Consider the following 57,273-nt stretch of genomic DNA (forward strand, 5'->3'; position numbering starts at 1 on the left):
CCACCGCCCCAGCCGCCGCCGCCGTGCACCCAGCCGCCGCCTCTGCCCGCGCTCGCCCCGGCGCTGATACATAGCGCCACGAGCACGAGCACGAGTCTGCACAATTCACGCGCTTTCATGATGCTTACCCCGATAGCCGCTGACCGATAGCCGTCTGGCTTCATAGATCAGTTTAGGCGTCGGAAGCCCATTTTTCCTGTGCATGCGATCACGGCGCATTACGGCTCCCGCCAATCGTCCTGCCTCGCGATGATGGCCGCGCCAATGAGTCCGCCGTCCCGCCGAAACTCGCCCGGAACCACGACGCGTTCGCGAAACTGCCGCAGCGTGCGCTTGCGCACTGCGGTATCCAGCGCGTCGATCAATGGGGCCGCATTCGAAAGGCCGCCGCAGACCGGGACGACCGAAGCGCCCGTGATGTTGACCACGGCAGCGAGGGGTTCCGATACCAGGGCGAGCCAGGCGGAAACGGTACGCAGCGCGCGATCGCTGCCTTGCTGCCAGTCGTCGATAAGGGCGTGGCTGTCTTTCTGTTCGTCGTTCAGGAGTGCGTGGAGCCGTTCCAGACCGCGTGCCCCGCCAATGGTGTCGACGCAGGCGAGGCGCCCGCAGCCGCAACGCAATGCGCGCACGGGCTGAGCGTGGCCCGTGCCGTCGAAGTCGACGTGCGTGCTGACGGGCAGCCCGTGGCCCCACTCGCCCGCGATGCCGCTCGCGCCACCCACCACACGGCCGCCCACGACGAGCCCGCCGCCGACACCGGAGCCGAGGACCACGCCAAACACGACATCGTGGCCCGCACCCGCGCCCTCGACGGCCTCGGCCAGGGCAAGGCAGTCTGCGTCGTTGGCAATGCGCACGCGCCGCTGGAGCCGGGAGGACAACTCCGCGCCGAGCACGCGGCCCGAGACGCATGGGACGTTGGACGCGCAAATCACGCCACTTGCGGGATCGACCGCCCCCGCCATGGAGATGACGAGGGGCGAGCGCGTCTCGCCAATGTGGCGAGCCGCGAGGGCTTCGAGGGCCGCGCCGAACGCCTCCCAACTGTCGATGGGCGTCGGCGCGCTTTCGACGAGGCGTACGCTGCGCGGACTGTCCGATACACCGAGCCTAATGTATGAGCCGCCGATGTCCGCGACAAAGACGCGTGGGTGTTGCCCCTGTTCAACGCTGGTGTCTGGCACCCTGGCTCCTCGTTAAGTGCATCGGCGACGCCAGCCTGCGGTCTCAGCGGGCGCGCACGAAATGATGCTCTATCTTCGCGCGCAACACGCCGTCGACGGCCGCGAGCTGTTCGCGCAGCCGGGCCGCCCGCCTTTCGGTCATGTCGCCAAAGACGATTTTTTGCTCGAGCACGTCGCCGAAGCGGGTCACGGCCCATCGGTCGACGACCACCTGTTCGCCGTCGAGCACGCCGGCGGCGGTCGAAACGACACCGAGATCCAGACCGGACACCAGATGAACGGTGTGAGTCAACGTGAAACCAGGTAGACAGTGCGACAGGTCTTCACAGACGGTCGACGAGGAGGAGGTATCTTGACGCATGGGGGCTCCGGATGAAGGTTGATCGAACCGGTGCCAGCCAGGCTGCTCCCGTTTCGTTGCCGTAAATCGGCCGCATCGCCTCTAGGGCTTCCACCTTGCCCGGGAGGGCAGGTTGGCGTCGGTCAGTCCGACTCTGGATGCTTTGCTGCTGCGTGGTTATTCTTGTTCGATATTCCGAACGAGCTTTCATTATACCGAAAACGGGGCGCCGGGCAAGCAGTGCGGCCACGCGCGACTTCGCACCCGGTTTTCCGGCGCGCAAGCTACTTCCTGGGGACTGCGCCTCGCGATTCGGCCGCCCTGAGGAAATCGAAATCGGCGCCCTTGTCTGCCTGGGTCACGGTGTCCAGAAAGAGCTTGTGATAACCGCGACTTGCCGTGGGTGCAGTCACCGGATTCGCCTGCGCCCGGCGCCGCAGTTCATCGTCGTCCACGAGCAAGCTGATCTCGCGGTTGGCCACGCTCAAGCGGATGCGGTCGCCGTTACGGACATGTGCGAGCGGGCCGCCTATGGCGGCTTCCGGCGTGACGTGCAGCACGATCGTCCCGAATGCGGTGCCGCTCATGCGTCCATCCGAAATCCGCACCATGTCTTTCACCCTGGCCCGCGCCAGCTTCTTCGGGATCGGGATATAGCCGGCCTCGGGCATGCCCGGCGCGCCTTTGGGCCCGATGCGCTTGAGGACGATCACGTCGTCGGCATGCACGTCGAGGTCGTCGGAGTCGATGCGGTTCGCCATATCGGTCGCGTCTTCGAACACCACCGCGCGGCCCTCGTGCTCCATGAGCGCCGCCGAAGCGGCCGATTGCTTGATGACCGCGCCGCCCGGCGCGAGATTGCCGCGCAGCACGGCCAGGCCGCCTTGAGGGTAAATGGGCGCGCTGAGCGGCTTCACCACGTCCTGCGCGAAGCGCGGCCCGGCGCGCTCCATCTCCTCGCCCAGGGTACGGCCGGTCACGGTCATGGCGTCGAGATGCAGCAGGGGCTTCAGTTCATGAAACAGCGTGGCCATGCCGCCAGCCCGATGAAAATCTTCCATGTAGTGCTCGCCGGACGGCTTCAGGTTGAGGAGCACCGGTGTTTCGCGGCCCATGCGGTCCACCGCGTCCAGATCGATGTCGAAGCCCATGCGCCCGGCAATAGCGGCAAGATGCACGATGCCGTTGGTCGACCCGCCGATGGCCAGCAGCACCCGCAAGCCGTTTTCGAACGACCCGGCGCTGAGCACCTGGTCGATGGTGAGCCGCCGTCGCGCCATCGCCACGACTTGCGCGCCGGTCTGCTCGGCCACGCGCATTCGGTCCGACGTGACCGCCGGCGGCGAGGCCCCGCCCGGCATCGTCATGCCCATGGCTTCCGCCACGCAGGCCATCGTGCTGGCCGTGCCCATAACGGCGCAGGTGCCGACGCTCGGCACGAGGCGGTCGTTCACCTCGGCGATCTCTTCCGCCGTGACTTCGCCGGCGCGAAACTTGCCCCAATAGCGGCGGCAATCCGTACACGCGCCGACGCGTTCGCCGCGATGCGCGCCCGTCACCATCGACCCGGTAATGAGCTGAATGGCCGGAATGCCCGCCGATGCCGCGCCCATCAACTGCGCGGGCACCGTCTTGTCACAGCCGCCGATGAGCACGACCGCATCCATGGGCTGCGCCCGAATCATCTCCTCCGTGTCCATCGACATGAGGTTGCGCATGAACATGCTGGTTGGCTGCGAAAAGCTCTCGTGGATGGAAATGGTCGGGAATTCCATCGGCAATCCGCCCGCCAGCAGAATGCCGCGCTTGAGCGCCTCGAGAAGCTGGGGCACGTTGCCATGACACGGGTTGTACGCACTGCCCGTGTTCGCGATGCCGATGACGGGACGCTCGAGCGCGTCGTCGGTATATCCGGCGCCCTTGATGAAGGCCTTGCGAAGGAACAGCGAGAAGTCCGTGTTGCCGTAGTTCGTCAGTCCGCCACGCATGCCCTGCGGATCATGGGAATCTTTTTCGTCGGGGGAGTGCTTTTCGGACATAACCACCATCCTCGAGTCGGTTCACGCAGATTGATCGAAGTGCCGTCGCCGGTAAGGGTACTGCGAATTGCGCCATCAGCGAGGTGGGGAACGGCCCGACATGCGCGCCCACGATATTACAAAACGCCTTCAATGGCGGATTGAACTCAATGCGCGCAAACTCGGTCAGTCAAGGTACCGGATTTGCTCGCTGTATTCATTTCGGCCCACTGAAGCGAAATCATGTTGACGAAACCGACCCAGCCCGATTCCTCCAACGCGGCTTCCCGCGCGGCCCCCAGCGCGAAAGTGCCTGCGCATCCGCATGGCGCACCCACCGTCCCCGCCTCGCCCGCCGGCAAGCATCCCGCGCCGCCCTGCACGCTCGTGATCTTCGGCGCGGGCGGCGATCTGACCAAACGCCTTTTGATGCCGGCGCTCTACAACCTCGCCGTCGACCGCCTGCTCGACGACGGCATGAAGATCATCGGCGTGAATCATGGCGAGCGCGAGACGAAGGCGTGGTCCGACGACCTGCACGCCTCGCTGGAAAAATTCGCCGCCGACAAGGCGAGCACTTTCCACGCCGGCAAGCTCGATGACAAGGCGTGGGACTGGATTGCGCAGCGCCTCACCTACATGGCGGGCGAATTCGAGGACGACAGCGCGTTTGAGCGCCTCGCGCAGCAATTGAACGGCAAGTCGCGCGGCAACGCCGTTTTCTATCTCGCCGTGGGTGCGCGCTTTTTCAAGCCGATTATCGAACGTCTCGGCAACGCCGGGCTGCTCGACGAGGGTAACGACGGCAACGGCATGTTCCGCCGCGTCGTGATCGAAAAGCCCTTCGGCGCCGATCTCGCTTCGGCGCGCGACTTGGACGAGCATGTACTGCGCTTTGCGAATGAATCGCAGGTTTATCGCATCGACCACTTCCTCGGCAAGGACACGGTGCAGAGCATTCTCGCGCTGCGCTTCGCCAACGCCATGTTCGAGCCCGTCTGGCGGCGCGAGTACATCGACAGCGTGCAGATCACGGCCTCGGAAGTGATCGGCGTGGAAGGTCGCGGCAAGTTCTACGAGCAGACCGGCGCGTTTCGCGACATGGTGCCCAATCACCTGTTTCAGCTGCTCGGCATGGTCGCCATGGAGCCGCCCAACTCGTTCGACGCCGAAGCCGTGCGCAACAAGAAAGCCGAAATCTTCGATGCGCTCAAGCCGCTCACCCCCGACGACGTGGTGTTCGGTCAATATGCAAAAGGCCCGGCGGGCGTGGGCTACCGCGAAGAACCCAACGTCGCGCAAGACAGCCGCACCGAAACCTATGCCGCCGCGCGCGTGCAGATCGACAACTGGCGCTGGGCGGGCGTGCCGTTCTATCTGCGTACCGGCAAGCGCCTGGCTGCGCGTCGCACGGAGATCTCGGTGCAGTTGAAGCGCGTGCCGTTTCTCCTCTTTCGCGACACGCCAGTCGATACGCTCACGCCCAACGTGCTGACGCTGCGCATCGATCCGTCGCATGGCACAAGCTTCGACTTCAACGTGAAGACGCCGGGGCCGGTCGTGCAGATCGGACCGGTGCATTCGTCGTTCGACTACGACGACTTCTTCACGGAGCGTGCCAACGTCGGCTACGAAACCTTGCTCTACGATTGCATGCTCGGCGACCAGACGCTCTTTCAACGTGCCGACGGCATAGAAGCGGCGTGGTCGACGGTGGATGGCGTATTGCACCCTGAACTCGACGCCGCGCTTCCGGTGTACGACTACGCCGCGGGCAGCGAAGGCCCGGCGCAGGCGGACGCCCTGCTCGCGCGCGACGGCCGGGCGTGGCGCGCCCTCGCGCCGACGCCAGCGAAGAAGACGTGAACCAGACAGCCAAGGAGAACGTATGACCAAAATCGAAAAGGCGGTCAAGAAAAGCGCTTTGAAAAGCGCGGTAAGTGCAACGCATACCTCGCAGGACATCGAAAATATTCTCGCCATCGACGTAGGCGGAACGGGCCTGAAGGCCGCGATCATCGACGCGAGCGGCGCGATGCGCACGCAGCGCGTGCGCGTGGCGACGCCGCATCCGTGCCCGCCCGCCTTGCTGGTCGAGACGCTCGCGACGCTCGTCGGCCCGCTGCTCAAGCAGTATCCGGCTACCCACGTTTCGATCGGCTTTCCTGGTTTCGTGCGCAACAATCATGTGATCACGGCGCCGCACCTCGGCCCCGATGACTGGAACGACGTGCCGCTCGCCCAGATGCTCGGCGAGCGCCTGGGCATTGTGTCGGTGCGCATGATCAACGACGCGGAAATGCAGGGCCTCGCCGCAATCGAAGGGCAAGGCCTCGAATTCGTGATGACGCTCGGCACGGGCGTCGGCACGGCCATGTTCCGTGACGGCGAACTGATGCCGCACCTCGAACTCGCGCATCATCCGGTCAGCAGGAAGCGCGCTTACGACGAGTACATCGGCGACGCTGCGCGCAGCAAGGCCGGCAACAAGCGCTGGAACGCGCGCGTCGAGAAGATCGTCGGCATACTCGACTCGCTCGTGCACTACGACAAGCTGTGGATAGGCGGCGGCAACGCGGCTCGCCTCACGTTCGATCTGCCGCCGAACGTGGCCACCGTGCCGAACGACCGCGGCATCGAGGGCGGCGCGCGCCTGTGGCATCCGCGTTCGGTGCGCGAAACGCGGCAGTTGCCCGCGGCCACGCAACGCGCGGGCAAATTCCGCTAGCGCGATCGCTTAAGGGCTGAACTCACTCACGCCGGGCCAGGGCAACGCGCTGGCCCACGTGCCCACCTTGCGCCCGACGATCTCGTAGATCGATACCTCGGCGCGCTCGAACGCCGTTGCCCAATCGCGCAGATATTGACGCCACGTTTGATATTTCCGGTCGTTCACGAGTTGGCGCAGCGCCATTTCCTTCGCGCGGAAATTCTCCTCGCACAGGCGCAGCGTGCGCACGCAATGCCGGCGCAGGTTCTGGATGTTCGACACCTCGATGCCGCTTTCGCGCATGGCGGTGAGCGCATAGCCCAGGTCGGGCAGTTCGTCGTCGGGAAAGAGATAGCGCTCGAGGTACGCGCCGCTGTCGAGGCCGAAGCGCGAGTCGATGCTGCCAGGCGCCGTCGACATGATGCCGTGGCTCACGAGCACACCGTCCGGTTCGAGGTGTTCCTGCAATGGCTGGACCCGGGAATGGTCTATTCGTACGCGTGGTTCGAGAGCGGCGAAGAAGACCTCGCCACGGCGCAGCTCAAGAAAATCGACCATGTGCTCACGAAAATCACATGGCGAAGTATTCGTTGGGCACATCGCCCAGGTGCGTGTCGCGCTCGGTCAGCACGCGCGCCGCAAATGATTTAAGGAAGGAGCCAAACCCGTGTTTTGCTTTTCCCTCATCAGGCATCTATTTCTCCGTTTTGGCGCGTTGTGGTGTGCGGACAGGGTTCAGTGTTTGGCTTCGGCGCGCTCGTCCGTCATGCCCGCGCGCTTGCTGGTGGGTGCGAAGCGCTCGCTGCGCGGCACCCATACGCGGCGGAACTGTTCGCGCTCGCGCTCTTCCGTGAATACCGAAAGCGAAGGCTTGACGAGATCGTGGCGCGACACGATGCCGAGCAGGCGGCGGGTCTTGTCGTCGTCGACGACGGGAACGCGGTCGAGTCCCGTGATGGCCAGGCGCGCGGCCACGTTCCTGCAGGTCTCGCCGGGCAGCGCGATTTCGGGCAGCGCATCGGAAAAAAGCGCGCCGATGGGCGCATGCGTGGAACTGGACAACGCACGGTCGAGCAGCGCACGATCGGCCATGCCCACGAGCACGCCGCTATCGACCACGGGGAACGCGCGGAACTTCTGCTGCGCGCCGAAGTGGGTGCGCAGGACCTCGGCGACGGTCGTGCAGGCGTCGATCGATTGCACGCCCTTGGTCATCACTTCTTCCACGTAGTGCCGCTCGAGCGGGTCGATACTGTACTCGCGGTAGATGTGATAGCCGCGGCGCGCGATCTTTTCGGTGAGAATCGAGCGCCGCATGAGCAACACCGTAAAGCCGTACGCAACCGCCGCCGAAGCGAGCAGCGGCAGCAAGGCATTGGCGTCGCCCGTGAGTTCGAACGCGAACACGGCGGCCATGACCGGCGCGCGCATCATGCCGCCGAGCGCCGCCGCCATGAAGATGAGCGGCCACACCGCGGGCTCGTGGCCCGGCATGTACGGGCCGGCCAGCGCGCCCACGCCCGCGCCCATCATCAGCAACGGTGCAAGCACGCCGCCCGAGGTACCGGAAGCGAGCGCAATGACCCAGATGATGGCCTTCACGACCACGATGCCGATCACCACCTGCATGGCGAGGTGGTTGTGCAGCAGATCGCCGATCACGTCGTAGCCCACGCCGAGCGTGCGCGGTTGAAAGTACCCGCCGATGCCCACGGCGATGGCGCCGAACGCCGGCCACCACATCCAGTGGACAGGCAGCTTGCCGAACAGGTCCTCGACCTTGTAGAGCCACGTGGAAAGGCCCCACGACAACGCGCCCGCAACGAGCCCGGCAATGCACGACGACACGATGCCGACCGTGCCGAGCGGCATGGTTTGCAGCGGAAAGAGCGGGCCGCTGCCGAGCAGCAGTGGACGCGTAAATCCGGCAACGGCGCAGGCAATGGCCACAGGCAGCAGGCTGCGTGGCCGCAATTCAAACAGCAGCAGCTCGATGGCAAGCAGCACGGCGGCGACCGGCGTGCCGAACACCGCGGTCATGCCCGCCACCGCGCCCGCCACGAGCAGCGCCTTGCGCTCCGCCCCCGAGAGATGGAAGAACTGCGCGATGAGCGAGCCAATCGCGCCGCCCGTCATGATGATCGGGCCTTCGGCCCCGAACGGCCCGCCACTGCCAATCGCAATCGCGGAGGCAAGCGGCTTGAGCACGGCGACTTTCGGCGACATCTTGCTCTTGCCGAACAAGATGGCTTCGATGGCTTCGGGAATGCCGTGGCCGCGAATCTGCTCGGAGCCATAGCGCGCAATCAGCCCCACGATCAGGCCGCCGATCACGGGCATCACGACTACGAGCACGCCGAGCGTATTCTCCGCCGGCGAATGATTCGCCGTGGAAAACGACTGGAAGAAGAACAGGTTCGTGAAGAAGCGGATGAGGTGCAGGAGAAAGTCCGCCGCGACGGTGCTCAGCGCGCCGCCAGCGGCCGCAATGGCGCCAAGGCGCAGAAGACGGACATCGGTTGCGAAATCGCCCCTGTCGCCCTTGTGATTGCTCATGGTTCCTCTAGCCGCTCAAGATCGGTCAGTAACATCCTCCGCGCTTTATATCACATTATGATGTACCTCGTGACGCTGGCTGATTCCCTCGCCGCTTAGGAGCGGGCAGCGCCGCCGCCCTTGCGGGCTTGCCCGCCCGCATCGGCAAAGAGTTCGACCACGAGTTCGCGCAGCCAGCGGTTACCTTCGTCGTGCTGCACGCGCGCGTGCCAGAGCAAATGAATGGGTGCAGCGGGCAGCTTCATGGGCAGTGCGCTCAGGCTCAGCGAAAATGGCTTCGCCAGTTGCAGCGCAAGCCGCTCCGGCACCGTGGCGATCAGATCGGTGCGCTCGAGGATGTAGCCCACGCTCATGAAGTGCGGCACCGAGAGCCGCACCTGACGCTTCACGCCGCGCCGTTTTAGCCACTCGTCGACCTGGCCGTGCCCCGTGCCCGCCGACACCACCACCAGATGCTCGGCGTCGCGCCAGGCCGCGAGCGTGAGCGGCGCGTTCTCCAGCGGATGACCGCGCCTGAAGAGACAGACATAGCGCTGATCGAAGAGGCGCCGCTGATAGAAGCCGCCTTTGAGTTGCGGCAGCAATCCAATGGCGAGATCGACCCGGCCGTCGGCCATCTCGTCGCTGAGCGTGACGCCCGTATTGCGCACGGTGTTGAGCCCAACGCCCGGCGCTTCGCGCGCGAGGCGCTCGAGCAGCGCGGGCAGAAACACGACCTCGCCGATATCGGTCATGCCGATCGTCATGGTGCGCGTGGCGCGCAGCGGATCGAAGCCGGTCACGGGATTGAGCGCGCCGTGCAGCGTGGCGAGCGCCTGCGCGACCGGCTCCGCGAGACGCAGCGCGAACGGCGTGGGCACCACGCCGCCCGGCCCGCGCACGAAGAGCGGATCGCCCAGCAGGCGGCGCAGCTTCGCGAGCGCGTTGCTCACGCCGGGCTGGCTCATGTTCATCTGCTCGGCCACGCTCGCCACGCGCCGCTCCCGCATGAGCCGATGAAAAAGCAGCAGCAGGTTGAGATCGATTTCGCCCAGTTCCATTCATTCAATCCAGTGATGAAGTAGATTCATTCCATTTTATTGTGGAATGAGCAGTGGCTGCCGAGAATACGGACACGGTGTGCGCGTGACGAACCAGCGCCAGCCGACCCCACAAATCTGAATATCGGAGACACAGTCATGAAACCAGGTGATCTGAAGATTGCGATCGTCGGCGCTGGCATCGGCGGCCTCACACTCGCGCTCGCGCTGCGCGAGCACGGCATCGACGCGCAACTCTTCGAGCAGACCGACGAGCTACGCGAAGTGGGCGCGGCCGTCGCGCTCTCGGCCAATGCCACGCGCTTCTACGAGCGCATGGGCCTGCGCCCGGCCTTCGAGAAAGTCTGCGCGGAAGTGCCGGGGCTCGTCTATCGTGACGGACGCAGCGGCGACGTGATCGGCCACCATCGCGGCGCACCGGACTACCGCGGGCAATTCGGCGGCTCGTACTGGGGGGTGCATCGCGCCGATTTGCAAGCGGTGCTGTCGGGCGCGGTTGGGCTCGAGCGGATCAAGCTCAGCCATCGGCTCGTCGATCTCGCGCAGCATGCCGATCACGTGAGCCTGACGTTCGCCAATGGCGAACGCGTCGATGCCGATCTCGTGATCGGCGCCGACGGCGCGCGCTCGATCACGCGGCGCTGGATGCTGGGCTACGACGACGCGCTGTATTCGGGTTGCTCGGGCTTCCGCGGCGTGGTGCCCGCGGAGCGCATGGACCTGTTGCCCGATCCCGAGACCATTCAGTTCTGGGTCGGGCCGGGCGGCCATCTGCTGCACTATCCGATTGGCGACAAGGGCGACCAGAACTTCCTGCTGGTCGAGCGCCATCCCTCGCCATGGCCGTCGCGCGAATGGGTCATGCCTGCCCAGGAAGGCGAGCAACTGCGCCTTTTCAGGGACTGGCACCCGACCGTCGTGCAGATGATTACCGCGGTACCGATCAGCCAGCGCTGGGGGCTGTTCCACCGTCCACCGCTCGGCCGCTGGAGCAAGGGCCGCATCACGTTGATCGGCGACGCCGCGCATGCGCTCGTGCCGCACCACGGCCAGGGCGCGAACCAGTCGATCGAGGATGCCGTGGTGCTGGCCGCCCAGTTGGCGAAGGCGGGACCGGGCAACTGGCGCGAAGCCCAGGAAGCCTACGAGCGCCTGCGCCGGGGCCGCACGCGCAAGGTGCAGTACGCTTCGATCACCACGGCGGACGTGTTGCATCTGCCCGATGGCCCCGCTGCGCAGGAGCGCAACGCCCGGCTCGGCTCGCGCGAGGGCGTGCTCAATCATCTGGACTGGATCCACGATTTCAACGCGCTTTCACAGGAGCCGAACGAGCGCCAGGGGGGGACGTGGCTTTAAGGGGGGCCGGCAAGCCGCGCAGTTAATGATCCGTTAATCTCGGCACGCTAGAATTGCCGCTTTCAACCGACCCTTGCTGAGCACGGAGCGCCCATGCAAATCGCCGCCGATTCGCGTTACGACCTCGTTGCGCGCCTGCTTCACTGGCTTGTCGTCGCACTCGTGGCGGCGCAGTTCGTGATCGGCTGGACCATGCCCGATGTGCACCGCGACACGCGCCCCGTTGGCGAAATTGCGTGGCATCTGGGCGTCGGCACGGCGCTCGTCGCCGCCATGGTGTGCCGTCTGGTCTGGCGCGCGACCCATCGCCCGCCGCCCGACGACCAGACGCCGTTCATGCGCGCCGTGGCGGCCCTCACGCATGTCGGCCTCTACGCCCTGCTCATCGGGGTGCCCGTGCTCGGATGGATCAACGCCTCGTCGCGCGCGTGGGACGTCACGCTGTTCGGCGCCATCCCGTTGCCCGCGCTCTCCCCTGCGGGTTCGTCGTTCGGGCACGCCATGGGCGACGTCCACAGCGTGCTCGCGTGGGTGCTGTTCGCGTTCATCTGCCTGCATGTGGCCGCGGCGCTGTTTCATCGCTTCGTGCTCAACGATCGTGTCTTGCAACGCATGAAGCTTTAATCGCGCCGCGAATTGTGTGCCCTGCATGGTCATCAGCAGAAAGGCGAGGCATAGCTTTTCGCCCAGAACACGCGCAGCGCGCGCCGCAGTGCTTCGTCCCGATCGAATTCTCCAGGTCTGACCATGACGCGAGAATAGAGTTTATGGATTGATCTATCAATAACCGGTCTGCTAGACAGGCGATCGCACCGTGGACACCGGGCGGCGTATCGTCCAGAATCGCCCAATTCACGACTTTCGCGGCCAGCCTCCGTTCGCACCATGAAAATCGCGGCGCTTTCCGACATTCACGGCAATTTGCCCGCTCTCGAAGCGGTGCTCGACGATATCGAGCGGCAAGGCGCGGACGTGATCGTCAATCTCGGCGACATCCTTTCCGGCCCGCTGTATCCGTCGCAAACGGCGGACCGGTTGATGCAGCTTGGGTTGCCCACGATACGCGGCAACCACGAAAGACAGCTTCTCAGCGCGGATGGCACTCGCATGGGGCCATCGGACCGCTTTGCGCGCGGCGTGCTGAGTGAAGAACATCTGGCATGGGTCAGCGCATTGCCTGCCACGCTATGGCTCGAAAGCGACGTGCTGCTCGTGCACGGCACGCCGCAGGACGACCTCTCCTATTTCCTCGAAACCGTCACGGCGAGTGGCTGCCGAACGGCCACGCATGGCGAGGTCAGACGCCGCGCGGCCGAGGTCGAGGCGGCGTTGATTCTGTGCGGCCATACGCATCTCGCACGCTCGATGCAGCTCGCCGACGGCCGCCTCATCGTGAACCCAGGCAGTGTCGGCCTGCCCGCGTACGAGGACACGCATCCCTTCACGCATCGTATGGAAACGGGGACGCCGCATGCGCGCTACGCGAGCGTCGCCCGTACCTCGCGCGGCTGGGAGGTGGAGTTTCGCGCCGTGGAGTACGACTGGCACGCGGTGGCCGAACGTGCTGCCGCCAATGGCCGGCCCGATTGGGCAGCGGCGCTTCGCACCGGGTATTGCTGATCGTTTTCGTCGATGCTGGGCGCCGTGCAGCGGCGGACTACACCGTCACCACGATCTTGCCGAACTGCCCATTGGTTTCGAGGTAGCGGTGCGCATCCGCAATCTGTTCGAACGCGAAGGTGCGGTCGATCACGGGCTTGAGCGCGCCGCTTTCGAGTCCCTTTAGCACGTATTCCACGGCGGCCTTGCGGCGCTGCGCATCGCCGCTGGTGAGCCAGATGTTGTGGGCCTTCACGCTGACGACCTTCGCGATCATCTCCAGCACGGGCAGCGTCGTGGCACGTTCATCGAGCGCGCCGTAGAGATACGCGATCCCCTGGAAAGACAGCGCCGAGATCAGCTTCGCGAAGTTCGGGCCGCCGACCGGATCGAACGCGACACGCGCCCCCTTTCCACCAGTAATGCGCATGATTTCGTCCACCAGATCCGTCTCGTCGGTCACGACCACGTGCGCCGCGCCCGCGTCGAGCAACGGCTGTTTCTTGCCGGCGTGACGTGTAAGCGCGATCGAAGTCGCACCGGCGTAGTTCGCGATCTGGATCGCCGCAAGTCCGACACTGCTCGACGCGGCCGGCACGACGACACAATCGCCGGCGCCCACCTTCGCATCTTCGATCAGCGCGCCGTATGCGGTGACGAACATCATCCATACCGAGGCGGCTTGCGCGAACGAAAGCGATTCAGGATGCCTGACGACCGCATAGTCCGGCACGACGATGCTTTCTCCGTACGTGAAGTACTGATTCATCGAGAACGACGGGATCACGTTGACCTTGTCTCCCGGTGCGATGCCGACTACTCCCTCGCCCACGGCGTCGACCATGCCGGCCGCTTCGTACCCGAGGCCTGCCGGAAAGCGCACGGGCTCGATGTACTGGTCGGCGCGCCACATCGATTCCGCGCGATTCAGACCAATCGCTTTCACCGTGATGCGAACTTCGCCGGGGCCGGGGGCGCGTACCGGTTCATCCACGAATTGCAGCACTTCCGGGCCACCTGCTTGTGCAAACCTGACTGTCCGTGACATGACTGACTCCTGTTTCGATTGATGAGGGCGTAATGAGCGCATCACAGGGCCGTTGCGGCCTCTGAGTTCGAGTGATGAACCGGGAAGTCCAATTAGTGCTGTTCGTCGCCGCGCCAGAATGCTGCGCGTACATAGGGCGTAAGCGGCAGCTTGTGCTTCAGACAATACGGCAAATCCGGGTTCGTAGTGCCGAACTCTAGAGCGCCACGCGTTTCGCCGCAACCGCACCTCACGACGCGCCGATATGCGGCTGCAGCGCCCTGAGCCAGCACGCCACCACCACCGCCCCGCCATCGGGCGTCCCGATCGCGCGCGCGCCGAGATAGCTCGCCCGGCCCGCGCGCGGCGTCATTTGCGCCGTGCTTTTCGCACCGGACTCCGCGGCGCTCACCGCCTGCGCCCACGCCTCGCCCACGGGGCGCGCCGACTTCAGGGCGCTTTCCAGCGCATCGACGGCGGGCACGAGCGCATCGAGCATCGTGCGGTCGCCGGGTTTCGCGCCGCCCAGTTCGCTGACCGCCTCGGCCGCGCCGCGCATGGCGGCCGCCCAGTCCCGCGCATGGGGCTGCGCTTGCTCGCCAAGCGTGCGCGAGGCGCGCAGCAGCGCTGTTGCGTAGAACGGCCCGGAACTGCCCGCTATCGCGCGGCGCAATGCCGTGCTGAGTGCGGCGAGCGCGCTGCCCGGCGAGCCGAGCGCGCCTTGCGGCACGGCGAGCATGGCCTGTGCGGCGCGCTGCATGCTTGCGCCCAGATCGCCGTCGCCGGCTCGGGAATCGAGGTCCGTGAACAGCGCCTCGTTCTCGATCAATGCGTGCGCAACGGCATCGAGCGCCGGCTTCAGACGCTGCGCCCATGCGACGCTCGCCGCGTCCGCAGGCGTCGCGCCCGCCTCGGCGCGCGCATCGGCCGCTGAAAACGCCGGCTCGATGCGGATCTGCCGGTTCACCGTGCCGACCCCGGGCCACGCGCGCGCTTCGGTGGCGGCGTCGAGCAGCGTCAGCTTCGCGTCGTCGAGCCGGAGCACGGAGATCGAACAGCCCGGCATATTGAGCGCCGAAAGAAACGTGCCGGTCCACGCCCGCTCGACCGTCACATGACGGCGATTCAGGCTCTCGAATGCATCGCGCATGATGATCGCCAGTTCCATCGCGGGCGTGGCGCCCAGCCCGTTCACGAGCAGCGCCACGCGCTCGCCGCCTTTCAGCGCCAGGTCGTCGACGATGTTGGCGAGCAGCGTTTCCGTCAATTCGCCCGCCGCCATCGGCACCGTGCGTTCCACGCCTTTCTCGCCGTGGATGCCCATGCCGAGTTCGATCTCGTCGTCGGCGAGGCGAAAGCCGGCTTGCTCCGCGCCGGGCAGCGTGCAGCCGTCGAGCGCCACGCCCATCGTGCCGAGATTCCCGGCCACGCCGCGCGCAATCGCGGCCACGAGGCCCAGCGCGTCGCCGCGCGCCGCCGCCGCGCCCGCGATCTTGTGCACTAGCACCGTCCCGGCAATGCCGCGCCGCTGATTGCGCTCCGTATGCCCCCGCAACGACACGTCGTCGGCCACGATGACGATTTCGACCGGAATGCCCTCGGCTCGCGCCAGTTCGGCCGCGAGACCGAAATTGAGCCGGTCCCCCGTGTAGTTCTTCACGATGAGCAGCGCGCCGTTCGGACCCGCGCTCGCGCGAATCGCGGCCAGCACGGCGTCGGTGGCGGGCGACGTGAACACCTCCCCGCACACGGCGGCGGTGAGCATGCCTTGTCCGACATAACCGCCATGCGCGGGCTCGTGGCCGCTGCCGCCACCCGAAATCACGGCAACGGGGCGCTCGGGCGGGCTGGGCAGCGGGTTGCGAACGAGCACGTTTTCGTCGCCGAGCACGGCGACATGGGGCGCCGTGCGCGCAATGCCCTCGAGCATTTCGCGCACCACTAACGACGGGTCGTTGACGAGTTTCTTCATGGGAGTCCCTTGAACGAGTAACAGGGGCAAAAACGAGGGGCAGAAGCGAGAGGCGAAAACGGCGGACCGCGGGCGGTCCCTTCGCGCCATGAGCATATTGAACACGGGCATCGAATGCATTCCGGATGCCTGCCCCGCGCGTGGCGCCAGCATCCAGGCACCTAGGTAAAAACACCAATCAAAGCGGCACGCCGAATACCCGTTATTCAGACAGTAGCGACCGATCACGGACTTGCCGTGCCTTCGCCGTCTGCATGCCTGGAACACCATGGCCCCTCCGCCCGCCGGTGCCTTCACCCGTAACCTGCCTACTCCGGCCGAGCAACGCGGCGCGAGTGGCGATGTGCCGAATCGCGTTGCGAGGCGATGAACGTAGCTGAAATAACCGGAACCCCTCCACAGGCACCGTCCCGCGCGCCCAGCAAGGGCGTTGCCGCAGCGCTAGCCGTGGCGCTGATCGTATGCGCGGCGATCGGCGCGATACTGAGCGCGAACCTGTCGCGTGGCACGGCCGACTCGCGGCTTCGTCACGAACTGAACATCACGTCGGAACTCGAAGCCCTGCTCACGCTGCATATTGCGGCGAATACCGACTTCCTCAAAGGCGTGGGCACGGCGGGCTACACGTCGCGCGCGTGGCCGATCAAGCGGGCCGCAGTCGTGGCTGGCATTTACGACCGGCTCGAGCATGATTTTGCCGGTGCGCCGCGCAACGAGCGCACGATTCACGAGTTGCGGCAGTTGAGCGCCGTCTGGCCCGAGCAGCTCGACGCGGCCGCGCGCAATATCGCGCTCGCAGACGCGGGCGCAAAGCTCGAGCCCGCCCTGATGCAGCACGCGAACGAAACGCTCAGCTCCATCATGTCGCTGCTCACCGAGCTGCGCTCCGAGCAGCGCGAGCAGATCAAGGTCGTGCAGTTCGGCGCGCAGGCGCAGCTCGCGCGGCAAAAAATCTCGCTGATCGGCACGGCGACAGCCGGCGCGCTGCTGCTGCTCTTCACGTTGTTTACGAGCCACCGCGCGGCGCTTTCCCGCAGCGCCGCGAAGATCGTCGCGCTCGAGGCCGAGCGGCGCTTTCGCGAGTACTTCGAGCAGCATCCGGTCGCGATGCTCATTTTCGATGTGCGCTCCTATGCAATCCTCACCGCCAATGCCGCGGCCCAGCGCCAATACGGCGCGAGCCTGCAGCAGCTCAGGGGCATGTCGGTCGAGCAGCTTCGCCCGCGGGCCGAAACCGGCGCGTTCCGCCGCGACCTGCACGGCTACGTCAATTCCGGCGCGCAAAGCGGCGCAGGCGGCGTGCGCCGGCATGTGCGCATCGACGGAGAAGTGATCCACGTCGATATCGCCTGGCATCTGCTGGACTATGCGGGCCAGGATGCGTGTTTCATCACCGCGCACGACGTCACGGCGCACGAACAGGCGAGAGAGCATTTGCGCGTTCGCAGCCGCGCGCTGGAGGCTTCGAGAAACGCCGTGATCATTTCGCAAAAGGTCGACGGCGAAAGCATCATCACGTACGCCAACGCTGCGTTCGAGCGCATCACCGGCCGCGCCGTGGCCACGGCGAATGGCGCCGGGCATTGGGACATGCTCGGTTGCGATAAATCGTCCGCCGATGCCAATATCGTTCGCAGTGCCATGCAATCGGAGCGAGAAGGCGAGGGCCTGCTCAAATGCTGCCGGCCCGATGGTTCGCCCTACTGGATCGAGCTGCATGTCGCCCCGGTGCTCGACGAGCGCAATCGCCCCACACACTGCGTGACCGTGTTCAACGACGTTTCGGAGCGCATCCGCTATCAGGAGCAGTTGCGCCTGCAGGTGAACGAGGACTCGCTCACGCATCTGCCGAACCGGCTCGGCCTCAAAGCGCGTTTGCGCGAACTGGTCAGGACGGCGCTCGATGCGCAGCAGAAGTTCGCGCTGGTGTTCATCGACCTCGACAACTTCAAGGAGGTCAACGATTCGCTCGGCCATACCGCGGGCGACGAGGTGCTGTGCGAAGTGGCGCGCCGCCTGTCCACCCATATCGCCCAGGGCGAGATGGTGTCCCGATATGCGGGCGACGAGTTCGTCGCCGTGCTGTACGGTCGTGGCGGCGTCGATCACTTCGTCGCCGCCGCGGCAAGCATGCAGGAATCCTTGACACATGGGCTGCTGATCGGCAACAAGGTCATCGTGCCGCTCGCCTGTGTCGGCCTCGCCGTGTTCCCCGATCATTCGAGCGATCTGGACTCGCTGCTCAAGTACGCCGACTCCGCCATGTACCGCGCCAAGTCGGTGGGGCCCGGGAGCATGCAGGTGTTCGACATGGCCATCGCCAAGCAGAACCTGGAGGGGGCGAGCCTCGCGCAGGCGTTGCGGCTGGCCGTGGCGTCGCGCGCGTTTGCCGTTGCGTGGCAGCCGAGAGTCAACCCGAGGACGGGCGAGACGATGGGTTTCGAGGCGCTCGTTCGCTGGCACGACGCGGAGCGCGGCCAGGTGAGCCCGGCGCTGTTCGTGCCGCTCGCCGAGGAAAACGGCCTGATCGTGCAGATCGGCGAATTCGTGTTCGAGGAGGCCTGCCGCCAGGCCCGCGAGTGGGCGCGCCAGCACCCGGACATCGTCGTTTCGGTCAACGTTTCGCCTGTCCAGTTCGTGCGCGCGGATTTGCCCGCCATGATGGCGGATACGCTCGCGCGCACCGGCGTGAGCCCGCGCAATATCGAGCTGGAAATCACCGAAAGCGTGCTCATGGCGCCCCGTTCGCTCGCCACGCTGCGCGCCCTTCGCGAGATGGGGCTTTCGGTCGCCATCGACGACTTTGGCTCGGGCTATTCGAGCCTCGCGTACATTCGCAGCTTCATGCCCGATCGTCTCAAGCTCGACATGTCGTTCGTAAGGGGCATTGGCCACTCGCGCGCGGACGAGGTCATCGTAAAGGCCGTGCTCGCCCTCGGCCATACGCTCGGCATGCGGGTGGTGGCAGAGGGCGTGGAAACGCTGCGGCAACTGGAATTCCTGATCGAGAACGGCTGCAACGAGGCGCAGGGTTACTGGTTCTCGCGCCCTGTGGATGCAGCGAGCGCGCAGTCCTACCTGGAAGCGAGCCATGCGGCCAGCGTTCACCAACGGTAACCTGCTCAGATGGCTCACCGGGCCGCGCGCCATTTTCTATGGCAGCCTGGCGGTCGCCTTCATCATGGCGACGCTCTGCGCGACGGTGCTCTACGAGAGCCGCTACGACGCCCTGGAGCGCGCCAAAGAGAACTCGCGAAACGTCGCGCTCGTTGCCGAACGCGACATCGAGCGCAACTTCGAACTCTACGCGCTTTCGCTGCAAGCCGTGGTCGACGGCATCGGCCAGCCCGACGTCATGGCGTTGCCCGCGCATCTGCGCAGCCAGCTGCTGTTCGACCACGCCATTACCGCGCAATATCTGGGCTCGATGCTCGTGCTCGACGAAGCGGGCAACGTCGTCATGAATTCAACCACCGGCACGCCGCTCAAGGCCAATTTCGCCGACCGCGACTACTTCGAGGTTCAGCGCGACAATCCCCATGCCGGCCTCTACGTCAGTGCGCCCTACCGCTCGCGCCTGCGCAACGGCACGCCCAGCATTGCGCTGAGCCGCAGGCTATCGCACCCCGATGGGTCGTTCGGCGGCATCGTCATGATCGCCATTAACCTCGAGTACTTTCACCAGCTGTTTGCCGGGCTCTCACTCGGGCCGCACGGTGCGATTTCGCTGATTGCGCAAGACGGCACCATGATCATGCGCCAGCCCTACGATCCGGCCGTGGTGGGGCGCAACATCCGCAACGCGAGTACGTTCCGCCGCTTTCTGACTGCCAGCGAAGGCAGTTTCTCGGACACGTCGTCGATAGACGGCGTACGCCGGATGTATTTTTTCCGCAATTTCCCGCGCCAGCCGCTCATCATCATGGTGGCGGAAGCCGAACCCGATATCTACGCCGCGTGGCGGCGGCGCGCGCTGACCATCGGTACGCTCATGGGCACTTTCGCCCTCGGCTTCGTCGGCCTCTCGTTCGTGCTCGCCACGCAGTTGCGGCGCAGAATGCGCGCCGAGTCCGAACTGCAGTTGCTCGCGCGCACCGACAGCCTCACGGGTCTGAACAACCGCCGCACGCTCGGCGAAATCCTCGAACAGGAGTGGCGGCGCGCCAGGCGCGCGCGCAGCGTGTTCTCGCTGCTGTTCGTCGATATCGACCGGTTCAAGGCCTACAACGACCAGTACGGCCATCAGGCCGGCGACGACGCGCTCGCCGCCGTGGCGCGCTGCATCGGCGAAAACATCCGCCGGCCCGCGGACACCGCCGCCCGCTATGGCGGCGAAGAGTTCGTCGTCGTGCTGCCCGATACGCTGCTGGAAGGCGCCTGTGCGATTGCGGAGAAGATCCGCAATGCGATCAGCGAACTCGCGATCGAACATGCGGGCAGCGAGTACGGGCGCGTCACGGCGAGCATTGGCTCCGCAAGCTGGTCGCCGGACCAGGATGTCGATGTCACGCAGATCATCAAGGCGGCGGATCAGGCGCTGTACGACGCGAAGGCGCGCGGCCGCAACCGGGTCGCGATGTGCGGCGCCTGACCCGCGCGGCTAGGGATTGGCAACGCTGTTAGACGCCTCGCTCGCGTGATCGGGCCCGGGCGCGTCCTGCCCGCCTCCCAGCGCCACATAGAGCGACGCGCCGTTTTGCAGCGCCGCCGCGCGTAGCTGGATCAGTTGCTGTTGTGCCGCGAACAGGCTGCGCTTCGCATCGACCACTTCCAGATAGATGGAAATGCCGTTCTCGTAGCGCAGTTCCGCCGCTTCGGCCAGGCGCGACTCGGAGGCCACCGCGCGCTCCTGTGCCGCGATTTGCTCCTGCAGGCGCTGGCGCGCGATCAGCGCGTCGGAGACTTCGCGGAACGCCACCTGAACGGTCTTCTGGTAGTTCGCCACGAGTTCCGTTTGACGCGCTTCGGACAGGCGCACTTGCGCGCTGCGGCGCCCCGCGTCGAAGATCGGCAACGTGACGAACCCGGAGATGAGCCATGCCTGCTTGCCAGGCACGAAGAGGTCGCTCAACTCCGGCGACACATAGCCGAAATTGCCCGTGAGCGAAATACGCGGGAAATAGTCGGCGCGCGCGGCGCCAATATCGGCGTCGGCGGCTCGCAGCGACTGCTCGGCCGAGCGAATATCGGGGCGCAGCGCGAGCAACGAAGAAGGCAGACCCGCGTCGAGCGCGCCGAACTGGTCGGCATCGGCCAGCACGTGGCGCTGCGTCATGTCCGCGGCGTCCGGCAGCGGACCGCCGATCAGGACAGCCAACTGATCGCGCTGCTGGCCCGTCGTTCTTTGCAGCTCGGCAAGCTGCGTCTGCGCCTGCGTGACGAGAATGCGCGCCTGCTCGTAGTCCACGAGCGAGGTCGCGCCCGCTTCGAGGCGCAGCCGCGCGACCTCCAGCGCATACTGGCGCGTTTCCAGCGTGTGCTGCGCGAGGTCGATGCCCTCGTTGCCCGAGAGGATCGCGTAGTAGGTCGCCGCCACGTTGCTGATGAGCGAAAGACGGAACGCTTCGTTGGCCTCCATTGTCGCCAGATAGTTGCGCCGCGCCGACTCGCTCAGGTTGGCCACGCGCCCCCAGAAGTCGAGTTCGAACGACGTGACGGCCACCTGCACGCTGTACTGGTTGAAGTGAATCGACGTGTTGTTGTTGGGCAGCTCGGGCTCGATGGTGTTGAGCGGGGTTTTGGTGCGGGTTGCGTCCGCGCCCACGGCCACTTGCGGAAACCGCGCGGAGCGCTGCACGCGATAGAGCGCCTGAGCCTGCTCGATGCGCGCGACCGATGCCGCCAGATCGCGGTTATGCGCCAGCGCCATGGCGATCAGCTGCTTGAGCGCCGGGTCGCGAAAGAACGTCTCCCACGCTAGTTCCGAAGCGAGACGCTCGCCGCCCGGCGTGGCGATATCCGCACTCTCGTAGGTGCCCGCAATCGGCAACTCCGGCTGCTGGTAGCGCGGCGCGAAATTGCACGCCGCGAGCGTCAGGCACGCCGCAATCGCCATCCACCTGGCAGTCTTAAACATCGTGCGCTCCCGCGGGCCGCGCGTCTTCCTCGTCATCGTCGTGCGAGCGTTTGCGGCTCAACCATCGGCGCGCCACCACATAGAACACGGGCGTAAAGAAGATGCCGAACAGCGTGGCCGTGAGCATGCTGCCCATGATGCCCGTGCCCACCGCCTGCCTGCCTGCCGCGCCCGCGCCCGTGGCGAGCACGAGCGGCAGCATGCCGAGCACGAAGGTCACGCTCGTCATCAGGATCGGCCGCAAGCGCTGGCGCGCGCCGTTCACGGCCGCGCTCACCGTATCGCTGCCCGCGGCCTCCTCCTTGATCGCGAATTCCACGATCAGAATGGCGTTTTTCGCCGCGAGGCCGATGATGGTCACGAGGCCGATGTTGAAGTAGATGTCGGCGGAAAAACGCCGCGCCATGGTGAAGAGAACCGCGCCCAGCACGCCCAGCGGAATGATGAGCAGGACGGCAATGGGAATCGCCCAGCTCTCGTAGAGCGCGGCGAGCAGCAGAAACACCACGACGAGGGAAAGCAGCAGCAGCGCACCGATCTGCCCGGCCGCCTGCTGTTCCTCGAACGCCGTGCCGGTCCATTCGTAGGTCAGGTTGCCGGAAAGAACGTGGTCCGCAATGCGCTCCATCTCAGCGAGCGCCGCGCCGCTCGAACGGCCCGGCGCCGCCTGCCCCGAGATCGTGGCCGAGGGAAAGCCGTTGTAGCGTTCGACCTGCTGCGGCCCCGCGCTCCAGTGCACGCGCGTGAACGCCGAGAACGGCACCATCTCGCCCACGTTGTTGCGCAGCCGCAGCGCGCCGATATCCTCGGGCCGCATGCGCTGATCGGCGTCGGCCTGCATGAGCACGCGCAGCACATTCCCCTCGTAGACGAAATCGTTCACGTAGTTCGAACCGAATGCGAGCGCGAGCGCGCTGTTCACCTGACCGATCTGCAGCCCCAGCGCCCGCGCCTTCACGCGGTCGATATCGACGTAGAGCTGCGGCGCGGGCGGCAAGCCGTCGGGACGCACGCCCACCAGCAAGGGGCTGCGCGCGGCCTCCGCCAGCATGCGCGCGCTCGCCTGCTGCAGCGCCGCGCCGCCCACGCCGCTGCGATCGAGTATCTTCATCGTGAAGCCGCTCGCATTGCCGAGCGCGGGAATGGCCGGCGGATCGAGCGCGAAGACGAGCGCTTGAGGAATATTGCGGAACGCCGCGTTCGCGCGCGCAACCAGCGCCCCCGCCGAATTGGCCGCGCCCGGCCGCTCCGACCACGGCTTCAGGTCGACGAACGACATCGCCGCCGACTGCCCCTGGCCGAAGAAACTGAATCCCGTGACCGACGCGATATTGCGCACTTGCGGCTGCTGCCTCAGATAGGCCTCGACCTGATCGACGACCTGTTGCGTGCGCTGCGCCGTCGCGCCGGGTGCCGCCGTATATGCGACGAAAATGTGTCCCTGGTCCTCGCCCGGAATGAAGCCGCGCGGCAACTGGGTGAAGAGGAACCCGGTCGCCGCGCACACCACGACGAATACGAGGAGCCAACGCACCGGCTTGCGCAGCATGGCCTGCACGGCCAGCACGTAGCGCTCGGTGGCGGTCTCCATGCCGCGGTTGAATCCATCGAACACGCGCCGCTGCATGCGGGCCGGCCAGTGGGTGGCGACGGCCTTGCCGGTGCCGTCACCGGTCTTCGTCCTGCTGCCCAGCAGCGTTGCCGACATGGCCACGCCCAGCGTCAGCGCGAGCAGGGTCGAGAGAAAGATCGAGACGGTGAGCGTGACCGAGAACTGGCGATAAATCGCGCCCGTCGAGCCCGGAAAGAACGCCATGGGGACGAACACCGCAATGAGCACGAGTGTGCTCGCAATGGCGGCGCCCGCAATCTGCCCGACGGCCTTGACGGTCGCCCGCCGCGAACTCAAGCCCTCTTCCTGGATCACGCGCTCGACGCTTTCCACCACCACGATCGCGTCGTCGTTGAGAATGCCGATCGCCACGACCATGGCGAACAGCGAAAGCAGATTAATGGAGAGCCCGAACAAAAAAATGCCGACGCACGTGCCGATCAGCGCGATCGGGACGACCAGCGTGGGAATGAGCGTCGCGCGCCATTTCTGGAGAAAGAGAAACACGATGACCGTGACGAGTACCAATGCCTCGACCATCGTGCGCAGCACGCCGCTCAGCGAGGTCGTGATGAACGGCGTCGTATCGAACGGCACGACCCACGCCACGCCCTTCGGGAAAGTCGGCTGCAGTTGCGTGAGACGCTGCCGCACGGCGCTCGCCACGGCCAGCGCGTTCGCGCCGCTCGCGAGCTGGATGGCGATCCCGGCGGACTCCTTGCCGTTCACGCGAAAGCGAAAGCCATAGCTGTCGTTGCCAAGCTCCACGCGAGCGACGTCGCCCACGCGCACCGTCGAGCCATCCGGGTTCGAACGCACGATCACCTCGCGGAACTGCTCGGGCGTCGAAAAGCGGCCGCGCATGACGATCTGCGCATTGAGTTCGGCGCCCGGCGCAATGGGCTGGTCGCCGAGGCTGCCGCCCGCAGTCTGGCTGTTCTGCTCCTGGATGGCAGTCATCACTTCGTTAGCCGAAATGCCGAAGCTGCTGAGTTTTTCCGGATCGATCCAGATCCGCATCGCATACGACGAACCGAACAGCTGTGCGTCGCCGACGCCGGGAATGCGGCGCAATTCGTTGACGATGTTATTGGCGGCAAAGTTGCCCAGCTCGACGGCCGGGATCGAACCATCGGCGGACTGCAGCGCAACGAGCATCAAAAAGCCCGACGACGCTTTCGTGACGCTCACGCCGACCTGCCTCACCTCCAGCGGCAGGCGCGGCTCGACGCGGCTCAAGCGGTCCTGGACCTGCGAGAGCGCAACGTCGAGATTCGTGCCGGGCCTGAGCGTGACCGTGATCTGCGCCGTGCCGTTCGAGCGGCTCTGCGACGACATGTAGAGGAAATTCTCGACGCCGTTCATTTCGTCTTCGATGATCGACGTGACCGTGCGGTCCAGCGTGTTCGCATCGGCGCCGCTGTAGACGGCCGATATCGTGAGCGAGGGCGGCGCGACGTCGGGGTACTGCTCGACCGGCAGCAGCATGAGCGCGAGGGCGCCAAAGAGCGTGACGAAGAGCGCAACGACCCACGCGAAGACTGGCCGGTAGACGAAGAATCGGTTCATGAGGCGCGCCGCTCAGGAGTGGCCCGGCGCGGCGAAGGGATGGGCGTCCACGCGCTGCCCCGGCTGCACCCGTTGCCAGCCGTCGACGATGACGCGCTCACCCGGCTCCAGCCCGTCCTTCACGACCCATTGCCCCGCTTCCTGCGGGCCGAGCACGACATTGCGCCGCACGACGGTGCCGTCGTCGGCAACGAGCGAGAGGTTCGCCCCGTTGTTGTCGAACTGCACCGCGCGCGCGGGGACGACCAGGCCGTTCGGTATCGTGCCGATCACAACGCGCCCGCGCACGAACTGCCCCGGCAACAAAATGCGCGACGCATTGTTGAAGCGCGCGCGCAGCACCTGCGTCCCGGTGGAAGGATCGACGACGAGATCGGTGAAGTCGAGCACGCCCGGCTCGCTATAGTCGTCGCCGTTCGCGAGCGTGAGCCACACTTGTGCGCGGTCCGAGGGCGGCGCCGCGAGCGTGCCTGAGGCGATCTGTTTGCGTACTTCCAGCAACGAAATATTCGATTGCGTGAATACGGCGTTCACGGGCGAGAGCTGATTGACCTGCGTGAGCAAGGTCGCGCCGGCCGCACTGACCAGCGCGCCCTCGGTGACGAGCGCGCGCCCCACACGGCCCGCGATCGGCGCGCGAACCGTGCATCGATCGAGGCGAAGCTGTGCGAGCGTCACCGCGGCGCGTGCGTCCGCAACGTTCGCGTCGGCCTGCTGCAGGGCAGCCGTCGCGGCCTCGTATTCCTGGGCGCTCACGACCTGGCGCGCCACCAGCGGCTTGAAGCGCGCGACCTCGGAGGCCGCATTGCCCTGCACGGCCCGGGCCCGGTTCAGCGCCGCCTGGGCCTGCTGCAATGCGGCCTCGTAGTCACGCGAATCGATGAGAAAGAGCGGCGCGCCGGCGCGCACGTCGGTGCCCTCCTCGAAGAGCCGCCGCTCGACGATCCCGTCCACGCGGGCGCGCACCTCCGCCGAGCGGATCGCTTCGATACGCCCCGGCAGTTCGATCTCGCGGGGAATGGATTGCGCCGCAACCGTTTCGACCAGCACGCTCGGCGGCGGTGGCGCTGCGCCGCCCTGGGCTTGCCGGTCGCGGCATCCATTGCCCGCCAGCAGCAACATTGCCGCAATGCCGATCAGCCACGGTCTACAGCGTCTGGGTTCGCAGTTTGGCACGCGAGGCTCCACCGAAAAATAGAGACGGTACGCGCGCGCCCAGAACGGCTCATCGCGCAGTACTCGACCGGATCATTGCGATGTTCACTCAAACTGCGATTTACGGGCCCCGATGTGCGCAGTCCGCAAGCGCAGAAACGCGTGAGAAGCGCATAACGTTTCAATCGTTATCTAACAACCAGCCCTTTCATGCATTCACGGGATTTACGCAAAACCGCCACAAAATCAATCACTCGTAAATTTCTTGAAGTCGGAATTCCGTTTACTACTATGGATAGACGCTTCACACCCTTATTCACACCGCTTGATTCTTTCGTTTTCCAGCCATTGCCCATACGCTTTTAAGGGCACGTTCGCACAGCTGGATATCACGGCTTTCGGGATGTTCTATAACCGAAGAAGCCATAAGTCATGGCGACGTCAATCATCTTCTTGCCTCAGGAGATCGAATCATGAAAAGCCAACTCGTCCTCTCAGTCATCGCTGCGCTCCTCGTCGGTGTCTCCTCTTCCGCAATTGCGCAAGGCACATCCGGTGGAGATCAAAGCCAGGGGACAGGTCGCCAGCAGGTCATGCCGACCATGCCGCATCGCGACTGGCATGAGGGCCAACAGGTTCCCTCGAAGTACCGGCATTACAACTATCAGATGAACGACTGGAAGTCGCATAACCTGGACGCACCGAAGCGCGGCCAGCAATGGCTTGGCGTGAACGGCGACTACGTGCTGGTGACGAGAAGCAACTGGAAGATCTCGAAGATCGTACCCGGTACTGAATGACTGAGATCACGAGACGGGCTACGTTGCCGTAGCCCGCGCGATTGCTGCATGATTCAGGCATGGATGGTTGCCATGCCTGCCGCCCTTCTCAATCGACGAGCCGCGCGCGCAGGCGCTTGTACTCGTCGTCGGTAATCGAGCCTGTCGTTCTCAGCTTGTCGAGCTTCTCGATTTCGTCCGCGACACTGTAGCCCACGATGTGGCGTAGTTCTTCGCGCGCCTTCTGTGCCCGCTCCTGGTTGCGATGCGCCATGTCTCTGCCCTGCGTGAGGACATAGGCGAATATGCCGATATAGGGCAAAACAATCAGAAAGATCACCCAGATGATCTTCATGAATCCCGATATGTCGGTTCGACGGAACAGGTCACTCGTGATCGTGATGAACAGCCAGAACCACAGAATGAACATGAATATCGAAAACGCATCGATAATAAAGTTCGAAAACGTAAAGCCATTTGCGAAGATCATGAATCGCCTCCGTCGGTTTTGCGTGTGTAAAACGGCAACTGCAGTTGACACGGGCATCGATGGCGACACCGTGTGCGCGCGAAACGTGATGCTCGGACGTGACGCGGCCGCCGACTGCGCTTTCGTCAGGTCAGATCAGGCCGCGCCTGCGCTCCCGGCCGGCAAACGGCACCACGGCCATGGAAATGAGATCCAGCCCGAGGAACAATCCGAGCAAGGGTAACGGCACGCTCGGGAAATTAGCGGCCAGAAAAATGGCGAGCAGGAACGAGAGCGCCGCGCTGACGATGCCGATATTGTTGACCTTCACGTCCTGCCCGACCGACGCAATGATCTTGAAGAAGCCGTCGAGCACGAAGAAAATCATCAGCATCACGGTAAGCCCACGCGCCCGTGCGCTGTCATTGACCAGAATGAGAATGCCGATGAGTATGGGCACGATCACTGGCGGAATGCGCCTGACTGCGAGTTTCCAGTCTTTCGTCGTGAAGAGACTCAAGGCATGCACGAAGCCGCAGAACAGCAGCATCCTTGCGATGAAAAGCGTGCCAATCAAGGACCTTGTCGAGAGCGACAAGACGATGCAGAAAATTCCCGCCGCGATGAGAAGCGTTGAGCTGGCAATCGGAAAAATAGAACGCTTTTTCATATTCGAATGTAACTGCGTCAATACGGTTACATAGCTCGGCATATCTGACTTGCGCGTATTCTTGCCGAATTATAGGCTTAAGCGAAATTAAGCGTTCTACTATCAGCCGTGGAAGTATAGTGCGTGAGTGTGCAAATACAAGGGCGCGAATGCACTGTGAACCTCGAACGCAGCCACACCTTCTCGTTCAGCCCCAACGGCGAGCACTTCCTGCTCGACGGCGAGCCCTTGCAGATCCGCAGCGGCGAGTTGCATCCCGCGCGCATACCGCGCGAGTACTGGCTGCATCGCATCTGCATGGCCAAGGCGATGGGCATGAACTGCATCGCGTTGTACATCATGTGGAACTACCACGAGACACGCCCGGGCGTGTTCGACTTCGAAAGCGGCAACCGCGATATCGAAGCCTTCATCCGCCTGTGTCAGCAAGAAGCGCTTTGGGTGCTGCTGCGCCCGGGCCCCTATGTTTGCGCCGAGTGGGACCTGGGAGGCCTTCCCGCTTACTTGCTGAGCGAACCGGACATCCAGCTGCGCACCGACTCGGCCACCGATGCCCGTTACATGGCCGCGGTTACGCGCTACATCGGCGAACTCGTTCCGCGCATCAAGCCGTTGATGATCGATGCAGGCGGGCCGATCCTGATGATCCAGATAGAGAATGAATTCGGTTCGTACGCAAGCAATCCCGCTTACCTCGAAGAACTCAGGCAGCTTTGGCTGCGGGGCGGCATAACGGGGCCCTTCTACACCGAGGACGGTCTCGCGCAACTCGAACGCAATCGCACTACGGTGACGGGTGGCGCCATCGCGTTGAGCAACGGCAACGCGGCACAAATCGCCTCGGTGCGGCGCGCGTTTCCTGCCATGCCCGCGATGGCGGGCGAAGTCTACCCGGGCTGGCTGACGCATTGGGGCGAGCCTGAATTCGCTGGACACCATTACGATCTTTCCGCCATCCTGACGGCATTCATGCAGTCGCATTTGTCGTTCAACCTCTATGTCATTCATGGCGGCACGAGCTTCGGCTTTTATGCCGGCGCGAATGTGGACGACTCGGGCAACTATCAACCCGATATCACGAGCTACGACTATGGCGCGCCGATCAACGAGCAAGGGGCGGCCACGGCGAAATACCTGAAGTATCGCGACATCATCGCCCGCTATCTCGCCGAGCCTTTGCCGGACATTCCCGACGCCATCGCCACCGTCGCGGGCCACACCCTGACGCCAACGCTCTACACCTCGATCTGGGACAACCTGCCCGCGCCCTTGTCGAGCGTCGATCCGCAGCCGTTCGAGCACTACGGCCAGACATCCGGCTTCATGCTGTATCGGAAAACGTTGCGTGAGCAACCGGTTGGTGCGCTGGATATCAGCGGCGTTCATGACTATGCGGCGGTTTTTGTCGGCGAGCGCTACGCGGGCGGCGTCTCGCGCGCGCGTATTGCGCACGGCTATGCGCAACAGTTACGTGTGACACATCGCGCGCCGCTCGCGTTGCCCACCACCGTGGCCGGCGCGCCAGGCGCGCTGGAAATTCTGGTAGAGGCCATGGGGCGCGTCAACTTCGGGCCGGCGATCGTCGACCGCAAAGGACTGCTAGCGCCCGTGAAAATGCAATACGCCGACGGGCCCGCTTCATCGCTCGAGGAATGGGAAGTCTTTTTGCTGCCGATGGATGAGGCGTACATCGCCGGGTTGCAGGCACGCTGCACGAATCCGCTGAAACCTGGACTCTTTTTCAAGGCGCGCCTGGTTCTGGATGAAATCGGCGACACCTGGCTCGATATGGGCAACTGGACCAAGGGCGTGGTCTGGGTCAATGGGCACAATCTCGGGCGCTACTGGAGCATCGGCCCGCAACAGCGCTTGTATTGCCCCGCGTCGTGGCTTACGCAGGGCGAGAACGAGGTGCTGATCTTCGACCTGCACCAGACCGAAACGAAGCCGGTGCATCTGGCGAATGCGTTGTATTAGCCTCCATCGGACGGCAGCAGTTCCAGCGTGAGCACTTCGAATGGCGCGAGCTGGATTTCGCACGGCACGTCCGCGTCCAGTATTGCGGGAATGCCGGTCGTGCCTGCATGCCAGAGACTCCGCGCATGAAACCGTCCCGCTGCCGCAGCCGGCAGTTCCAGCTGATGCCGCAGCGCCAGCGCAAAGCGCTGCGCCTGATCGTGCGGATTGCGCAACGTCACGATTGCCTTGTGCGGCGCCCACGCGGCCCAGCCGTAGATGGCCGCTTCGTCGGGCGCGCCGCCGATCCAGTGGCTGTCGCGCAACACGTCGACGCTCGCGCGCGCCCATCGGGCCGCTTGCGCGAGTACGTTCCAGTCGTCTTCGCCCAGCAGCGAAGGCGTGATGTACAGCTCCTGCAATTGCGTACCGCTCGCGAAGAAGGACCGCACCTCGTGCGCAAATGCATCGCCTGCCGGCGTATTCAGGCGTGGGTTGCACTGCGCCAGGATAATGCCGTGCAGCATCAGGGAATTGAGCGGAAAGAGCGGGCTGCGCAGCACGACGTTGCGGTACGTCTGCGCGTCGCGATACGTGATCCAGCGCTCGCGGCTCGTGCCGCTGCCTGCCTGACCGTCGTCGCTGCCGCCGCGCCAGATCGCGTCGGCATAGCGCAGCCAGAACGGCGAGGGCTGCGTGCCGGTCGAGAGATTGATGAAGGTTTCCGGTTTCGCCGCGCGAATGTCGCCGATCAGCTGGATCGCCGCGTCCCAGTCGCTATCGAAAAGGCTGCCGGGAAATACACGGTCCGCGTTGCCCGTCCCGTCGAACTTGAACTGGTTCACCCCGTCTTTCGCGAGCAGGCTCATCACGACTTCGTGAAAGCGCTCGTAATAGCGCGGCCCCGATAACGCGAGGCCATTGTCGATGACTTCATAGCCCGCGGCGCAGCCATGCGTGATGCGTTCGTCCTTCGGCGCGCAATAGCCGCCCCAGGGAGACAGCCAGACGCCGGGCGCGCCGCCATAGCGTGCCGCCGCCTCGCGCAGCGGCACGAAGCCATGAGCAAACGCCTGGCTGAAATGCCAGCCGCCGCCAAGGTCGTCCCAGCCATCGTCGAACAGAAACGAATCGATCTGCACGCCGCGCGCGGTATGCAATTCGCGGCCGATCGTTTCGATACGCTCCAGCGCCTGGTCCTGCGTATAAGGGGTGAGGTAACCGATATCCCACCAGCTGTTGTAGTGCAGACACGGACGATATGGGCGGGCGCGCTCCTGCTCGAGGCAGGTGGCGAAATCGCGCCGCAACTGACCGTCGCGCGCCACGCCTGCCACGGCGGAGTAAGTCAGCGTCCGGTTCTTTTGCAGCGGCAGCGTGCGTTGCAGCGTAAAACCGACGCTCTCCGCTTCCACGTGGCTGGTAGCGAGCGGCAACTCGAAGCCCAGGTAGAAGTTGCCCGCGACGACCGGCGTGCCCTTGCGTTCGCTACCGGTCTGCGCGCCGACAACGCGCGCCTGCAGCAATGAAACGACGGCAATGGCTTCGGCCTGGCGCAGGGCCGTCACGTTCAGCAGCATGCGCAGATATCGCGCGCCGTCGCGCTGCTCTACGCTCCATTGCGTCGCGAGGCGTCCCTGGGCGTCGCCCAGTGTGACGCTCACGCGCCGGCCCGCGACGCGTTCGGCCAGGCGCGATGCGTGGGGGTTGGCCGCGAGCGCGTCTTCCCGTAACGGTGCAAGCACGCGCATGCCGGCCGGGCCGAGTGTGGTGCCGTCCGCGAAAGTCAACGCAAACGGCGCGACGATGGGCAGTACGCGTGCCCCAGCGCAATCGACGAGTGAGCAGTGAGTGAGGTGTTCATCCTCGAGTGCCCAGCGCAATGCAACGGCATCGTTCCCGAACGAGCAGACATCGCCCTGTTTCCGGAATTCGGGCATGCAGGCTTGCGTAGAAATTCGATCGTCGGCACGCATGGGCAACCTGTCTCGGGCGCGAACAACCTCAATAGGGTAATGGCAACGGCACAAACGTGTAATGACCCTAAAGCTGCGGCCCCACGCAAACGGCAATTGAGGGCCGCGCGATTCCCTTATGGGAACCTTAAGCCCGACATTTTTCGCGCAGCTTTACCAGCGGTTACACGATTGACAAATCTGCGCATCCCGTTCGTAAGCTCAGCGACTAGAATCCGCTTCCATCGCAACCGCGTCCGTTGACTGGAATAGAGATCATCATGAATCGCCTGACGTTTTATCTCCTCGCAGGACTCGCAGGGACGTGTGTCAGCACAGCGGCATCCGCCCATGCCGATATCGGCGTCTATCTCGGCGTTCCCGGTCCGGTCTATGCCGCGCCCGAGCCCGTGTACGAGGCGCCGCCGCCTGTCGTTTATGCAGCGCCGCCCGCTGCGGTCTACGAGCCGGCCCCCGCTTACGGCTACTACCGCTATGACCACGACGAAGACGAACACCACGGGCACGACCACGGCCGTCATCGCGGCTGGGAACATCACCACGGCGACGACGATTGACCGGCGCCCGCGACTTATATCGTTGCGCGCGCAACCTCATGCGCGCGCCTGCCTCCCTTCAAGTGCAAGTCCCGCGCCCCTCCCCGCGACAACCGTCCTGTTCGGCTAGCCCCTCAAAGTTGTCTAGCCAATAAGTACTTACAACGCGCACTCCACCTGCCTCCTGCCCCACCTCTCCGTGTGCAACGCTCACATGTCAGCGCGTTTACACCTTCGCCAGCAAAAACCCTAGTTGTCTCATTATGTGAGAGCCGTTATCTTGTCTATACAACACGGCTGACGTGACAGCCCGCTGTTGACCATGCCGCCATCCGTCGTGGCGGCGTCGAAAAAGATACTGGAGACTCCACGTCAATGAAGAAGTTTGCCCTGTGCATCGCGATGCTCGCCGTCGCCACCTCCGTCTGTGCGAAGGACTGGACCACGGTCCGCTTTGGCGTGGATGCAAGTTATCCGCCGTTCGAATCGAAGAGCACGGACGGCAAGCTGGTCGGCTTCGACATCGACGTCGGCAACGAAATCTGCAAGCGCATCAACGCGAAGTGCGTTTGGGTCGAAAGCGAATTCGACGGCATGATTCCGGCGCTCAAGGCGAAGAAGTTCGACGCCGTGCTCTCCTCGATGTCGATGACGCCGCAGCGCGAAGCGCAAATCGCATTCTCGTCGAAGGTCTTCCACACGCCTAGCCGTCTCGTCGCGAAGAAGGGCTCGAGCCTCCAGCCCACGGCCGATTCGTTGAAGGGCAAGACGGTCGGCGTCGAGCAGGGAACGACCCAGGAAGCCTACGCAAAAGCCAATTGGGCGCCGAACGGTGTGAAGATCGTGCCTTACCAGGATCAGGACCAGGTCTATGCGGACCTGCTCTCGGGCCGCCTCGACGCCGCGCTGCAAGACGCCGTGCAGGCCGACCTGAGCTTCCTGAAGACTCCGCGCGGCGCAGGCTTCGCGTTCACGAACGGCGAACTGAGCGATCCCAGCGGCATCCTCGGCAACGGCGCCGCCATCGGCTTGCGCAAGGACGACGCCGACCTGAAGGTGAAGATCGACAAGGCGCTCGCGGACATGCTCAAGGACGGGACGTACAAGAAGATCGAATCGCGCTACTTTGCGTTCGACGTGTACGGTTCCTGAGCCTGACCGGAGCACGATATTAGCGACAAAGGCGCGGGCACTCCCGCGCCTTTTGCCCTTTTCGCCGCTGGAACCTCTCCCCGCACCCACACCATCATGCAGATCCAGACCCATCCGCTCATCTCGCCGGCGCTCGGCACCGCGCGGCACCTCACGAGCTTCCACTACGGCCCCACCGGCGCACAGAAGATCTATATCCAGTCGTCGCTGCATGCCGACGAACTGCCGGGCATGCTGGTCGCCTGGGCGCTGCGCCAACGCCTTGCCGCGCTCGAAGCCGCAGGCAAGCTGCGCGGCGAGGTCGTCGTCGTGCCCGTGCCCAATCCCATCGGCCTCAATCAACGCCTGCTCGGTCAGCTGCTCGGCCGTTTTGAAAGCGGCACCGCGGCCAACTTCAACCGCCACTTCCACGATCTCGCCGAACTCGTGCTCCCGCGTGTCGGCCCTCGACTGAGCGGCGACGCGCAGCAGAACGTGGCCGCCGTGCGCGCTGCGATGCGAGAGGCGCTTGACGAACAGGCGCCCACCACCGAACTCGGCTCGCAGCGTCTAGCGCTTCAGCGCCTTTCGTATGACGCCGATGTCGTGCTCGACCTGCATTGCGACTTCGAAGGCGCAATGCATCTCTACACCAACCCCGACCTGTGGGCCGATGTCGAGCCGCTCGCGCGCTATCTCGAAGCGAAAGCCTCGCTCTTCGCGCTCAATTCGGACGGCAACCCCTTCGACGAAATTCACAGCTTCTGCTGGTCCGCGTTGCGCGAGCGCTACGGCGACCGCTTTCCGATTCCCAACGGCGCGGTTTCGGTGACGATCGAGCTGCGCGGCCAGGCAGACGTGAGCTACGACTTCGCCGAACGCGACGCGAACGCGATCATCAATTACCTCACGCATCGTGGTGTGATCGAAGGCACGCCCGCGCCGCTGCCTGCGCTCGAATACGCGGCCACACCGTTCGCGGGCACCGAAGCGCTCATCGCGCCGGCCTCCGGCGTGCTGGTGTTCCGCACGCCGGTTGGCGTGAGAGTCGAACCGGGCCAGCCGATTGCCGATGTGGTCGATCCGCTGACCGATCACGTCGTCACGATCATGAGCTCCGTGACCGGCATGCTGTACGCACGCCAACGCACGCGCTTCGCCACGGCGGGGATGGAAGTCGCGTGGGTCGCAAGCGCCACGCCGCTGCGCAGCGGCTCTCTGCTGCCCGACTAGGCGATGAAACCGGGCAAATCGCCCGAAATGATGTGGGGTCATGCCCGATAACGGACACGTTCTCCGGCACAGTTCGTTTGGAAACGAAACGATGTGTGACGGGGCGTAACAGCAGGCCGGCAGGCGCGGCGCAAAGGACGATGCCTGCCGCTGCGGCGCAGTGAGGGCGGGAGCAAGCGCTATTTACACTTGCTTTCGATTCTTTACCTATGCGCGCTGAGTTGAAACTTACGATTGTTAGCGCCTGGAACATCGGGCCCCAAGGCGGCCGGAGACCTCCGTTTCCGGCCGCCTTTCTCATTCGTAAACAGGACCAGCGGAATGGCCCACAATAAATGAACAGCTTCGATACCGTCATTCTGGGAGCCCTCACCCAAGTCGATCTGCCGCCACTGCTCAATCACGCGATCCGGGTGATGGTGGGACTCTATACGTTCAAGGGATATTTCCTCATCCCGCTCATCTGGTGGATCTGGTTCCAGCCGAGCGAGCGGCGCGAGTGGCGGCGCGAGATGATGATCGCCACGGTGGCCAGCGGCCTGATCGCGCTCGCAGTGGGACGCCTCCTCGCGCGTTTTCTGCCGTTCCGGCAACGGCCGCTTTTCAATCCCGATCTGCATCTGCATTTCGCCTCGTCGTCGCTGCGGGCGGCCGGGCTAACCGACTTCAGTTCGTTTCCGAGCGATCACGCCATGCTGTGGGTGGCGATTGCAATGGGGATCTTGCTGGTATGGCGTGTGGTCGGCGCGCTGGTGATGTTATATGTTGTGCTAATCATCTGCTTGCCGCGTGCGTATCTGGGCTATCACTACCCCACGGATTTGATCGCGGGCGGCGCCATCGGCGTGGTGATCACCTGGCTGATGACGCGCGATGCAGTCAGGAAGCGGACCGCCGAGCCCGCTCTGCGCCTGATGGTGCGCTTTCCCGGGGCGGCTGCCGCATTCACGTTTCTCGTGTGTTTCGAACTGGTCACGCAATTCGACGATCTGCTGAGGCTCGCCCACTCCGTGGTGCACGGAATGATCTGAAAACCGGCGCGGCCGGCGTCTTCGGTACGCCGCCCGCGCGGCTTCACACTGCGCCCGGATTGACGTACGCCGTCTTGACCGTGGTGTAGAACTCGCGGGCATAGCTGCCTTGCTCGCGCGGGCCGTAGCTCGAACCCTTGCGGCCGCCGAACGGAACGTGATAATCCACGCCCGCCGTTGCGGTGTTCACCATGACCATGCCGGCCTGAACGTGGCGGCGGAAGTGGTTGGCATAACTGAGCGAAGTCGTGCAGATACCGGCCGACAACCCGAACTCCGTGTCGTTCGCCACGGCGAGCGCCTCGTGATAGTCCTTCACCTTGATGACCGAGGCCACCGGGCCGAACACTTCTTCGCGGTTGATGCGCATTTGCGCAGTCGTGCCGGTGATCAGCGCGGGGGCAAGGAAATAGCCGCGCGTGGCGCCTTCCACGCGCTCGCCGCCGTACACCTCGCCGCCCTCTTCACGCGCAATCGCAATGTAGCGCTCGTCCTGCTGAAGCTGCTTGTCGTCCACCACCGGCCCGATTTGCGTGCCGTCCGCCAGCGCGTCGCCCGTCTTCAGCGCTTTCATGCGGGTCTTCATCGCTTCGATGAAACGGTCGTGAATGCCTTCGGTCACGATGAGGCGGCTCGACGCCGTGCAGCGCTGCCCCGTCGAGAAGAAGGCGCCGTTGATGCAGGCTTCCACGGCGACGTCGAGATTGGCGTCGTCGAGCACCACCATGGGATTCTTGCCGCCCATCTCCAGCTGGAACTTCTTGCCCGTTGCAAAGCACTTCGCGCCGATCGCGCGGCCCGTCGCGACCGAACCCGTGAAACTCACGGCATCGACATCGGCAGAGCTGACGATCGCCTCGCCCACCACCGAGCCGCGCCCCATCACGAGGTTGATGACGCCGGCCGGCGCGCCCGCTTCCGCAATGATCTTCACGAGTTCCCACGTGCTGGCCGGCACGAGGTCGGCGGGCTTGATGACGACCGTGTTGCCATAGGCCAGCGCGGGCGCGATCTTCCAGGCGGGAATGGCGATCGGAAAGTTCCAGGGCGTAATGAGCCCGATCACCCCGATCGGCTCGCGCGTCACCTCGACGGTCATGCCGGGCCGCACCGAAGGCACGATCTCGCCGCCAAGGCGCAGCGCCTCGCCGGCGAAGAACTTGAAGATCTGCGCGGCGCGGCCCACCTCGCCGATGGCCTCGGGCAGCGTCTTGCCCTCTTCGCGCGCGAGCAGGCGGCCCAACTCGGCCTTTCGCGCGAGAATGACGCTGCCCACCTGGTCGAGCAAATCGAAGCGTTGCTGCGGCGTGGAGAGCGACCACTGCGCAAAGGCCTTGCGCGCGGCGGCGATGGCGTCGCGCGTCTGCGCGTCGTCTGCCTGCGCGAACTCGCCGATCGCGTCGTCGAGATTGGAGGGATTGATGTTGGTGGATGCCGTGGCGCCGCGCACCCACTGGCCGCCGATGTAATTGTCGAACTGGTTCATGTCGCGTTTCCCGATTCAGTGGCTCACAGCAATCCGCGCGCAGCCAGATTGCGATAGAGCGCGCGTACGCCGAAGGTCCACGGCGCGAGTTCCGTGCTCAATTGCACGGTGTTGACCAGCGCGCCGAGCTCCGGCGCGGAGATGGTGACCTTGTCGCCCAGGTGGTGCGTAAAGCCTCCGCCTTGCGTGTCGCGATCCTTGATCGGCGAGAACATGGTGCCGAGAAAGAGCATGAAGCCATCGGGATACTGGTGATGCGGGCCCCACGTCTGCGTCACGAGATCGGCCGGGTCGCGGCTGATTTCGCTCATGTGGCTGATGCCTTCCAGTACGAAGTCATCGTCCGTGCCTTCCACACGCAGCGCGACGCTCGTCTTGCGCACCGTGTCGAGGCTGAACGACTCGTCGAACAGGCGCACGAACGGCCCGATCGCGCACGAGGCGTTGTTGTCCTTGCACTTGCCGAGCAGCAGCGCCGAGCGGCCTTCGATGTCGCGCAGGTTGACGTCGTTGCCGAGCGTCGCGCCGACGATCTCGCCGCGGCTGTTCACGGCCAGCACGATTTCCGGCTCGGGGTTGTTCCAGACCGAAGCGGCCAGCAAGCCGACAGCCGCGCCAAAGCCCACCGCCGACATGGGCTGCGACTTCGAAAACACTTCCGCGTCGGGCCCGATGCCCACTTCCATGTACTGGGACCACGCGCCGCGCCGCTCGAGTTCCGCCTTGAGCTTCATCGCTTCTTGCGAGCCCGGCTTGATCTTCGAGAGATCCGTGCCGATCGTGGCCGCGATGGTTTCGCGAACCTCCTGCGCTTTCGCGGGATCGCCACCCGCCTGCTCCTCGATCACGCGCTCGATCAGGCTCACCGCGAACGTCACGCCGCATGCCTTGATGGCCTGAACATCATTAGGCGCGAGCAGACGCAGCGCGGGCTCCCCGCCGCCGGGCAGATTCGCTTCGATCAGTTGCTCCACCGGGCCGAGCGATTCGCCGCTCACCGTGCGCGCAAATTGCGCGAGGTCCTCGCGGTCGAACAGATCCGCGGTGGTCGGCGCGCTGCCCGTGATATCGATGACTTCGCCGTTGCGCACGAGCACGATGGAGGGGCCTTCATGCTCGCCTGCCTTGCGCCACACGCGGCCAACGAGCAGCGCCTGCCCGACATCGCCGGGAAGCCAGTTTGCGGGAGTGTTCGAGGTCATGGTGCGTCCAGTTTGGTGTCCGAGGGTTAGTGCGAATGGCGCGGGTTGCCGCGCTCGGCGATGACTTTCAGATAGAGCGTGGCAGGTTCCAGGCATCCGCCCGTGGACAACTGTCCCACCGTCTTGCGGTAAAGCTCCTGCCAGGGCGTCTGGGCAGGCGGAACCTCGAAGTGCGCCGTTTCGCGGCGCCGCGCCAGCTCGGCTTCGTCGACCAGCACGTTCACGCTGCGCGCATTCAGGTCCACGCGAATGCGGTCGCCCGTTTGCAGCAGCGCGAGGCCGCCGCCCACCGCCGCCTCGGGCGACATGTTCAGGATCGACGGGCTCGCCGACGTACCGCTCTGGCGGCCATCGCCCAGCGTGGGCAGCGACGTGATGCCCTGGCGCACCAGTTCCGCCGGCGGCGCCATGTTCACCACTTCGGCGCTGCCCGGATAGCCCACCGTGCCCGTGCCGCGAATCACGAGAATGCAGCGCTGGTCGATTTCGAGCGACGGGTCGTTGATGCGCGCGTGGTAGTCCTCGGGACCGTCGAACACGATCGCGCGAGCCTCGAAGGTATTTTCCGCGCCCGGCTCGCTCAGATAGGTTTGCCTAAAGGCGTCGCCGACCACCGACATCTTCATGATCGCGCTGTCGAAGAAGTTGCCCGAGAGCACCATGAAGCCTGCGCCGTGCTTGAGCGGGTCATCGGTTGTCCTGATGACTTCGCGATCGGGCTCGGGCGTGCTGTCGGCGATGGCGCCGATGGTGCGACCCGATACCGTGAGGCATTCGCGGTGCACGAGGCCCGCGCGATCGAGTTCGCGCAGCACGCCGGGCACGCCGCCCGCGCGGTGGAAGCTCTCGCCCAGATACTCGCCTGCCGGCATGCAGTTCACGATGAGCGGCACCTGTTCGCCAACGCGTTGCCAGTCTTCGAGGCTCAGCTCGATGCCCATGTGCCGCGCGATCGCAATCAGGTGCGGCGGGCAGTTGGTGGACGCACCCAGCGCGGAGGCCACGACGATGGCATTCTCGAACGCCTCTTTCGTCATGATGCGCGAAGGCCGCATGTCGTAGCGCACGAGGTCGACAATGCGCTTGCCCGTCGCGTACGCCATCTGCCCGCGCTCGCGGTAAGCGGCCGGAATGCTGGCGCAGCCGGGCAGCGACATGCCCAGCGCTTCGGCGAGGCTGTTCATCGACAGCGCCGTGCCCATGGTGTTGCAGTGGCCGATGGAGGGCGACGAAGCCGTGGTGAGCTCCATGAAACCCTCGTAGTCGATCTCGCCGGCCGCCAGCAGATTGCGCGCATGCCAGATGACCGTGCCCGAACCGACACGCTGGCCGTTATGCCAGCCGTCGAGCATCGGGCCGCCCGACAGCACGATGGCGGGCATATCGACCGTTGCCGCGGCCATCAGGCAAGCGGGCGTGGTCTTGTCGCAGCCCGTCGTCAGCACGACGCCATCGAGCGGGAAACCGTGAAGAATTTCGACCAGACCCAGATAGGCCAGATTGCGGTCGAGTGCCGCCGTGGGCCGGCGGCTCTGCTCGGCCAGCGGATGCACCGGGAATTCCATCGGGATGCCGCCCGCGTCGCGAATGCCCGCCTTCGTGCGCGCCGCCAGCTCGATATGGTGACGGTTGCAGGGGGCGAGATCGCTCCCCGTTTGCGCAATGCCGATGATGGGGCGGCCCGATTGCAGTTCTTCCCGGGTCAGACCGTAGTTCATGAAGCGCTCGACATAGAGCGCGGTCATGTCCGCATGGGCCGGGTCGTCGAACCATTCCTGGCTGCGCAGGCGCCGTGCGTTGGGCTGGGTCATATCACTCACTTGCTGGTTCCTTGTCTCGACGATGTGGCGGGCAGGTCCACGCCATTTGTTATCGGTAACATTTGTGGATATTAGCACTTTGCGCTCGCCCTGTGCACCAGGTGAGACCACGCGTTTTCCCGACCTCGGCGCCGGCCTCCGACTTGCCGTGGCGCCTCGTCTCATGCTAATTTAGCGCCCGCTGTGTTACCGATAACAAAGCAGCGCGCTGTTCACAGCCAGCGCCGAGATCCAGCAAACACACCACGAAGCTCGTGGAATCGCCTCCCCACCAGCGGGACCATTCAAAGGCACATGTGAAAGGAGACACATCCCATGCCAACCCTGACCCAGATTGCGGACTCGCCGGCCGCCGTCAACCAGGCCGAAGAACTGCTGTACCGCAAGGTACTGAAGCGCATCCTGCCGCTTCTGCTTCTGTGCTACGTCGTCGCCTACCTCGACCGCGTGAACGTCGGCTTTGCCAAGCTGCAGATGCTCGATTCGCTCGGCCTGAGCGATAGCATCTACGCCGTGGGCGCAAGCATTTTCTTCTGGGGATACTTCCTCTTCGAGATGCCGAGCAACCTGCTCCTGCATCGCTATGGCGCGCGTTTCTGGATTGCGCGCATCATGGTGACGTGGGGTATCGTGTCTTCGTCGCTGGCCTTTATCGCGCCGCTCGCGAGTTTCTTCCACGTGCAAAGCTCGACGATGTTCTACATCCTGCGGTTTCTGCTCGGCGTCTGTGAAGCGGGCTTTTTCCCCGGCATCATTCTTTACCTGAACTACTGGTTTCCGGCGCGTCGCCAGAGCGTCGCGATGTCGGGGTTCCTGATCGCCATTCCGGTGAGCCTCACGCTCGGCGGGATTCTCTCGGGGTGGCTCATGGAAAACACGCATGGCCTGTTCGGCCTGGGCGGCTGGCAGTGGATGCTGTTGCTCGAAGGCATTCCTTCGATTCTCGTCGCCTTCGTGGTGCTGTTGCGCATGGGAGACGGCATTCAGTCGGCGAAATGGCTGAGCGCCGCCGAGAAAGCCGTGCTTCAAAAGAATCTCGAACAGGAAAGCGCGAAGAAAACGCATAGCGCCGTGGCGGCGCTGAAAAGCCCGCGCGTCTGGCTGCTGACGTTCATCCTGCTCACCTTCAATACCGGCTTCTATGGTTTGGCGTTCTGGCTGCCTTCCATCATCAAGGCTTCTGGCGTGAAGAGCACGTTCAATATCGGCTTGCTAACCGCCATTCCCTATCTCAGCGCCGTCGTCGCCATGATCTGGAATGCGGCGCACTCGCGCAAGACGGGCGAGCGCCGGCTGCATGCGGCCATTCCGGCCTGTATCGGCGGCGTCGGCCTGATTCTGAGCGCACTCTTCGCGCACAACGTGCCGCTCTCGATCGTATTCCTGACTATCTCCACCTGCGCGATTCTCGGGCTCATGCCGATTTACTGGACGTTCCCCGGGCAGATTCTCTCCGGCACGGCCGCGGCGGCGGGGATTGCGCTCATCAACTCGGTCGGCAACCTGTCCGGCTTCACGGGCTCCATGATCACCAGCGTGGCGAAGGACCTGACCGGCGACATCAACAACGGCACCTATGCGCTGGGCGCGTGTCTGCTGGTGAGCTGCGTTCTGATTCTGTCGATTCCGAAAAGCATGCTGAACCGGGACCTGGTGGAAGAGAACTGAGCGCTATGCGAATCGGCTAAATCGTCCGTTGCGAAGGCCACCTTTTGGGTGAGCCTTCCTTACACGATCCCGTTTTGAAAATTGCGTCGGCCTTGCGCCGGCGCTTTTTTTTGCCTTCGCGGTCCAGCGAGCACGGGCACTCGTCCTGCCCGAGGCCCCCAGCGCCCGCACATAAAGCGTTCAAAAAAAAACAGTTGGAATTGTCTCAAGAATTGCAGCACGCTGCCGATAAGACGTGAACACTGTTTTCCGCCCGACACACTGCCATCGGGCCACTATCGAGCAACGGAGACGCTGTGATTCGAACCTGCCTTGGGGGCCTGCTGCTGGCGCTCGGTTGCATTGGCACCGCGGTTGCCGCGGGCCCCGACTGCTCGCGCTCATTTACGCTCGCCTTACACGATCATGGGCTGCTCTACTCCGTCGACACGGACACGGGCATCGACAAGGACTTCGCCGACGCCCTGGCGCGGCGCAGCGGCTGCCAGCTCCGCGTGAGCCTGATGTCGCGCGCGCGCATCTGGAAACTGATCGAATCGGGCGCGCTCGATTTCAGTCTTTCGGGCATTGCCAACGAAGAGCGCAATCAATACGCGGACTTTGCCTGGTACTTCAGCAACAAGTACTATCTGCTGGTTCGCAAGGATTCGGGCATCCATCAACTGGCCGATTTCGAGCACAACGACAAGTTTCAGCTCGGCGTGATTCGCAGCTTCCGCTACAGCGAGTCGGCCAACCGACTGGTCGATTCGCTCTCTGCCGAGAACCGCGTGAGTCAGGCCGGGGGTCTCGAGCCGCTTTACCAGGCGCTGATCCTTGGCCGCATTCAGGGAATGATCATCGAGCCGTTCGATTATCCCGCCATCGATGAAGCGAAGATTCGGAGCGTGACCAATATCGTGGAGTTCGACGATCCACCCATTCCGCATGGACTCATCATGTCGAAGAAGGCGCTCTCGCCCGAGGAGCGGGACAAGTGGCGCGCCCTCGTCAACGAAATGATCGCCGACGGCACGGTGCGGCGCATCTTCACGAAGTATTTCAAGCCTGACCTCGCCGACTCGATGGTCCCCTTCTAGACGCCGCCATGACCCGGACGCGCCTCATTCTGCTCCCGCTACTGGTTCTCGCCGCCGCGCTCGGCGTGACCTGGGTGCTCTGGAACCACGAGCGGGAAGCGGCCCGCCACGAACTGCTCACCCAGTTCGACTTCTCGCTCGGCGACGTCGTGAGCCGCATCGAACAGCGCATGGGCACGTACGAACTGCTGCTGCGCGGCGTGCAGAGCCTGTTCGCCGCCAGCGGCGAGGTCGATCGCGACGCGTTCCGGGCTTACGTCAATACGCTCAATCTCGACGCCAACTTTTCCGGCATCCAGGCCATCGGCATCGTCGCGTGGGTGCCGCAAACGCAAAAGGCCGCGCATATTACGTCCATGCAGCAGCGCGGCTTGCCACGCTACTCGATCGAGCCCGATGGTCCGCGCGCGAATTATGCCCCCATCATTCAGCGCGAGCCGTATATCGGCGCCAATCGCGCGGAGCCCGGTTTCGACGCCTGGGCCGACCCGGTGCGCCGGCGCGCCATGGAGCAGGCGCGCGACACCGGCATGGCGACCATCTCCGGCAAGGTGCGCCTCTCGGTCGACACCGATCCCGGCGCCGACCCCGGCTTCGTGATGTACATGCCGGTCTACGCACGCGGCCCGGCGCCGGAAAACGCCACCGAACGCCAGGCGCAGCTGGTTGGCTGGGTCTACGCGTCCTTTCGCATGCACGACGTCATTGCCAGCCTTTACGGCGAGGAACCGCCCGGCCTCTCGGTCTCCATCTACGACGGCGTGGAATCGTCGCCGGACGCGTTGCTCTACCGAACGTCGGGCGCCGCGGCCCATCGCCTGCCAAGCGATCTTTCGGCAACCGAATATCTCGTCGTCTGCGGACACGACTGGATGCTCAAACTGATGGCGCGCGACGGCTTCAAAGCGCGCTTCGGCCGCGACGCGGCAACGCTCATTGCGATCACCGGCACGGGCCTGAGCCTGCTGCTCGCGCTGCTCACGCGCCTCATGATGACGGGCCGCAGCCGCGCGATACGGCTGGCCTCGTCGATGACGAAGGAACTGCGCGAAAACGAGGAAAAATTCCGCGCCATTGCGGACTGCACCGTCAACTGGGAAATCTGGTGGTCGCCGGAAGGCAAGCCGCGCTGGATCAACTCGGCGGTAGAGCAGTACATCGGCTATACCGTCGACGAGTGCATGGCCATGAGCGACTTCGCCTGCACCGTGATTTATCCGGGCGACGCCTCCTACGTCGCGCCCGAGTTCCGCGGCGCGCAACTGGGTTCGCGTGGCGACAATCTGGAATTTCGCTGCGTGCGCAAGGACGGCTCGCTCATGTGGCTCTGCGCGTCGTGGGTGCCGATTACCGACTCCAGGGGCGATTTCATCGGTTTTCGCACGAGCGGGCGCGACATCACCGAGCGCAAGATCGCCGACCAGCGCATCAAGGAGCTGGCCTTCTACGACGCGCTCACCGGCCTGCCCAATCGCACGCTGCTGCTCGACAACCTGAAGGACGCCCTCACCGACAGCGCGAGGAACGGTACGAGCGGCGCCCTGCTGTTCATCGATCTGGATCATTTCAAGACGCTGAACGACACGCTGGGCCACGACAAGGGCGACCTGCTGCTGCAGGAAGTGGCGAAACGCCTGGCGGCGAGCATACCGGCGGGCGACACCGTGGCGCGTGTGGGCGGCGACGAGTTCGTCGTCGTGGTGGGCAATCTGAATCCCGTTCCCTCTGAAGCGGCCCGCCAGGCCGAGGCCCTGGGCGAGCGGATTCTCACCGTGCTCGGGAATCCTTATCGACTCGACGACATCGACTACCGCAGTTCGGCGAGTATTGGCGCAACCGTCTTCAAGGGATTCCAGGCGTCGACGGACGACCTCATGAAACAGGCCGACCTCGCCATGTACAAGTCCAAGGAACGCGGCCGCAACGCGGTGCGCCTCTTCGACCCCGACATGCAGACGGTCGTGGTGGAGCGTGCCGCGCTCGAAGCGGCGCTGCGCGATGCCATCGAAAGCGAACAGTTCGTGCTTCACTACCAGATGCAGATCGAGAGCGGCCGTGTCACCGGCGTCGAGGCGCTGGTGCGCTGGCGTCATCCCCTGCGCGGGCTCGTGTATCCGGCCGACTTCATTCCCGTGGCCGAAGAAACCGGGCTCATCGCCGCGCTGGGCAGCTGGGTGCTACGCGCGGCCTGCACCCAGCTGGCGCGCTGGGCTACGCAGCCCGACACCGGGCATCTGACCATCGCGGTCAACGTCAGCGTGCAACAGCTGCACCAGCCGGACTTCGTGGCAAGCGTGCTGGCCACGCTCAAGCAGACCGGCGCGAGAGCGGACCGGCTGAAGCTCGAGTTGACGGAAAGCGTGCTGGTCGACAACGTGCAGGAGATCATCGAGAAAATGGAAGCGCTGAAGGCGAACGGCATCGTCTTCGCGCTCGACGATTTCGGCATCGGCTATTCGTCGCTTTCGTATTTGAAGCGCCTGCCGCTCGCTCAACTGAAAATCGACCGCTCATTCGTGCGCGATGTCCTCGTCGACCCGAACGATGCGGTAATCGCCCGAACCATCGTGGCGCTTGCGCACAGCCTGGGCCTCGGCGTGATCGCCGAAGGGGTGGAGACCGAGGAGCAACGCGCCTTCCTCGCCTCGGCCGGATGTTACGCCTATCAGGGCTATCTGTTCTGCCGCCCGATTCCTGTCGAGGAGTTCGAGGCGGCATTGCGTGGACTCGAAGCGCCGGAGTGCGTCGCGGAGTAAGCGCGCCCCGCCGCTTGCCGCATCACGCGTCGCCATGCCGGCGCGGCGCGAGCAGGTCGGACATGCCCACGCGATGCAGCATCTCCGCCCGCACGCGGTCCACTACGGCAAAGCCAACGTCCGCGCCGTCCTGGGTCGGGTCCACGTGCACCCGGAACGGCCGCTTGCCGAAGGGGGCATCGACCACACCGACGACCGCCTCGGCCACGAGGCCAACCGAGCAGCAGTTCCGCAGGCGGCACGCCGCCTTACCTCGCGCCGTCGGTGCGCAGATCCACGCCGTTGTGCTGCGAAAATTCCGCCATCTGCGCAACGACCGGGGCGTTGCGCCCGGCGGTCGCACGCATGGACGCGTAGACGGTACGGCCGGCGCTGGCGAGTGCTTCGGCGGCGAGGCGGCCGAAACCGCTCGATGCGCCGGTAACGACAATGACCTTCTTCATGATGGGCTCCTTGTTCGCAACGAAACGCTTGATCAGGACATCAAACAATGCCGCCGTTCACGCGGATCGTTTGACCGTCGATCCAGCCTGCGCCGTTGCCGACGAGGAACGAGACCACCTTGGCGATGTCGTCCGCCTGGCCGAGCCGCTCGAGCGGCGGCATCTTCGCAAGGCGCTCGATCTGCTCGGGGGTCTTGTCCTTGAGGAACAGTTCGGTTGCGGTAGGTCCGGGGGCGACCGCATTCACTGTGATATTGCGGCCGCGCAGTTCCTTGGCGAAGATGTTGGTCATCGTTTCCACGGCGGCCTTGGTGGCGGCGTACACGGAATAGCCCGGCAGCGCGAGCGCCTGGATGCTGCTCGAGAAATTGACGATGCGTCCGCCTTCGCGCAGCTTCTTCGCGGCGATGCGCTGCGTATTGAAGGTGCCCTTGAGATTGATCGCGACGAGGCGGTCGAACAGGGCGTCGTCGGTATCGGCCAGGTTGACGAGGCCCGGCTGCATGATGCCCGCGTTGTTCACCACGATATCCACGCCGCCGAAGAGCGTAATGGCCTGGTCGAACATCGCGGCCACCTGGGCGGGCACAGCCACGTCTGCCTGAATCGCCGCGGCGCGACCGCCCGCGGTTTTGATTTCCTCCACGACCGCGTTGGCGTCCGCCGCGCGGCCGGCGTAGTTGACGACGACTGCGATGCCTTCGCCCGCGAGGCGTCTGGCGATCGATGCGCCGATCCCGCGGGAAGCGCCGGTAACGATCGCGACTGTGCTGGTGTTGGCTTGCGTGCTCATGGTGACTCTCCGTGCCGGTTGGGTTGGTGATGCAACGTGATGCGATGGGTGCATCTTCCCGCCAGCCGACGCTCCACGGTAGCTGCATAACCAGAATATCGGTTATGCTTCCCGCGTATGACCATCTTCAACGACCTGAGCCTGCTGCAGGCCTTCGTTGCCATCGTGGAGAGCGGCAGCATCTCCGCGGCGGCGCGCAAGCTGAACCTGAGCCAGCCCACGCTGAGCCGCCAGTTGCGTTCGCTCGAAGATCAATGCGGCGCGGCGCTGCTGCGGCGCGACACGCACCGCATGAGCCTCACGGAAACCGGCCACCAGTTCCTTGCCGACGCCCAGGCGCTGCTCGCGCTAGCCGAGGAATCCGCGCAGCGCATGCGGCGCGACCAGAGCGCGCTGAGCGGCAATATCCGCGTGTTCTCCACGATCGACTTCGGCCAGTCCGTGGTGAGCCGCATGATCAGCAGCTTTATCCAGGCGCACCCGGCTGTGAGAATGGAGCTGGCCTATTCGAACCGCCCGCTGCACATGATCGAAGAGGGCTGCGACGCCGGTATCGTCGCCGGGGCGCTCACTGACGATCGCGTCGTGGCGCGCTCGCTGGGCGAGATCCGCCGCTATCCGGTTGCCTCGCCCGCCTTCCTCAAGGATCACAAGTTCGCCAGCAAGCCGGCAAGTCTCCAGGCCTTACCGTGGATCGCACTTTCGAGCCGGCAATTCGGCGGTGCGAGGGATGTCACGCTGTATTCGGGCGCAACGACGCATACGTTGCAGATCGATCCCGTGATGATTTCGGAAGGGGTGACGAGCATGCGCGAGGCCGCGCGCATGGGGCTGGGCCTGGCCGTGTTGCCGGAATGGCTGATCGAGGAGGATCTGGTGTCGGGACGTCTCGTGCGCGTCCTGCCGAAATGGCAGGCGAAACCGCTCGCCGCGCAAATTGTGTATCCCGTGCAAAGGCGGCTGCCGCTGCGCGTGCAGGCATTGATCGAATTCGCGACGGAATATATGGCGACGGTTTTGAAGCCGCGATAACGCTTGACCGAAGCCGTGTCGCGTTACATCGACGATTCGAGCATGGCGCGGTAATCGTTTTCGGAAGCCTCGCGCGGATTGGTCTTGTGGCTGTGATCCTTGAGCGCGCCCTTGATGATCTCGGGGAACAGATCAGCGCTCACGCCAAGCTGCGCGAGGCCCGTCGGCAGGCCAAGGCGCTCGGTCATCGTGCGCACGGCGGGCGCCACTTCGGCGCCGCTGTCCAGCCCCATTGCCGTCGCCAGGCGGTCGAGCTTGCCTTCCTCTCGCACCGAAGGCGCTTCCTCGTTGAACCGCAGCACCGCCGGCAGAAAGATGGCGTTCAGCGTGCCATGATGCAGACGCGGGTTGATGCCGCCTAGCGAATGGCTCAGGCTGTGCACGCAACCCAGACCCTTCTGGAACGCAAGCGCGCCCTGCATCGATGCGCTCATCATGTTCAGCCGCGCCACGCGGTCGCCGCCATCGCGCGTCGCGCGCTCGATATGACGCCACGCGCGCCACAATCCATCCAGCGCAATGCCGTCCGCGGGCGGATTGAAGGCGGGCGCGAGGAAGGTCTCCATGCAATGCGCGATGGCATCCATGCCCGTCGCCGCCGTCAAACCGGGCGGCAAGCCCAGCGTCAGTTCGGGATCGCAAGTCGCCACACGCGGCACCACGTAAGGCGAGATCACGCCGACCTTGCGGCCGTCGTGGAGAATCAGAATGGCGCCACGCCCCACTTCGCTGCCGGTGCCCGCGGTCGTCGGCACGGCGATCACCGGGGCCGTCTTCGCCGTGATGTTCGCCGCGCCGCCTTCGATCACGGCGAAGCGCTGCAGCGGTCCTTCGTGCGTCGCGCAAACGGCGACGCCTTTGGCGAGGTCGATTGCCGAACCGCCGCCGACGGCGACGATGCCGTCGCACTCGCCCGCACGGTAGGCCGCTACGGCCTCGCGCACCGCCGCTTCGTTCGGATTGGACGGGGTGCCGTCGTAGATCGTTGCGGGCGCAACGCCTGGCAGCAGCGCGCCAAGCACGCTATCGAGGACCCCCGCCGCACGCACGCCCTTGTCCGTGACGATCAACGGCCGGCTGATGCCCACACGTTCGCATTCGTTCTTGAGCAAACGAATGGCGCCAAAATCGAACTGGATCTGCGTGACGTAGTTGATGAGGGACATAGGATTGAGCTTCAGTTATAGCGAATTCGACCGTTGCGAAAACAAGCGCTGATCGCTGCAATTCGATTACCGCATTTCAGCCGCATAGTGCTATTGTTTTGGGCCAGTATAGTGAGACGCCCATCACGCGGTAATTGAGAAGATTTGATACAGCTATAACTTTTCCTCAACCCCATGACCCCGTCGCTCAATTCGATCATCTCCCGCCTCCATGTGAAACAGCTCCGGCTTTTGATCGCGCTCGGCGATCACGGCTCACTGCTGAAGGCCGCACAACAGGTCGCACTCACGCAGCCCGGCGCCAGCAAGGCATTGCAGGAAATCGAAACGACGTTTGGCACCGCGCTCTTCAATCGCACCAATCGAGGTCTCGATCCCACCGAGGCCGGACACTGCGCGATCCGCTACGCGCGCCTGATCCACACCGATCTCACGCATTTGCGCGAGGAGCTTGTCGGACTCTCGCGCGGCCGTGGCGGACGCATAGCGGTTGGGGTCATCATGGGCGCGGTGCCGCTGCTGACCGATGCGATTTCCACGCTGATCGCGGCGCATCCGGAAATGTCGGTTGAAATCGTCGAAGACACGAGCACTGCGCTCCTGAGCCAGATCGATGCGGGCAGGCTCGATCTTGCGATCTGCCGCACCACGGTCAGCCAGACGCCGCAGCACTACGAGAGCCTCAAGCTGCAAGACGAAACGCTCGCCGTGATCGCCAACGTGCGGCATCCGCTGCACCGCGCGAAGAAGCTCACGCTCAAGGACATGGAGAAGTACCGCTGGGTGGTCTACCGCGCGAACATGCCGATGCGTCTGCTGCTCGAACGCGAGTTTCGCGAGGCCGAACTGCGCTTTCCCACGCATCTGCTCGAAACGACCTCCGCGTTTGCCACGCTCGCGCTGCTGCAAGGTAATCCGTCGTTCGTCGCGCTGGTGTCCATCGACGTTGCGCAGTTCTTCGCCAGCCAGCAGATGGCCTGCATCCTGCCGCTGCGCCTCGCTTCCCGCAGCGAACCTTATGAGCTGGTCACGCGCCAGGGCGCGCCGCTCGCGCCCGCGGCGCGGCTGCTCATCGATGCGCTGTGCGACAAGCAGGGCATTGAATTCTGAGTGCGTCGCAACCGAACCCGGAGAAACCCTGGCATTGACCTACATCAAATGCCTCCCGCACAATGAACCATATCGTGGACTTAACGTCCATATTGTGGACACAACGAGAGCGACTGATGACGGACAAAACCTACTCCCCCATGACGCCGTATCAGCTTCCGTTCCCCAAGGAAGCGCAGCAGGAAATCGTCATTCCCCACGCCATTCCCACCGACGAGCGCGTGTGGGTGCCCCAGGCCGGGAACGTGTGGTTCCGCCCGCTGTGTCTGAACACGTCACAGGGCTACTGGATGAATTTGCTGCGCGTGCGTAAATCAGGAGTCTTGAGCAGGCATCGGCATCCGCAGGCCGTTCACGGCATGGTGCTCAAGGGCCGCTGGCGCTATCTGGAGCACGACTGGGAAGCGACCGAAGGCAGCTACGTGTTCGAGCCGCCCGGCGAAACGCACACGCTCTACGTACCGGAAGACGTCGAAGAAATGATCACCTACTTCCAGGTCAACGGCGTGATGTTCTATTGCGATCCTTGGGGCAACTACACAGGCTATGAGGACGTGTTCACGAAGATCGACATGTGCCGCAAGCATTACGCGGCGGCAGGTCTTGGCGAGGATTACGTGGATCAGTTCATCCGATGAGCCGTGCCCAATACGATTTCGCGGGGCGCGTAGCCGTCGTGACCGGCGCGGCGGGCGGCATAGGCCGCGCGATCTGCATCGCATTCGCGCGCGGCGGGGCGCGCACCGTCAATTGGGACCGCGTTCCCGGCTCGCTGGACACGCAAGACGCACCCCGTCACATCGAAGTTGACGTCACGCGCCCCGAAACGATCGAAGCGGCGCTGGCAGCGACGCTCGCGGAATTCGGGCGCATCGACTACCTCGTGAACAACGCGGGTTTCGCCGGTTCGACCGTGCCACTCGACGCCTACGATCCCGCCGAATGGCAACGCATTGTCGACGTCAATCTGGTGGGCACCTATCACGTTTGCCGCTTCGTGGTGCCCGCCATGCGCCGCGCGGGTGCGGGGCGCATCGTCAATGTGGCTTCGCTCGCGGGCAAGGAGGGCACGCCGAACGCGTCCGCCTACAGCGCGGCGAAGGCCGGCGTGATCTCGCTCACCAAATCGCTTGGCAAGGAACTCGCGCAAACGGGCATTCTCGTCAATGGCATTGCGCCCGCCGCCGTTGAAACGCCGCTGCTCGCGCAGATGTCGCCCGCCCACGTGCAGACGATGATCGACAAAAGCCCGCTCGGGCGGCTCGGCACCGTTGACGAAGTGGCCGACCTCGCGCTATGGCTCTGTTCGGATTCCTGTACGTTCAGCACCGGCGCGATATTCGATCTTTCCGGCGGCCGCGCCACATACTGACGCCCGAACCGCCCGAACCAGAACACACCCACGAAAACAGCCACAAGGAGACGACCCATGATCAAAAAATCGCACCGGCTTAAACGCACACAGACAATAGCTATCGCCTTTCTGACGATAGCGGGCATCGTGAACTATCTGGACCGCAGCACGCTTTCCATCGCCAATCATTCGGTGGCCGAGGAACTGCATCTGAACGCATCGCAAATGGGCTTGCTGCTTTCGGCGTTCTCGCTTGCCTATGCGTTCGCGCAATTGCCGGTGGGCGCGATGCTCGATCGTTTCGGCTCGCGCGTGATGCTCGGGCTTGGCATGCTGGTGTGGTCGGTTGCGCAGGTCACGGGCGGCTTCATTCAAACGCTCAATCATTTTCTGGCGGCGCGCGTGGTGCTGGGCATCGCCGAAGCGCCGCTCTTTCCCGCGGGCGCCAAGGTCATTCATGAATGGTTCGCCGTGCGCGAACGCGGTGCGCCAACCGGTACGTTCGTTTCCTCCTCGACCATCGCACCGATGATCGCACCGCCGCTCCTCACCGTGCTGATGCTCACATTCGGCTGGCGCCCGATGTTCATCATCATGGGCGTGCTGGGTGTGCTCGTCTCGGTCGGCTGGTATGTCGTCTATCGCAACCGCGATCAGGTCACGCTCACGACTGAAGAAACGGCATGGCTCGAAGACGGCGCCACTGAAGCACCGAAAAAGAGCGCGCTGAGCTTCGCCGAATGGGGCACGCTGCTCAAGCAGCGCAACACGTGGGGCATGATCTTCGGCTTCATGGGCGTGATCTACATGGTGTGGCTCTATCTCACCTGGCTGCCCGGCTATCTGGAGAAGGAGCGCCATATCTCCATCGCGCATACGGGCTGGCTCGTCGCCATTCCCTATGTGTTCGGCACGATCGGCATGGCCAGCAGCGGCTTTATTTCCGATTACCTGCTCAAGCGCGGCATGGCGCCCATCCGCAGCCGCAAGTGGCCACTGTGCGTCGGGCTGATCGGCGCGGCGGCGTTCACCGTGCCCGCTGCCTACACGCCGAGCACCGCGCTCGCCATTACCTATGTTTCCGTGGCGATGTTCTTCGTGAACATGTCGAGCGGCGCGGCCTGGGCGCTCGTGAGTGTGGCGGCCCCGCGCCATCTCGTGGCATCGCTCGGCAGCATGCAGAACTTCGGCGGCTATTTCGGCGGCTCGTTTGCGCCGGTCATCACCGGCATCGTGGTCGACCGGACACATTCGTTCGTGAACGCCCTGCTCATTAGCGCAGCGGTGGCGTTTGCCGCCGCGTTCGTCTATCTCTTCGTCGTCAGGGAAGTCGCGCCTGTGGGCGAGCGCCGGGCGGCAGCTACCCAACCCACCTGATTCCTCCCTTCATTCGCACTACGCATCATGACATTCAAGGACAACTTTCTCGCGGGCAAGGTCGCGCTCGTCACGGGCGGCCACTCCGGCATCGGCGCGGCCATTGCCAACCGGCTCGCGCAACTCGGCGCACACACCACGGCCGCCGGACTGCCGCCTCCTGCCGGCAAGCCAGACGTACTCGATACCGGCGTGCAACGCGCCTCGCTCGACGTACGTTCGAGCGAAGACGTGGCGCGACTGGTGAGCGGCTTCGAGCGGCTCGATATCGTCGTGAACTGCGCGGGTGTGATCAGCCGCGGCGACGAGCACCAGATCGAGGCGTTCGAGCGCGTGCTCGACATCAATCTCAACGGCACCATGCGCGTGTGTGCGAGCGCGCGCGAGCTGCTCAAGGCCTCTTCAGGCTGCATCGTCAACACGGCTTCGATGCTGAGCTTTTTCGGCGGCGGCCTCGTGCCCGCCTATAGCGCCAGCAAGGGCGGCGTGGCGCAGCTCACGCGCTCGCTCGCCATTGCCTATGCGCCCGACCATATCCGCGTGAATGCGCTCGCGCCCGGCTGGATCGCGACGCCCCTCACTCAGGCGCTGCAGGATGACAGTGGCCGCTCGCAGGGCATACTCGAGCGCACGCCGATGAAGCGCTGGGGGCAGCCCGAAGAAGTCGCGAACGTGGCCGCGTTTCTCTGCTCGCCCGCCGCTTCGTTCATGACGGGCGCGATCGTGCCCGTGGACGGCGGCTATCTGTGCGCCTGATCCGCTGGAATTGCGGGCATAATGGCGCCACACATGGTGCCCCCAAGCTTGCCGATGTCGACCACTGAATCCCCTCCCTCCTCCCAACCCGGCGACGCCAGGGGCGTTGCCGGCACTGCCGCCTTTTCGAAGTTCATCGCCGTGCTGCAGCTCATCGCCGACGCCAGCGCGCCGCCGAACATCGCGAAGCTCGTGGCCGCGAGCGGTTATCCGCGCCCGACCGTGCATCGCATCGTCGCCGCGCTGCAGGCCGAAGGGCTCGTCGCGGCGGTGGGTGGCGGCAACACGTTCGCGCTCGGGCCGCGTCTCGTGAATCTCGCGAGCCGCAGCTGGGAGCGTTCCGACCTGCGCATCGCCGCCGTCGACGCGCTCATGGAACTGCGCAACACCACCTCGGAAACGGTGCACCTCGCCGTGCCCAGCGACGGCGCCATGGTGTACATCGAAAAGCTCGAAAGTCCGCACGCCGTGCGCATGGCCTCGCGTATCGGCACGCGCGTGGCGCTCACGTCGAGTTCGGTCGGCAAGGCCTGGCTCGCCACGCTCACGCCGGACGAGCGCGAGCCCTTGCTCGCGCAGGCGCCGCGCGTGCGCTTCACCGAGCATACGATGACCGACCTCGGCGCGATCCGCGGCGAGATCGAACTCACGGCGCAACGCGGCTACGCGGAAGACCGCGAAGAAAACGAGCAGTCGATCTGGTGTTTCGGCGCGGCGATTCTCGGCGCCGATGGTCACGCAGTGGGCTGCGTGAGCGTCAGCATGCCGATGTTCCGCCGCCAGCCGGACGCGCAACGCAACTACATCGAACCCCTGCTCGCCGCGTGCCGCACCATCGCCGCGCGGCTTGGGCCGGTTTGCGTGCGATAACTGAACGGCACTACGGCAGCCGGTCTGGCCTACTTCGCCTCTTCCACGCGCCGCTCGTCGGTGTTGCTGGGATATTTCGCCTGCCCGAACCGGATGATCAGCACGCCCAGCGCGATCAGCACGATCGCGCCCGCGGAAGCCAGCAAATGCAGCTCCGTGTTCGCGCCCGCGCGCAAGATGAGATCCCGCGCAATCGACACCATGGCGATGTAGAGCGGGAAGCGCACCGGCAACTGCCCCGCCTTGAGATACTGCCCGACCATGGCGAAGATCTCGAGGTAGAGAAACATCAGCAGCAGGTCGGTCAGCGTCACGCCGTCCGAATGCACCATATGCCAGATCAGCACGCCCATGGCGGCCACGGTGCCAATGCCGATGATCAACAGGCCGAACAGTTCGGCCAGCTCCATGGCGCGCTCGAGGCGCTCCTTGATCGCTCGCTGCAGAGCGTTCTCGTACTTCATCTTCGCGGTTTCCCCATGACACGGTAGGGGGATAGTAGCGCGACAAGATGAAAGTTCGAAAATGCGGAAAAAAATCCGTGCGGGCGCGAGCGCGAAGCGAAATCAGGGCGACGGCGCGGCGGCGCGCAGGTCGTCGAGCACGGCGCGGGCGAATTCGAGTTGTGTGACGAGGGCGGGCGAAGCCGGCCGGATCGGCATACGCGTTTCGTGCGACAGGATCCCGTCGAGCGCCAGCATGGCCTTGATCGCGCTTGGGTTCGGCGCGGCGAACAACAGGCGCAGCACGCCCTTGAAGCGCGCGAATAGCCGGGCCGCCGCCTCGCCATAGCCCGCCTTCACGAGCGCGTGTACATCGCGCAGCAAGTCAGGGCAAACGTGCGCGCTTGCGAGTATGCCACCCGCGGCGCCCGCTTCGAGACACTCCAGAAACGCTTCGTCCGTCCCGCAGAGCAACGAGATGGGCAGTTGCCCCAGCGCCTTGAAGCGCTCGCTCGCGCAAGCCTTGATCGCCACGATATTGTCGATTTCCGCCAGTTCGCGCACCGTTTCGACTTCGATCGGCACGCCTGTCCGATGCGGCACGTCGTAGAGCACCAGCGGCTTCGACGTGGCACGCGCGATCTGCCCGAAGTGCCATGCGAGCCCTGCCTGGTCCGGGCAAACATACGACGGTGGCGGAACGAGAAAGCCCGCCACGTCCCACCTTTCCAGCGTGCGCAGGTCCTGCGCGAACGCACGCGTATCGCTGCCGCCCAGGCCCGCGATCACGGGCACGCGCCCCGCTGCGACCTCCGTGATGGCTTGCAGCACGGTCACGCGCTCCACGTCGTTCAGGAGCGCCGACTCGCCGGTCGTGCTGAGCGCGACGATGCCGGCAACGCCGTCACTCGCGTATTTGTCGGTCAGGAGCTCCAACGCCTCGACATCCACTTCGCCGTCACGCAGCGGCGTCACGATCGGCAACCAGATTCCCTCGAACATATCAGGCCCCCTTGTTGCCGATGCGCGGGCGCAACGCGCCGATCGTAGCCTGCGGCACGCTGCCTATCAGCGTATGCATCGTGAAGTCGATGTCTTCGGGCGCGATATCGAGTTGCACGCGCATGGCGCCGCGCACGAAGGCAGTTTGCGCGACGTAGACGCCGAGCGGCGAATGAAGCAGCGCCGCGAGATGCGCCCGCGCGGCTTCTTCGGTATTTGCGGTCAGCATGACTTCGAGCCAGGCACGCGGGGCCCGCAACGGAACGACCTTTGCAAGCGGGCGCGCACGCGGCGCCACGATCTCGTTACGGGGGATGGGATTTGCGCAAGCCATGAGATGTGAATTGCTATTCGCAGGTTGTGAACACAACTTCAGCGTATTACCGAACGCGTAAAACCGGTGTTAAAAATAGCGGGGCGTCGTGTCTAAATTTCACATGCCCTGTGCGAGTTGGGGATTCAACTCGAGATGCAGCACGACGAGCCAGCGTCGCGGGCACGCGTTGGCAATTTCGAGTTGCGCTTCGGGCGCACCTCCACCGGTTCGCGCAGGTCCAATGAATCCCTGCTTCTTTGCCGCTGCCCACGCGGCGCGCGCATCGGTCACCAGCCAGTTGCTGACGAGCAGGCACGTAATGCAACTGAAGATCACCGTCTCGAAGTCCGAAATGCCCGGATCGATTTGCTGGGTGACGTAGCCGAACGCGGCAGTCAGTATCTGGTCCACGGAAAACGTGAGAAGCGCGAGCTTCAACCAGCCTCGGAAGCGCATCGGCATGATCAACGGGGAAACGCAAAATTGTACGGCGGGTGGCAAAGCATGGAATTCCTCGGGCGGATTCGACGCGCAAGTGTAGGCGTGAGTTTGTTCCTCGCACAAGAAAAAATGCCGTAAACAAACGCCGCATTTACACGCCG

The 57,273-nt window shown here is 64.5% G+C and carries 48 protein-coding genes, 2 pseudogenes and 1 riboswitch; of the genes and pseudogenes, 24 read left to right on the plus strand and 26 right to left on the minus strand.

Going from position 1 to position 57,273, the window contains the following annotated elements; translation table 11 throughout:
* Positions 1-218: 218 nt before the first annotated feature.
* From M3I56_RS28315 to M3I56_RS28325, 3 genes are all read right to left on the minus strand, one after another.
* Positions 219-1,187 (minus strand): ROK family protein, encoded by a 969-nt coding sequence (locus M3I56_RS28315; protein ID WP_254356779.1) that lies wholly within the window; start codon positions 1,185-1,187, stop codon positions 219-221.
* 43 nt (positions 1,188-1,230) lie between these two features.
* Entirely contained in the window at positions 1,231-1,548 is a 318-nt protein-coding gene (locus M3I56_RS28320) for a hypothetical protein (RefSeq protein WP_254356780.1), read from the minus strand.
* 42 nt (positions 1,549-1,590) lie between these two features.
* Positions 1,591-1,694: riboswitch (SAM-I-IV-variant riboswitch) on the minus strand.
* Between the two features lie 117 nt (positions 1,695-1,811).
* Positions 1,812-3,566 carry an IlvD/Edd family dehydratase gene (locus tag M3I56_RS28325; RefSeq protein ID WP_254356781.1) on the minus strand — a complete coding sequence of 585 codons (1,755 nt, stop codon included), beginning with the start codon at positions 3,564-3,566 and terminating at the stop codon, positions 1,812-1,814.
* 222 nt (positions 3,567-3,788) lie between these two features.
* Here M3I56_RS28325 and zwf point away from each other — a divergent pair, with 222 nt between their 5' ends.
* On the plus strand, positions 3,789-5,411 hold the full coding sequence (gene zwf / locus M3I56_RS28330) for a glucose-6-phosphate dehydrogenase (protein WP_254356782.1): 1,623 nt from the start codon (positions 3,789-3,791) through the stop codon (positions 5,409-5,411).
* Positions 5,412-5,433: 22 nt separating this feature from the next.
* Entirely contained in the window at positions 5,434-6,273 is an 840-nt protein-coding gene (locus tag M3I56_RS28335; protein WP_254356783.1) for an ROK family protein, read from the plus strand.
* A 9-nt stretch (positions 6,274-6,282) separates the two neighbouring features.
* On the opposite strand, the gene M3I56_RS28340 is transcribed toward M3I56_RS28335, so the two are convergent.
* Positions 6,283-6,675 (minus strand): class I SAM-dependent methyltransferase, encoded by a 393-nt coding sequence (locus tag M3I56_RS28340; protein ID WP_254356838.1) that lies wholly within the window; start codon positions 6,673-6,675, stop codon positions 6,283-6,285.
* A 6-nt stretch (positions 6,676-6,681) separates the two neighbouring features.
* On the opposite strand from M3I56_RS28340, the pseudogene M3I56_RS28345 reads away from it, so the two are divergent.
* A pseudogene (locus tag M3I56_RS28345) lies at positions 6,682-6,828 on the plus strand (SAM-dependent methyltransferase); the annotation flags it as partial.
* On the opposite strand, the gene M3I56_RS41160 reads toward M3I56_RS28345, so the two are convergent.
* From M3I56_RS41160 to M3I56_RS28355, 3 genes are all read right to left on the minus strand, one after another.
* Complete coding sequence (locus M3I56_RS41160; protein WP_302057046.1) at positions 6,827-6,949, minus strand: hypothetical protein; 123 nt, start codon at positions 6,947-6,949, stop codon at positions 6,827-6,829. The pseudogene M3I56_RS28345 and the gene M3I56_RS41160 overlap by 2 nt on opposite strands.
* Positions 6,950-6,990: 41 nt before the next feature.
* Positions 6,991-8,811 (minus strand): chloride channel protein, encoded by a 1,821-nt coding sequence (locus M3I56_RS28350; RefSeq protein WP_254356784.1) that lies wholly within the window; start codon positions 8,809-8,811, stop codon positions 6,991-6,993.
* A 95-nt stretch (positions 8,812-8,906) separates the two neighbouring features.
* On the minus strand, positions 8,907-9,851 hold the full coding sequence (locus M3I56_RS28355; protein WP_254356785.1) for a LysR family transcriptional regulator: 945 nt from the start codon (positions 9,849-9,851) through the stop codon (positions 8,907-8,909).
* 138 nt (positions 9,852-9,989) lie between these two features.
* On the opposite strand from M3I56_RS28355, the gene M3I56_RS28360 reads away from it, so the two are divergent.
* The 3 genes from M3I56_RS28360 (at position 9,990) to M3I56_RS28370 (ending at position 12,827) form a co-directional block, all read left to right on the plus strand.
* Positions 9,990-11,207, plus strand: a complete 1,218-nt coding sequence (locus M3I56_RS28360) for an FAD-dependent monooxygenase (RefSeq protein ID WP_254356786.1) — start codon at positions 9,990-9,992, stop codon at positions 11,205-11,207.
* Positions 11,208-11,300: 93 nt separating this feature from the next.
* Positions 11,301-11,831, plus strand: a complete 531-nt coding sequence (locus tag M3I56_RS28365; RefSeq protein ID WP_302057038.1) for a cytochrome b — start codon at positions 11,301-11,303, stop codon at positions 11,829-11,831.
* 261 nt (positions 11,832-12,092) lie between these two features.
* Entirely contained in the window at positions 12,093-12,827 is a 735-nt protein-coding gene (locus tag M3I56_RS28370; protein ID WP_254356787.1) for a metallophosphoesterase, read from the plus strand.
* A 37-nt stretch (positions 12,828-12,864) separates the two neighbouring features.
* On the opposite strand, the gene M3I56_RS28375 is transcribed toward M3I56_RS28370, so the two are convergent.
* Both M3I56_RS28375 and M3I56_RS28380 read right to left on the minus strand, forming a co-directional pair.
* Positions 12,865-13,854, minus strand: coding sequence for a zinc-dependent alcohol dehydrogenase family protein (locus M3I56_RS28375; RefSeq protein WP_254356788.1), 990 nt, complete (start codon positions 13,852-13,854; stop codon positions 12,865-12,867).
* Between the two features lie 229 nt (positions 13,855-14,083).
* The gene (locus M3I56_RS28380; protein WP_254356789.1) at positions 14,084-15,805 is read right to left on the minus strand and encodes a dihydroxyacetone kinase family protein; all 1,722 of its coding nucleotides are present in this window, start codon (positions 15,803-15,805) and stop codon (positions 14,084-14,086) included.
* Between the two features lie 447 nt (positions 15,806-16,252).
* Between M3I56_RS28380 and M3I56_RS28385 the strand changes: the two genes are divergently transcribed.
* Both M3I56_RS28385 and M3I56_RS28390 read left to right on the plus strand, forming a co-directional pair.
* On the plus strand, positions 16,253-18,922 hold the full coding sequence (locus M3I56_RS28385) for an EAL domain-containing protein (protein WP_254356790.1): 2,670 nt from the start codon (positions 16,253-16,255) through the stop codon (positions 18,920-18,922).
* A 64-nt stretch (positions 18,923-18,986) separates the two neighbouring features.
* On the plus strand, positions 18,987-20,396 hold the full coding sequence (locus M3I56_RS28390) for a diguanylate cyclase (protein ID WP_375541808.1): 1,410 nt from the start codon (positions 18,987-18,989) through the stop codon (positions 20,394-20,396).
* A 9-nt stretch (positions 20,397-20,405) separates the two neighbouring features.
* Here M3I56_RS28390 and M3I56_RS28395 read toward each other — a convergent pair whose 3' ends face one another.
* From M3I56_RS28395 to M3I56_RS28405, 3 genes are read right to left on the minus strand one after another with little or no spacing between them, the layout of a single operon-like run.
* Positions 20,406-21,881: an efflux transporter outer membrane subunit gene (locus M3I56_RS28395; RefSeq protein ID WP_254356792.1), complete on the minus strand. Its 1,476-nt coding sequence runs from the start codon at positions 21,879-21,881 to the stop codon at positions 20,406-20,408.
* Positions 21,874-25,062, minus strand: a complete 3,189-nt coding sequence (locus tag M3I56_RS28400) for a multidrug efflux RND transporter permease subunit (RefSeq protein WP_254356793.1) — start codon at positions 25,060-25,062, stop codon at positions 21,874-21,876. Before M3I56_RS28400 ends, M3I56_RS28395 begins: the two co-directional genes overlap by 8 nt.
* Before the next feature lie 12 nt (positions 25,063-25,074).
* Complete coding sequence (locus M3I56_RS28405) at positions 25,075-26,238, minus strand: efflux RND transporter periplasmic adaptor subunit (RefSeq protein ID WP_254356794.1); 1,164 nt, start codon at positions 26,236-26,238, stop codon at positions 25,075-25,077.
* Between the two features lie 452 nt (positions 26,239-26,690).
* Here M3I56_RS28405 and M3I56_RS28410 point away from each other — a divergent pair, with 452 nt between their 5' ends.
* Positions 26,691-27,017: an RcnB family protein gene (locus tag M3I56_RS28410; RefSeq protein WP_028204323.1), complete on the plus strand. Its 327-nt coding sequence runs from the start codon at positions 26,691-26,693 to the stop codon at positions 27,015-27,017.
* An 88-nt stretch (positions 27,018-27,105) separates the two neighbouring features.
* Here the strand turns inward: M3I56_RS28410 and M3I56_RS28415 are convergent, their stop codons facing one another.
* Entirely contained in the window at positions 27,106-27,486 is a 381-nt protein-coding gene (locus M3I56_RS28415) for an SHOCT domain-containing protein (RefSeq protein ID WP_254343652.1), read from the minus strand.
* Positions 27,487-27,616: 130 nt separating this feature from the next.
* Positions 27,617-28,177, minus strand: coding sequence for a DUF308 domain-containing protein (locus tag M3I56_RS28420; protein ID WP_154677952.1), 561 nt, complete (start codon positions 28,175-28,177; stop codon positions 27,617-27,619).
* Between the two features lie 114 nt (positions 28,178-28,291).
* Between M3I56_RS28420 and M3I56_RS28425 the strand changes: the two genes are divergently transcribed.
* Complete coding sequence (locus M3I56_RS28425; RefSeq protein ID WP_254356795.1) at positions 28,292-30,112, plus strand: beta-galactosidase; 1,821 nt, start codon at positions 28,292-28,294, stop codon at positions 30,110-30,112.
* Here the strand turns inward: M3I56_RS28425 and M3I56_RS28430 are convergent.
* The gene (locus M3I56_RS28430; RefSeq protein WP_254356796.1) at positions 30,109-32,031 is read right to left on the minus strand and encodes an enterotoxin; all 1,923 of its coding nucleotides are present in this window, start codon (positions 32,029-32,031) and stop codon (positions 30,109-30,111) included. The two genes, M3I56_RS28425 and M3I56_RS28430, sit on opposite strands and share 4 nt — an antisense overlap.
* 296 nt (positions 32,032-32,327) lie before the next feature.
* Between M3I56_RS28430 and M3I56_RS28435 the strand changes: the two genes are divergently transcribed.
* The 4 genes from M3I56_RS28435 (at position 32,328) to M3I56_RS28450 (ending at position 35,998) form a co-directional block, all read left to right on the plus strand.
* Positions 32,328-32,624, plus strand: coding sequence for a hypothetical protein (locus M3I56_RS28435; RefSeq protein WP_254356797.1), 297 nt, complete (start codon positions 32,328-32,330; stop codon positions 32,622-32,624).
* 354 nt (positions 32,625-32,978) lie between these two features.
* Positions 32,979-33,755: an ABC transporter substrate-binding protein gene (locus tag M3I56_RS28440; protein ID WP_254356798.1), complete on the plus strand. Its 777-nt coding sequence runs from the start codon at positions 32,979-32,981 to the stop codon at positions 33,753-33,755.
* 96 nt (positions 33,756-33,851) lie between these two features.
* A complete protein-coding gene (locus M3I56_RS28445) occupies positions 33,852-34,967 on the plus strand; it encodes a succinylglutamate desuccinylase/aspartoacylase family protein (RefSeq protein WP_254356799.1) in 1,116 nt (371 codons plus the stop codon).
* Between the two features lie 335 nt (positions 34,968-35,302).
* Positions 35,303-35,998, plus strand: coding sequence for a phosphatase PAP2 family protein (locus M3I56_RS28450; RefSeq protein WP_254356800.1), 696 nt, complete (start codon positions 35,303-35,305; stop codon positions 35,996-35,998).
* Between the two features lie 43 nt (positions 35,999-36,041).
* On the opposite strand, the gene M3I56_RS28455 is transcribed toward M3I56_RS28450, so the two are convergent.
* The 3 genes from M3I56_RS28455 to M3I56_RS28465 are packed head-to-tail and all read right to left on the minus strand — an operon-like array spanning position 36,042 to position 40,497.
* Positions 36,042-37,484 carry an aldehyde dehydrogenase family protein gene (locus tag M3I56_RS28455; RefSeq protein WP_254356801.1) on the minus strand — a complete coding sequence of 481 codons (1,443 nt, stop codon included), beginning with the start codon at positions 37,482-37,484 and terminating at the stop codon, positions 36,042-36,044.
* Between the two features lie 23 nt (positions 37,485-37,507).
* Complete coding sequence (locus tag M3I56_RS28460) at positions 37,508-38,686, minus strand: fumarylacetoacetate hydrolase family protein (RefSeq protein ID WP_254356802.1); 1,179 nt, start codon at positions 38,684-38,686, stop codon at positions 37,508-37,510.
* A 26-nt stretch (positions 38,687-38,712) separates the two neighbouring features.
* Positions 38,713-40,497: an IlvD/Edd family dehydratase gene (locus M3I56_RS28465; protein WP_028204334.1), complete on the minus strand. Its 1,785-nt coding sequence runs from the start codon at positions 40,495-40,497 to the stop codon at positions 38,713-38,715.
* Between the two features lie 324 nt (positions 40,498-40,821).
* Here M3I56_RS28465 and M3I56_RS28470 point away from each other — a divergent pair, with 324 nt between their 5' ends.
* From M3I56_RS28470 to M3I56_RS28480, 3 genes are all read left to right on the plus strand, one after another.
* On the plus strand, positions 40,822-42,174 hold the full coding sequence (locus M3I56_RS28470; protein WP_254356803.1) for an MFS transporter: 1,353 nt from the start codon (positions 40,822-40,824) through the stop codon (positions 42,172-42,174).
* A gap of 296 nt (positions 42,175-42,470) precedes the next feature.
* Positions 42,471-43,253, plus strand: coding sequence for an ABC transporter substrate-binding protein (locus M3I56_RS28475; RefSeq protein WP_254356804.1), 783 nt, complete (start codon positions 42,471-42,473; stop codon positions 43,251-43,253).
* Between the two features lie 8 nt (positions 43,254-43,261).
* Positions 43,262-46,009 (plus strand): EAL domain-containing protein, encoded by a 2,748-nt coding sequence (locus M3I56_RS28480; RefSeq protein WP_254356805.1) that lies wholly within the window; start codon positions 43,262-43,264, stop codon positions 46,007-46,009.
* Positions 46,010-46,031: 22 nt separating this feature from the next.
* Here the strand turns inward: M3I56_RS28480 and M3I56_RS41730 are convergent, their stop codons facing one another.
* The 3 genes and pseudogenes from M3I56_RS41730 to M3I56_RS28490 all read right to left on the minus strand — a co-directional run bounded on the left by M3I56_RS41730 (position 46,032) and on the right by M3I56_RS28490 (position 47,245).
* Complete coding sequence (locus tag M3I56_RS41730) at positions 46,032-46,196, minus strand: hypothetical protein (protein ID WP_375541807.1); 165 nt, start codon at positions 46,194-46,196, stop codon at positions 46,032-46,034.
* Positions 46,197-46,272: 76 nt separating this feature from the next.
* Positions 46,273-46,452, minus strand: a pseudogene (locus M3I56_RS41735) (SDR family NAD(P)-dependent oxidoreductase); the annotation flags it as partial.
* A 40-nt stretch (positions 46,453-46,492) separates the two neighbouring features.
* Positions 46,493-47,245 (minus strand): SDR family oxidoreductase, encoded by a 753-nt coding sequence (locus M3I56_RS28490; RefSeq protein WP_254356806.1) that lies wholly within the window; start codon positions 47,243-47,245, stop codon positions 46,493-46,495.
* A gap of 117 nt (positions 47,246-47,362) precedes the next feature.
* Between M3I56_RS28490 and M3I56_RS28495 the strand changes: the two genes are divergently transcribed.
* Positions 47,363-48,277, plus strand: a complete 915-nt coding sequence (locus M3I56_RS28495; protein ID WP_254356807.1) for a LysR family transcriptional regulator — start codon at positions 47,363-47,365, stop codon at positions 48,275-48,277.
* 23 nt (positions 48,278-48,300) lie between these two features.
* Here M3I56_RS28495 and M3I56_RS28500 read toward each other — a convergent pair whose 3' ends face one another.
* Entirely contained in the window at positions 48,301-49,443 is a 1,143-nt protein-coding gene (locus tag M3I56_RS28500) for an iron-containing alcohol dehydrogenase (RefSeq protein WP_254356808.1), read from the minus strand.
* Between the two features lie 174 nt (positions 49,444-49,617).
* Here M3I56_RS28500 and M3I56_RS28505 point away from each other — a divergent pair, with 174 nt between their 5' ends.
* The 6 genes from M3I56_RS28505 to M3I56_RS28530 all read left to right on the plus strand — a co-directional run bounded on the left by M3I56_RS28505 (position 49,618) and on the right by M3I56_RS28530 (position 54,910).
* Positions 49,618-50,553, plus strand: a complete 936-nt coding sequence (locus M3I56_RS28505) for a LysR family transcriptional regulator (protein WP_254356809.1) — start codon at positions 49,618-49,620, stop codon at positions 50,551-50,553.
* Positions 50,554-50,669: 116 nt separating this feature from the next.
* Complete coding sequence (locus M3I56_RS28510) at positions 50,670-51,191, plus strand: 2,4'-dihydroxyacetophenone dioxygenase family protein (protein WP_254356810.1); 522 nt, start codon at positions 50,670-50,672, stop codon at positions 51,189-51,191.
* A complete protein-coding gene (locus M3I56_RS28515; protein WP_254356811.1) occupies positions 51,188-51,925 on the plus strand; it encodes an SDR family NAD(P)-dependent oxidoreductase in 738 nt (245 codons plus the stop codon). Before M3I56_RS28510 ends, M3I56_RS28515 begins: the two co-directional genes overlap by 4 nt.
* A gap of 57 nt (positions 51,926-51,982) precedes the next feature.
* Positions 51,983-53,284, plus strand: coding sequence for an MFS transporter (locus M3I56_RS28520; protein WP_254356812.1), 1,302 nt, complete (start codon positions 51,983-51,985; stop codon positions 53,282-53,284).
* Between the two features lie 27 nt (positions 53,285-53,311).
* Positions 53,312-54,040: an SDR family NAD(P)-dependent oxidoreductase gene (locus M3I56_RS28525; RefSeq protein ID WP_254356813.1), complete on the plus strand. Its 729-nt coding sequence runs from the start codon at positions 53,312-53,314 to the stop codon at positions 54,038-54,040.
* Between the two features lie 54 nt (positions 54,041-54,094).
* Positions 54,095-54,910, plus strand: coding sequence for an IclR family transcriptional regulator (locus M3I56_RS28530; protein WP_254356814.1), 816 nt, complete (start codon positions 54,095-54,097; stop codon positions 54,908-54,910).
* Positions 54,911-54,939: 29 nt separating this feature from the next.
* Here the strand turns inward: M3I56_RS28530 and M3I56_RS28535 are convergent, their stop codons facing one another.
* The 4 genes from M3I56_RS28535 to M3I56_RS28550 all read right to left on the minus strand — a co-directional run bounded on the left by M3I56_RS28535 (position 54,940) and on the right by M3I56_RS28550 (position 57,109).
* A complete protein-coding gene (locus M3I56_RS28535; protein ID WP_028204349.1) occupies positions 54,940-55,374 on the minus strand; it encodes a phosphate-starvation-inducible protein PsiE in 435 nt (144 codons plus the stop codon).
* 102 nt (positions 55,375-55,476) lie between these two features.
* On the minus strand, positions 55,477-56,355 hold the full coding sequence (locus tag M3I56_RS28540; RefSeq protein ID WP_254356815.1) for a 4-hydroxy-tetrahydrodipicolinate synthase: 879 nt from the start codon (positions 56,353-56,355) through the stop codon (positions 55,477-55,479).
* 1 nt (position 56,356) lies between these two features.
* On the minus strand, positions 56,357-56,584 hold the full coding sequence (locus tag M3I56_RS28545) for a hypothetical protein (RefSeq protein WP_245623649.1): 228 nt from the start codon (positions 56,582-56,584) through the stop codon (positions 56,357-56,359).
* A gap of 204 nt (positions 56,585-56,788) precedes the next feature.
* The gene (locus M3I56_RS28550) at positions 56,789-57,109 is read right to left on the minus strand and encodes a hypothetical protein (RefSeq protein ID WP_254356816.1); all 321 of its coding nucleotides are present in this window, start codon (positions 57,107-57,109) and stop codon (positions 56,789-56,791) included.
* Between the last annotated feature and the right edge of the window lie 164 nt (positions 57,110-57,273).

Origin of the sequence: Paraburkholderia sp. CNPSo 3281 (genome assembly GCF_024206515.1) — a bacterium.
Classification (GTDB): Bacteria; Pseudomonadota; Gammaproteobacteria; order Burkholderiales; family Burkholderiaceae; genus Paraburkholderia; species Paraburkholderia nodosa.

Coding starts and splice junctions, on each gene's coding strand:
- M3I56_RS28320 (WP_254356780.1), bottom strand. CDS start 1,548: ATGCGTCAAGATACCTCCTCCTCGTCGACCGTCTGTGAAGACCTGTCG.
- M3I56_RS28325 (WP_254356781.1), bottom strand. CDS start 3,566: ATGTCCGAAAAGCACTCCCCCGACGAAAAAGATTCCCATGATCCGCAG.
- zwf (WP_254356782.1), top strand. CDS start 3,789: ATGTTGACGAAACCGACCCAGCCCGATTCCTCCAACGCGGCTTCCCGC.
- M3I56_RS28335 (WP_254356783.1), top strand. CDS start 5,434: ATGACCAAAATCGAAAAGGCGGTCAAGAAAAGCGCTTTGAAAAGCGCG.
- M3I56_RS28340 (WP_254356838.1), bottom strand. CDS start 6,675: ATGTCGACGGCGCCTGGCAGCATCGACTCGCGCTTCGGCCTCGACAGC.
- M3I56_RS41160 (WP_302057046.1), bottom strand. CDS start 6,949: ATGCCTGATGAGGGAAAAGCAAAACACGGGTTTGGCTCCTTCCTTAAA.
- M3I56_RS28350 (WP_254356784.1), bottom strand. CDS start 8,811: ATGAGCAATCACAAGGGCGACAGGGGCGATTTCGCAACCGATGTCCGT.
- M3I56_RS28355 (WP_254356785.1), bottom strand. CDS start 9,851: ATGGAACTGGGCGAAATCGATCTCAACCTGCTGCTGCTTTTTCATCGG.
- M3I56_RS28360 (WP_254356786.1), top strand. CDS start 9,990: ATGAAACCAGGTGATCTGAAGATTGCGATCGTCGGCGCTGGCATCGGC.
- M3I56_RS28365 (WP_302057038.1), top strand. CDS start 11,301: ATGCAAATCGCCGCCGATTCGCGTTACGACCTCGTTGCGCGCCTGCTT.
- M3I56_RS28370 (WP_254356787.1), top strand. CDS start 12,093: ATGAAAATCGCGGCGCTTTCCGACATTCACGGCAATTTGCCCGCTCTC.
- M3I56_RS28375 (WP_254356788.1), bottom strand. CDS start 13,854: ATGTCACGGACAGTCAGGTTTGCACAAGCAGGTGGCCCGGAAGTGCTG.
- M3I56_RS28380 (WP_254356789.1), bottom strand. CDS start 15,805: ATGAAGAAACTCGTCAACGACCCGTCGTTAGTGGTGCGCGAAATGCTC.
- M3I56_RS28390 (WP_375541808.1), top strand. CDS start 18,987: ATGGCGACGCTCTGCGCGACGGTGCTCTACGAGAGCCGCTACGACGCC.
- M3I56_RS28395 (WP_254356792.1), bottom strand. CDS start 21,881: ATGTTTAAGACTGCCAGGTGGATGGCGATTGCGGCGTGCCTGACGCTC.
- M3I56_RS28400 (WP_254356793.1), bottom strand. CDS start 25,062: ATGAACCGATTCTTCGTCTACCGGCCAGTCTTCGCGTGGGTCGTTGCG.
- M3I56_RS28410 (WP_028204323.1), top strand. CDS start 26,691: ATGAAAAGCCAACTCGTCCTCTCAGTCATCGCTGCGCTCCTCGTCGGT.
- M3I56_RS28415 (WP_254343652.1), bottom strand. CDS start 27,486: ATGATCTTCGCAAATGGCTTTACGTTTTCGAACTTTATTATCGATGCG.
- M3I56_RS28420 (WP_154677952.1), bottom strand. CDS start 28,177: ATGCCGAGCTATGTAACCGTATTGACGCAGTTACATTCGAATATGAAA.
- M3I56_RS28430 (WP_254356796.1), bottom strand. CDS start 32,031: ATGCCCGAATTCCGGAAACAGGGCGATGTCTGCTCGTTCGGGAACGAT.
- M3I56_RS28435 (WP_254356797.1), top strand. CDS start 32,328: ATGAATCGCCTGACGTTTTATCTCCTCGCAGGACTCGCAGGGACGTGT.
- M3I56_RS28440 (WP_254356798.1), top strand. CDS start 32,979: ATGAAGAAGTTTGCCCTGTGCATCGCGATGCTCGCCGTCGCCACCTCC.
- M3I56_RS28445 (WP_254356799.1), top strand. CDS start 33,852: ATGCAGATCCAGACCCATCCGCTCATCTCGCCGGCGCTCGGCACCGCG.
- M3I56_RS28450 (WP_254356800.1), top strand. CDS start 35,303: ATGAACAGCTTCGATACCGTCATTCTGGGAGCCCTCACCCAAGTCGAT.
- M3I56_RS28455 (WP_254356801.1), bottom strand. CDS start 37,484: ATGAACCAGTTCGACAATTACATCGGCGGCCAGTGGGTGCGCGGCGCC.
- M3I56_RS28460 (WP_254356802.1), bottom strand. CDS start 38,686: ATGACCTCGAACACTCCCGCAAACTGGCTTCCCGGCGATGTCGGGCAG.
- M3I56_RS28465 (WP_028204334.1), bottom strand. CDS start 40,497: ATGACCCAGCCCAACGCACGGCGCCTGCGCAGCCAGGAATGGTTCGAC.
- M3I56_RS28470 (WP_254356803.1), top strand. CDS start 40,822: ATGCCAACCCTGACCCAGATTGCGGACTCGCCGGCCGCCGTCAACCAG.
- M3I56_RS28480 (WP_254356805.1), top strand. CDS start 43,262: ATGACCCGGACGCGCCTCATTCTGCTCCCGCTACTGGTTCTCGCCGCC.
- M3I56_RS28490 (WP_254356806.1), bottom strand. CDS start 47,245: ATGAGCACGCAAGCCAACACCAGCACAGTCGCGATCGTTACCGGCGCT.
- M3I56_RS28495 (WP_254356807.1), top strand. CDS start 47,363: ATGACCATCTTCAACGACCTGAGCCTGCTGCAGGCCTTCGTTGCCATC.
- M3I56_RS28500 (WP_254356808.1), bottom strand. CDS start 49,443: ATGTCCCTCATCAACTACGTCACGCAGATCCAGTTCGATTTTGGCGCC.
- M3I56_RS28505 (WP_254356809.1), top strand. CDS start 49,618: ATGACCCCGTCGCTCAATTCGATCATCTCCCGCCTCCATGTGAAACAG.
- M3I56_RS28510 (WP_254356810.1), top strand. CDS start 50,670: ATGACGGACAAAACCTACTCCCCCATGACGCCGTATCAGCTTCCGTTC.
- M3I56_RS28515 (WP_254356811.1), top strand. CDS start 51,188: ATGAGCCGTGCCCAATACGATTTCGCGGGGCGCGTAGCCGTCGTGACC.
- M3I56_RS28520 (WP_254356812.1), top strand. CDS start 51,983: ATGATCAAAAAATCGCACCGGCTTAAACGCACACAGACAATAGCTATC.
- M3I56_RS28525 (WP_254356813.1), top strand. CDS start 53,312: ATGACATTCAAGGACAACTTTCTCGCGGGCAAGGTCGCGCTCGTCACG.
- M3I56_RS28530 (WP_254356814.1), top strand. CDS start 54,095: ATGTCGACCACTGAATCCCCTCCCTCCTCCCAACCCGGCGACGCCAGG.
- M3I56_RS28535 (WP_028204349.1), bottom strand. CDS start 55,374: ATGAAGTACGAGAACGCTCTGCAGCGAGCGATCAAGGAGCGCCTCGAG.
- M3I56_RS28540 (WP_254356815.1), bottom strand. CDS start 56,355: ATGTTCGAGGGAATCTGGTTGCCGATCGTGACGCCGCTGCGTGACGGC.
- M3I56_RS28545 (WP_245623649.1), bottom strand. CDS start 56,584: ATGCTGACCGCAAATACCGAAGAAGCCGCGCGGGCGCATCTCGCGGCG.